The sequence below is a fragment of the Haloechinothrix salitolerans genome (genome assembly GCF_042662605.1).
Classification (GTDB): domain Bacteria; phylum Actinomycetota; class Actinomycetes; order Mycobacteriales; family Pseudonocardiaceae; genus Haloechinothrix_A; species Haloechinothrix_A salitolerans.
Genome location: NZ_JBHSXX010000001.1, coordinates 2,170,510 through 2,225,181, shown reverse-complemented (window position 1 = coordinate 2,225,181; position 54,672 = coordinate 2,170,510). Strand labels below are relative to the sequence as shown.

General features: G+C 67.5%; 60 protein-coding genes and 1 pseudogene (2 of these 61 cut by a window edge). 42 read left to right on the top strand and 19 right to left on the bottom strand.

Going from position 1 to position 54,672, the window contains the following annotated elements:
- Positions 1–437: the 5' end (the start) of a helix-turn-helix domain-containing protein gene (locus tag ACFQGD_RS10515; protein WP_345399984.1), read on the bottom strand. It extends 754 nt beyond the left edge of the window; the window shows 437 of its 1,191 coding nt (coding positions 1–437); it begins with the start codon at positions 435–437; its stop codon lies off the left edge, out of view.
- Between the two features lie 98 nt (positions 438–535).
- Here ACFQGD_RS10515 and ACFQGD_RS10510 point away from each other — a divergent pair, with 98 nt between their 5' ends.
- The 9 genes from ACFQGD_RS10510 (at position 536) to ACFQGD_RS10470 (ending at position 4,258) form a co-directional block, all read left to right on the top strand.
- Complete coding sequence (locus tag ACFQGD_RS10510; RefSeq protein WP_345399987.1) at positions 536–730, top strand: helix-turn-helix transcriptional regulator; 195 nt, start codon at positions 536–538, stop codon at positions 728–730.
- 92 nt (positions 731–822) lie between these two features.
- A complete protein-coding gene (locus ACFQGD_RS10505; protein ID WP_345399990.1) occupies positions 823–1,329 on the top strand; it encodes a hypothetical protein in 507 nt (168 codons plus the stop codon).
- Positions 1,329–1,646 carry a DUF6907 domain-containing protein gene (locus ACFQGD_RS10500; protein WP_345399993.1) on the top strand — a complete coding sequence of 106 codons (318 nt, stop codon included), beginning with the start codon at positions 1,329–1,331 and terminating at the stop codon, positions 1,644–1,646. Before ACFQGD_RS10505 ends, ACFQGD_RS10500 begins: the two co-directional genes overlap by 1 nt.
- Positions 1,643–1,816 carry a hypothetical protein gene (locus ACFQGD_RS10495; RefSeq protein ID WP_345399995.1) on the top strand — a complete coding sequence of 58 codons (174 nt, stop codon included), beginning with the start codon at positions 1,643–1,645 and terminating at the stop codon, positions 1,814–1,816. The genes ACFQGD_RS10500 and ACFQGD_RS10495 overlap by 4 nt, the downstream gene beginning before the upstream one ends.
- Positions 1,813–2,232, top strand: a complete 420-nt coding sequence (locus ACFQGD_RS10490; RefSeq protein ID WP_345399997.1) for a hypothetical protein — start codon at positions 1,813–1,815, stop codon at positions 2,230–2,232. Before ACFQGD_RS10495 ends, ACFQGD_RS10490 begins: the two co-directional genes overlap by 4 nt.
- Positions 2,204–3,058: a hypothetical protein gene (locus tag ACFQGD_RS10485; RefSeq protein WP_390221036.1), complete on the top strand. Its 855-nt coding sequence runs from the start codon at positions 2,204–2,206 to the stop codon at positions 3,056–3,058. The genes ACFQGD_RS10490 and ACFQGD_RS10485 overlap by 29 nt, the downstream gene beginning before the upstream one ends.
- Before the next feature lie 11 nt (positions 3,059–3,069).
- Complete coding sequence (locus tag ACFQGD_RS10480) at positions 3,070–3,642, top strand: ATP-binding protein (RefSeq protein WP_345400001.1); 573 nt, start codon at positions 3,070–3,072, stop codon at positions 3,640–3,642.
- The gene (locus ACFQGD_RS10475) at positions 3,639–3,989 is read left to right on the top strand and encodes a hypothetical protein (RefSeq protein WP_345400003.1); all 351 of its coding nucleotides are present in this window, start codon (positions 3,639–3,641) and stop codon (positions 3,987–3,989) included. Before ACFQGD_RS10480 ends, ACFQGD_RS10475 begins: the two co-directional genes overlap by 4 nt.
- Positions 3,989–4,258, top strand: a complete 270-nt coding sequence (locus ACFQGD_RS10470) for an HNH endonuclease (protein ID WP_345400006.1) — start codon at positions 3,989–3,991, stop codon at positions 4,256–4,258. The genes ACFQGD_RS10475 and ACFQGD_RS10470 overlap by 1 nt, the downstream gene beginning before the upstream one ends.
- Positions 4,259–4,334: 76 nt before the next feature.
- On the opposite strand, the gene ACFQGD_RS10465 is transcribed toward ACFQGD_RS10470, so the two are convergent.
- Both ACFQGD_RS10465 and ACFQGD_RS10460 read right to left on the bottom strand, forming a co-directional pair.
- The gene (locus ACFQGD_RS10465) at positions 4,335–5,870 is read right to left on the bottom strand and encodes a terminase (protein ID WP_345400008.1); all 1,536 of its coding nucleotides are present in this window, start codon (positions 5,868–5,870) and stop codon (positions 4,335–4,337) included.
- Entirely contained in the window at positions 5,776–6,078 is a 303-nt protein-coding gene (locus tag ACFQGD_RS10460) for a terminase small subunit (RefSeq protein ID WP_345400011.1), read from the bottom strand. Before ACFQGD_RS10460 ends, ACFQGD_RS10465 begins: the two co-directional genes overlap by 95 nt.
- A gap of 59 nt (positions 6,079–6,137) precedes the next feature.
- On the opposite strand from ACFQGD_RS10460, the gene ACFQGD_RS10455 reads away from it, so the two are divergent.
- The 12 genes from ACFQGD_RS10455 (at position 6,138) to ACFQGD_RS10400 (ending at position 16,220) form a co-directional block, all read left to right on the top strand.
- Positions 6,138–7,361 (top strand): phage portal protein, encoded by a 1,224-nt coding sequence (locus ACFQGD_RS10455; protein WP_345400014.1) that lies wholly within the window; start codon positions 6,138–6,140, stop codon positions 7,359–7,361.
- The gene (locus ACFQGD_RS10450; RefSeq protein WP_345400017.1) at positions 7,358–9,295 is read left to right on the top strand and encodes a phage major capsid protein; all 1,938 of its coding nucleotides are present in this window, start codon (positions 7,358–7,360) and stop codon (positions 9,293–9,295) included. The genes ACFQGD_RS10455 and ACFQGD_RS10450 overlap by 4 nt, the downstream gene beginning before the upstream one ends.
- 5 nt (positions 9,296–9,300) lie before the next feature.
- Positions 9,301–9,480, top strand: coding sequence for a hypothetical protein (locus ACFQGD_RS10445; protein WP_345400020.1), 180 nt, complete (start codon positions 9,301–9,303; stop codon positions 9,478–9,480).
- Between the two features lie 18 nt (positions 9,481–9,498).
- Positions 9,499–10,116, top strand: coding sequence for a head-tail connector protein (locus tag ACFQGD_RS10440; protein ID WP_345400023.1), 618 nt, complete (start codon positions 9,499–9,501; stop codon positions 10,114–10,116).
- Between the two features lie 94 nt (positions 10,117–10,210).
- The gene (locus ACFQGD_RS10435; RefSeq protein ID WP_345400026.1) at positions 10,211–10,615 is read left to right on the top strand and encodes a hypothetical protein; all 405 of its coding nucleotides are present in this window, start codon (positions 10,211–10,213) and stop codon (positions 10,613–10,615) included.
- 1 nt (position 10,616) lies between these two features.
- Positions 10,617–11,021 (top strand): hypothetical protein, encoded by a 405-nt coding sequence (locus ACFQGD_RS10430; protein WP_345400029.1) that lies wholly within the window; start codon positions 10,617–10,619, stop codon positions 11,019–11,021.
- Between the two features lie 9 nt (positions 11,022–11,030).
- Entirely contained in the window at positions 11,031–11,375 is a 345-nt protein-coding gene (locus ACFQGD_RS10425; protein ID WP_345400032.1) for a hypothetical protein, read from the top strand.
- A 31-nt stretch (positions 11,376–11,406) separates the two neighbouring features.
- Positions 11,407–11,535, top strand: coding sequence for a hypothetical protein (locus tag ACFQGD_RS10420; protein WP_345400035.1), 129 nt, complete (start codon positions 11,407–11,409; stop codon positions 11,533–11,535).
- A complete protein-coding gene (locus ACFQGD_RS10415; RefSeq protein WP_345400038.1) occupies positions 11,525–11,944 on the top strand; it encodes an HK97 gp10 family phage protein in 420 nt (139 codons plus the stop codon). Before ACFQGD_RS10420 ends, ACFQGD_RS10415 begins: the two co-directional genes overlap by 11 nt.
- Positions 11,945–13,006, top strand: a complete 1,062-nt coding sequence (locus ACFQGD_RS10410) for a phage tail tape measure protein (protein WP_345400041.1) — start codon at positions 11,945–11,947, stop codon at positions 13,004–13,006.
- 3 nt (positions 13,007–13,009) lie between these two features.
- Entirely contained in the window at positions 13,010–15,766 is a 2,757-nt protein-coding gene (locus ACFQGD_RS10405; RefSeq protein ID WP_345400044.1) for a hypothetical protein, read from the top strand.
- A 10-nt stretch (positions 15,767–15,776) separates the two neighbouring features.
- Positions 15,777–16,220: a hypothetical protein gene (locus ACFQGD_RS10400; protein WP_345400047.1), complete on the top strand. Its 444-nt coding sequence runs from the start codon at positions 15,777–15,779 to the stop codon at positions 16,218–16,220.
- An 80-nt stretch (positions 16,221–16,300) separates the two neighbouring features.
- On the opposite strand, the pseudogene ACFQGD_RS10395 reads toward ACFQGD_RS10400, so the two are convergent.
- Positions 16,301–17,159: pseudogene (locus ACFQGD_RS10395) on the bottom strand (IS5 family transposase).
- Here ACFQGD_RS10395 and ACFQGD_RS10390 point away from each other — a divergent pair.
- The 3 genes from ACFQGD_RS10390 to ACFQGD_RS10380 are packed head-to-tail and all read left to right on the top strand — an operon-like array spanning position 17,137 to position 18,375.
- Positions 17,137–17,379: a hypothetical protein gene (locus ACFQGD_RS10390; RefSeq protein ID WP_390221035.1), complete on the top strand. Its 243-nt coding sequence runs from the start codon at positions 17,137–17,139 to the stop codon at positions 17,377–17,379. The pseudogene ACFQGD_RS10395 and the gene ACFQGD_RS10390 overlap by 23 nt on opposite strands.
- 1 nt (position 17,380) lies before the next feature.
- On the top strand, positions 17,381–18,217 hold the full coding sequence (locus ACFQGD_RS10385; RefSeq protein WP_345405631.1) for a peptidoglycan recognition family protein: 837 nt from the start codon (positions 17,381–17,383) through the stop codon (positions 18,215–18,217).
- Entirely contained in the window at positions 18,214–18,375 is a 162-nt protein-coding gene (locus tag ACFQGD_RS10380) for a hypothetical protein (RefSeq protein ID WP_345405628.1), read from the top strand. The genes ACFQGD_RS10385 and ACFQGD_RS10380 overlap by 4 nt, the downstream gene beginning before the upstream one ends.
- Here ACFQGD_RS10380 and ACFQGD_RS10375 read toward each other — a convergent pair whose 3' ends face one another.
- The gene (locus ACFQGD_RS10375) at positions 18,376–18,618 is read right to left on the bottom strand and encodes a hypothetical protein (RefSeq protein WP_345405626.1); all 243 of its coding nucleotides are present in this window, start codon (positions 18,616–18,618) and stop codon (positions 18,376–18,378) included.
- Positions 18,619–19,075: 457 nt separating this feature from the next.
- Here ACFQGD_RS10375 and ACFQGD_RS10370 point away from each other — a divergent pair, with 457 nt between their 5' ends.
- Positions 19,076–19,399 carry a GntR family transcriptional regulator gene (locus ACFQGD_RS10370; protein ID WP_345405623.1) on the top strand — a complete coding sequence of 108 codons (324 nt, stop codon included), beginning with the start codon at positions 19,076–19,078 and terminating at the stop codon, positions 19,397–19,399.
- A 15-nt stretch (positions 19,400–19,414) separates the two neighbouring features.
- Positions 19,415–19,837, top strand: a complete 423-nt coding sequence (locus ACFQGD_RS10365; protein ID WP_345405620.1) for a GntR family transcriptional regulator — start codon at positions 19,415–19,417, stop codon at positions 19,835–19,837.
- Between the two features lie 8 nt (positions 19,838–19,845).
- Here ACFQGD_RS10365 and ACFQGD_RS10360 read toward each other — a convergent pair whose 3' ends face one another.
- The 3 genes from ACFQGD_RS10360 to ACFQGD_RS10350 are packed head-to-tail and all read right to left on the bottom strand — an operon-like array spanning position 19,846 to position 20,612.
- Positions 19,846–20,142 (bottom strand): hypothetical protein, encoded by a 297-nt coding sequence (locus ACFQGD_RS10360; RefSeq protein WP_345405618.1) that lies wholly within the window; start codon positions 20,140–20,142, stop codon positions 19,846–19,848.
- 54 nt (positions 20,143–20,196) lie between these two features.
- Complete coding sequence (locus tag ACFQGD_RS10355) at positions 20,197–20,352, bottom strand: hypothetical protein (RefSeq protein ID WP_345405615.1); 156 nt, start codon at positions 20,350–20,352, stop codon at positions 20,197–20,199.
- Positions 20,349–20,612 carry a hypothetical protein gene (locus ACFQGD_RS10350; protein ID WP_345405612.1) on the bottom strand — a complete coding sequence of 88 codons (264 nt, stop codon included), beginning with the start codon at positions 20,610–20,612 and terminating at the stop codon, positions 20,349–20,351. Before ACFQGD_RS10350 ends, ACFQGD_RS10355 begins: the two co-directional genes overlap by 4 nt.
- Before the next feature lie 156 nt (positions 20,613–20,768).
- On the opposite strand from ACFQGD_RS10350, the gene ACFQGD_RS10345 reads away from it, so the two are divergent.
- The gene (locus ACFQGD_RS10345; RefSeq protein WP_345405688.1) at positions 20,769–20,903 is read left to right on the top strand and encodes a hypothetical protein; all 135 of its coding nucleotides are present in this window, start codon (positions 20,769–20,771) and stop codon (positions 20,901–20,903) included.
- Positions 20,904–21,144: 241 nt separating this feature from the next.
- A complete protein-coding gene (locus ACFQGD_RS10340; protein WP_345405609.1) occupies positions 21,145–21,759 on the top strand; it encodes a hypothetical protein in 615 nt (204 codons plus the stop codon).
- 126 nt (positions 21,760–21,885) lie between these two features.
- On the opposite strand, the gene ACFQGD_RS10335 is transcribed toward ACFQGD_RS10340, so the two are convergent.
- Positions 21,886–22,887: a DUF5995 family protein gene (locus ACFQGD_RS10335; RefSeq protein WP_345405606.1), complete on the bottom strand. Its 1,002-nt coding sequence runs from the start codon at positions 22,885–22,887 to the stop codon at positions 21,886–21,888.
- Between the two features lie 212 nt (positions 22,888–23,099).
- Here ACFQGD_RS10335 and ACFQGD_RS10330 point away from each other — a divergent pair, with 212 nt between their 5' ends.
- Positions 23,100–23,786 carry an alpha/beta fold hydrolase gene (locus ACFQGD_RS10330; protein WP_345405603.1) on the top strand — a complete coding sequence of 229 codons (687 nt, stop codon included), beginning with the start codon at positions 23,100–23,102 and terminating at the stop codon, positions 23,784–23,786.
- A gap of 84 nt (positions 23,787–23,870) precedes the next feature.
- Here ACFQGD_RS10330 and ACFQGD_RS10325 read toward each other — a convergent pair whose 3' ends face one another.
- On the bottom strand, positions 23,871–24,332 hold the full coding sequence (locus ACFQGD_RS10325) for a VOC family protein (protein ID WP_345405685.1): 462 nt from the start codon (positions 24,330–24,332) through the stop codon (positions 23,871–23,873).
- 192 nt (positions 24,333–24,524) lie between these two features.
- Here ACFQGD_RS10325 and ACFQGD_RS10320 point away from each other — a divergent pair, with 192 nt between their 5' ends.
- Positions 24,525–25,628 carry a sulfite oxidase gene (locus ACFQGD_RS10320; RefSeq protein WP_345405600.1) on the top strand — a complete coding sequence of 368 codons (1,104 nt, stop codon included), beginning with the start codon at positions 24,525–24,527 and terminating at the stop codon, positions 25,626–25,628.
- Here ACFQGD_RS10320 and ACFQGD_RS10315 read toward each other — a convergent pair whose 3' ends face one another.
- The 4 genes from ACFQGD_RS10315 to ACFQGD_RS10300 form a co-directional block, all read right to left on the bottom strand.
- Positions 25,629–26,249 (bottom strand): hypothetical protein, encoded by a 621-nt coding sequence (locus tag ACFQGD_RS10315; protein ID WP_345405597.1) that lies wholly within the window; start codon positions 26,247–26,249, stop codon positions 25,629–25,631. It lies immediately after the preceding gene.
- A 113-nt stretch (positions 26,250–26,362) separates the two neighbouring features.
- Positions 26,363–27,514, bottom strand: coding sequence for an acyl-CoA dehydrogenase family protein (locus ACFQGD_RS10310; RefSeq protein ID WP_345405594.1), 1,152 nt, complete (start codon positions 27,512–27,514; stop codon positions 26,363–26,365).
- Positions 27,511–29,556 carry an acetyl/propionyl/methylcrotonyl-CoA carboxylase subunit alpha gene (locus tag ACFQGD_RS10305; RefSeq protein WP_345405591.1) on the bottom strand — a complete coding sequence of 682 codons (2,046 nt, stop codon included), beginning with the start codon at positions 29,554–29,556 and terminating at the stop codon, positions 27,511–27,513. The genes ACFQGD_RS10310 and ACFQGD_RS10305 overlap by 4 nt, the downstream gene beginning before the upstream one ends.
- A gap of 6 nt (positions 29,557–29,562) precedes the next feature.
- On the bottom strand, positions 29,563–31,176 hold the full coding sequence (locus ACFQGD_RS10300; RefSeq protein WP_345405588.1) for a carboxyl transferase domain-containing protein: 1,614 nt from the start codon (positions 31,174–31,176) through the stop codon (positions 29,563–29,565).
- A gap of 107 nt (positions 31,177–31,283) precedes the next feature.
- On the opposite strand from ACFQGD_RS10300, the gene ACFQGD_RS10295 reads away from it, so the two are divergent.
- The 8 genes from ACFQGD_RS10295 to ACFQGD_RS10260 all read left to right on the top strand — a co-directional run bounded on the left by ACFQGD_RS10295 (position 31,284) and on the right by ACFQGD_RS10260 (position 43,184).
- Positions 31,284–31,886: an SACE_7040 family transcriptional regulator gene (locus ACFQGD_RS10295; protein WP_345405585.1), complete on the top strand. Its 603-nt coding sequence runs from the start codon at positions 31,284–31,286 to the stop codon at positions 31,884–31,886.
- Between the two features lie 8 nt (positions 31,887–31,894).
- A complete protein-coding gene (locus ACFQGD_RS10290; protein ID WP_390183690.1) occupies positions 31,895–32,380 on the top strand; it encodes a hypothetical protein in 486 nt (161 codons plus the stop codon).
- A complete protein-coding gene (locus tag ACFQGD_RS10285; protein WP_345405582.1) occupies positions 32,377–33,981 on the top strand; it encodes a PucR family transcriptional regulator in 1,605 nt (534 codons plus the stop codon). Before ACFQGD_RS10290 ends, ACFQGD_RS10285 begins: the two co-directional genes overlap by 4 nt.
- 155 nt (positions 33,982–34,136) lie before the next feature.
- A complete protein-coding gene (ald, locus tag ACFQGD_RS10280; protein WP_345405579.1) occupies positions 34,137–35,252 on the top strand; it encodes an alanine dehydrogenase in 1,116 nt (371 codons plus the stop codon).
- A gap of 159 nt (positions 35,253–35,411) precedes the next feature.
- Entirely contained in the window at positions 35,412–36,959 is a 1,548-nt protein-coding gene (locus ACFQGD_RS10275; protein ID WP_345405576.1) for an FAD-binding oxidoreductase, read from the top strand.
- A 184-nt stretch (positions 36,960–37,143) separates the two neighbouring features.
- On the top strand, positions 37,144–38,283 hold the full coding sequence (locus tag ACFQGD_RS10270) for an ABC transporter ATP-binding protein (protein WP_345405679.1): 1,140 nt from the start codon (positions 37,144–37,146) through the stop codon (positions 38,281–38,283).
- On the top strand, positions 38,283–39,185 hold the full coding sequence (locus ACFQGD_RS10265; protein ID WP_345405573.1) for a hypothetical protein: 903 nt from the start codon (positions 38,283–38,285) through the stop codon (positions 39,183–39,185). The genes ACFQGD_RS10270 and ACFQGD_RS10265 overlap by 1 nt, the downstream gene beginning before the upstream one ends.
- Positions 39,186–39,380: 195 nt before the next feature.
- On the top strand, positions 39,381–43,184 hold the full coding sequence (locus tag ACFQGD_RS10260; protein WP_345405676.1) for an ABC transporter ATP-binding protein: 3,804 nt from the start codon (positions 39,381–39,383) through the stop codon (positions 43,182–43,184).
- Here ACFQGD_RS10260 and ACFQGD_RS10255 read toward each other — a convergent pair.
- Positions 43,152–43,922, bottom strand: a complete 771-nt coding sequence (locus ACFQGD_RS10255; RefSeq protein WP_390183691.1) for an SIR2 family NAD-dependent protein deacylase — start codon at positions 43,920–43,922, stop codon at positions 43,152–43,154. The genes ACFQGD_RS10260 and ACFQGD_RS10255 overlap by 33 nt on opposite strands.
- Positions 43,923–44,139: 217 nt before the next feature.
- On the opposite strand from ACFQGD_RS10255, the gene ACFQGD_RS10250 reads away from it, so the two are divergent.
- Positions 44,140–47,928, top strand: coding sequence for a multifunctional oxoglutarate decarboxylase/oxoglutarate dehydrogenase thiamine pyrophosphate-binding subunit/dihydrolipoyllysine-residue succinyltransferase subunit (locus ACFQGD_RS10250; protein WP_345405567.1), 3,789 nt, complete (start codon positions 44,140–44,142; stop codon positions 47,926–47,928).
- Positions 47,929–48,138: 210 nt separating this feature from the next.
- On the opposite strand, the gene ACFQGD_RS10245 is transcribed toward ACFQGD_RS10250, so the two are convergent.
- Both ACFQGD_RS10245 and ACFQGD_RS10240 read right to left on the bottom strand, forming a co-directional pair.
- Positions 48,139–49,656 carry a S8 family peptidase gene (locus tag ACFQGD_RS10245; RefSeq protein ID WP_345405673.1) on the bottom strand — a complete coding sequence of 506 codons (1,518 nt, stop codon included), beginning with the start codon at positions 49,654–49,656 and terminating at the stop codon, positions 48,139–48,141.
- 521 nt (positions 49,657–50,177) lie between these two features.
- A complete protein-coding gene (locus ACFQGD_RS10240; protein WP_390183692.1) occupies positions 50,178–51,386 on the bottom strand; it encodes an NAD(P)-dependent malic enzyme in 1,209 nt (402 codons plus the stop codon).
- Positions 51,387–51,846: 460 nt separating this feature from the next.
- On the opposite strand from ACFQGD_RS10240, the gene ACFQGD_RS10235 reads away from it, so the two are divergent.
- Positions 51,847–52,470 (top strand): dTDP-4-dehydrorhamnose 3,5-epimerase family protein, encoded by a 624-nt coding sequence (locus ACFQGD_RS10235; protein ID WP_345405564.1) that lies wholly within the window; start codon positions 51,847–51,849, stop codon positions 52,468–52,470.
- Here the strand turns inward: ACFQGD_RS10235 and ACFQGD_RS10230 are convergent.
- Positions 52,454–52,969, bottom strand: coding sequence for a hotdog fold domain-containing protein (locus ACFQGD_RS10230; RefSeq protein WP_345405667.1), 516 nt, complete (start codon positions 52,967–52,969; stop codon positions 52,454–52,456). The two genes, ACFQGD_RS10235 and ACFQGD_RS10230, sit on opposite strands and share 17 nt — an antisense overlap.
- 144 nt (positions 52,970–53,113) lie before the next feature.
- On the opposite strand from ACFQGD_RS10230, the gene ACFQGD_RS10225 reads away from it, so the two are divergent.
- Positions 53,114–53,572, top strand: a complete 459-nt coding sequence (locus ACFQGD_RS10225) for a GNAT family N-acetyltransferase (RefSeq protein ID WP_345405664.1) — start codon at positions 53,114–53,116, stop codon at positions 53,570–53,572.
- Positions 53,573–53,637: 65 nt separating this feature from the next.
- Here the strand turns inward: ACFQGD_RS10225 and ACFQGD_RS10220 are convergent, their stop codons facing one another.
- Positions 53,638–54,066 carry a hypothetical protein gene (locus ACFQGD_RS10220; protein WP_345405561.1) on the bottom strand — a complete coding sequence of 143 codons (429 nt, stop codon included), beginning with the start codon at positions 54,064–54,066 and terminating at the stop codon, positions 53,638–53,640.
- Positions 54,067–54,353: 287 nt separating this feature from the next.
- Between ACFQGD_RS10220 and ACFQGD_RS10215 the strand changes: the two genes are divergently transcribed.
- Positions 54,354–54,672 carry the beginning of a diacylglycerol/lipid kinase family protein gene (locus tag ACFQGD_RS10215; RefSeq protein WP_345405558.1) on the top strand. The gene runs 608 nt beyond the window's last position, so the window shows 319 of its 927 coding nt (coding positions 1–319); the start codon lies at positions 54,354–54,356; its stop codon lies off the right edge, out of view.

Sequence of the window (54,672 nt, the reverse complement as noted above, 5' to 3'; positions counted from 1 at the left end):
TCTGCCTGCTGAAACCGGTCGGCTGCGCGGTCGATCTGAGCCTGATACGAGCGCAATTCCGCGCGAGCGGCTTCCAGCTCACGTTCTGCATCGGCTAACTGGTCTTCAGGGTCAGCTGGGTCTCGGAGCATGTCGCCAAGGCGATGTTCAAGCGCTTTCGCGATCAGGGCGGCTTCGCCAAGCCGGATTCGTCGTCCACTTCCAGGCGAGTCGGCGTTCTTCTCCATGCGGAGGATGGCAAGGTCGTCGATTTTGAACCCGAAGCCGGAGACCTTCTCCGCGAGTCGCGCTTGTGAAACCCCCTGCTTCTCTCGCAGGTCACGCAGGCGGCGCGCGAACGTGGCCTCGGTCCGCGTCACGGGGTCGGGCCGGGGTTCGGGCGTTGAGTCGCGTTGATCCTGCACGCCGTGACCGTAGCCGATCGACACGCGCTTCACAAGAAGAAGCACCCTGCTTGACATGAAGTACATCAACGAGTAGGAGTTAACTCCAACGGTGCCGTTTCACTTTCAACAGGCACCTGACAGGAGTGAAGATGGCCGAGTACCTGACCACCGACGAGGTGGCCGAGCGGTACAGGACAGCAGCGTCAACCGTGAGGTACTGGCGCATGGTCGGCTACGGACCAAAGGGCGTCCGCGTAGGCCGACGGATCTTGTACCCGATCGCAGAGTGTGACGAGTTCGATCGGAAGCTCGCAGAGGAGCAGTCCAACGAGGTGGCCAGCTGATGGCTGCCACAACCCAACCCACAAAGAAGCCCCGCCTGCTTGATCTTGGCGGACCACAGACGGGGCACGACAACGAATCCGTAGGAGGAACGATGTCTGCCGACATCATCGCACACGAAGCCCCGACCAGCGACAACGGCGCGCAGGACGTACCCGAGCAGGTACGCACCGAGCCGCAGGAGTCGCTCGACGAGCTGGACCACGACGGCTACCTCGACGCCGACGGCAGGCCGTTCTGGCTCCAGGAGCCATGCCCGGCCTGGTGCCAGCGCGAGCTGCACGAGGGCCAGCACCACGTGGTCGACCGCGCCCACCGGTCTACGTGGGACGCCCGGCTGCGGCTGTCGCTCCACTCCGTCGACTGGAAGTACTACGACGCGAGCGAGACGGTCGATGGCGTCGCGCGAGAGTACGACTACCCGGTAGAACTGCTCGTTCACCTGGAGCAGAATCATCGCGAAGTCGGTCCGCGCGTCATCGTCGAACCGGAACTCCGCCACGACGAGGTCGGGGGGCTGAACCTCACGCTGGCCGAGGCCGTCGCGCTCCGCGACGCGCTGAGCACCGCGCTGGAGCTGGCTGAAGGCGGTGTCCGCTGATGTCGATCACAGACAGCGCGCGATGCCCAACCTGGTGCGCAGACGGAGGTCACCCGGACACCGACGGCACCACCTACCACAAGCGGCACCTCGGTACCGCTCCCGTGCGGGCGAACGACCTCGCGCCGTCCTCAGAACCTCGCCGGGATGCACCGCTGGTTGCGGGGATCTCGCAGGACGAAACCGAACCTGCGGTGATCACCGTGGCGGTCGACGGCTGGGCGGAGTGCATTGTGCTGGGCGTTGACGACGCGCGACGGCTGATCTCGTTGCTCGTCGAGGGCGTCGTCTTGGCGCAGGACGGTGAGGCCCGATGAGCGTCGCATCGAAGCTCACACCCTGCACGATGCTGACCCGCGACGGTGAGCCCTGCGGCAAGCCAGGCGACGACACGCTGCCGACCGGGATCTGCGTCGAGCACGCCATCCAGGTGTTCCGGGCGGTCTCCCGCATCGTCGCGGCCAAGACCGAGGAGGCCAAGCGGTGAGCGTGATGAATGAGCAACTTCCCCTCGCGTTCCCCAGTTCGTCCGTCGACTCCGACACGGCCGAGTTGCTGGCGCTGATCAACGGCGACCCGCTGCACGATCGCGACCGGGCGGCGGTGATCGGGGCGATCTTGTCGGTGGGTCGTGATAACGGCGGCGTGGTCGATCCGAACGATGTTCGCTCTCGGCTCGGTGGCTCGGTGTATCCGCGTGTCGTCGGCGCGGTGTATCAGTCCCTTGCGAAGCGCGGCGTCCTCGTCGGCGACGGCTGGGTGATCAGCAAGGACAGGCGTGGGCGCAACAGCGGTAAGCCTTGTCGGAGGTATCGCCTGCGGGCGTCGACGCGGGAAGTAGGTGGCGATGTCGTGGCAGGCAGCCGAGTGGGCGATGACGATGGCGCCGTTGCCGTCGAATGATCCGCCGGCGCGTGCGGTTCTGGGGTATCTAGCGGTGAAGGCGGATCGGCAAGGTCGGTCTGCCTTCCCGCTGGTGCTCTCGATCGCGCACGACGTCGGACTGAATCCCGAGGTGGTTCCGCGCGTTCTGAAGCGGCTGGTCGGTTACGGCTTGATCAGCAAGGACGGTGAAGGCCCGCAGGGGCAGGCGCGTTGGGTGTTGCACATGGACAAGCGCCATGCCGAAGGCTCGTTCGAGTCGTTCTGCGACCGGCATCGTCAGCGTGAGTCGGCGAAGAAGTCGCGCTACCGCAAGAGTCGCAGTGTCCACGACGATCAGTCGGGGACTGTCCACGACGGAAAGTCAGGGACAGATAGCGATGTCCACGACTCTGAGTCGGAATGTCCACGATCGACAGTCGTGCTGTCCACGACTCTGAGTCGGAATGTCCACGACTCAGAGTCCCCCCAGATCAGTCAGTTAGATCAGTCAGTAGATCAGTCAAGAGAACACGTTGGCGATTCCGAGCGCCCCGACGTCGAGCGGCTCTGCACGCACCTCGCTAACCGCATCGAAGCCAACGGTTCCAAGCGTCCCCGCATCACCGCGAAGTGGCGCGACGCCGCCAGGCTCTTGCTCGACCGTGATGGCCGCACCGAGGAGCAGGTGCGCGCGGCGATCGACTGGTGCCAAGCCGACGAGTTCTGGCGCGCCAACGTCATGTCCATGCCGAAGCTGCGCGCGAAATACGACCAGCTCCGACTTCAAGCACAACGCGGCGGACGTCAACACGTTCCCTACCGCAACCCCACAGACCAGTCCGTCTACGACGAGACGCTCCTCTGAGGAGACACACGATGACGCGCATCGACAATCTCGTTCCGCTGCGCTACCGCGACGCGCAGCTCGACGAGACCGAAGACCCCAAGCTCGACGCCTGGATCGACGAGATCCGGGCGGCCGAACCCACGACCAACATCGACCGGCCCAAGATGCACGGGCCGTCGCTGCTGATCCTCGGGCCTACCGGGGTTGGCAAGACACACAAGGCCTACGCGCTGCTACGTCACCTCGTCGACGGCGGCCTCAGGCTGCGGTCCTGGCCGAAGATGATCAGTGCGGCCGACTTGTACGCCCGGCTCCGGCCACGCTCGGGCGTCGACTCCGAGCAGGTGTTCGAGGAGTTCCTTGCCGCCGAGATGGTGTTCATCGACGACCTCGGTGCCGCCAAGACCTCGGAGTGGGTCGAGGAGGTCAACTACCGCCTCATCGACCACCGGTACAACAACCAGCTCGCGACGATCTTCACCAGCAACGTGCCACCCAGGGAGCTGGGTGAAGTGCTCGGCGAGCGCGTCGCATCCCGGCTCACCGAGATGTGCACGACCGTCGTCCTCAAGGGCGCAGACCGCAGGAGGAACGCCGCATGAACACCACGATCACGCTTACCGACATCGCCATCGGCCTCGCCATCACCACGGCGCTCGCCGTCGCCGTCGGAGTCGTGGCAACCATCGTCATGACCCGCCGTGACTGCAGGTCCGACGCACGGATCGCCGCAGCTCGCAAGCGGTTCCACGATGCCGCCGAAGCACCGGACACCGTCGCCGTGCCGGACGACGCCGCGCTTGCCGAATACCTCGCCGAGCGGGAACGCCAGTACGAAGCCCAGCAGCGTCGCTGGCTCCACGATCAAGCCGAGCAGGCAAAGCGGAAGCGACACGAGCAGTGGGCGCGCGAGTGGGCGGAGAAGGCGTCAACGCGGGAGGGTGCGTGATGTCCCGCTCCTGGTCCAAGGGCAGCACCGCCGCCTGGCGCAAGACACGGGCGGCGGTGCTCGCCGAGAACAAGCGAAAGAACCAGGGTCGCTGCACGCTACAACTCGAGGGATGCACCGGCGAAGCAGACAGCGTCCACCACGTCCTTGGCCGCGCCGTCACCGGCGACGACCAGCGTTATCTCGCCGCGGTGTGCAAGCACTGCAACGGCAGCGTCGGCGATCCGATGCGCAACGAGCAACCGATCCGTCGCGTCTCGTCGTGGTGACCGCGAAAAGTTCACAGCCTGCCACCGGCCCTACACCCGCCGTTCCTGTCTTTTTTTTGCGCGGCGTCCGCCCAGGTCAGAGCACCGTGAGCGGCGGCGGCGCCGGGGGCAGGGTGCGGGCGAGCTGCACCGCACCGGCCATCGCGTAGGCGCCGTCGATCGCGCCCGAGCTGGCGCGGCCGAACACCCAGCGGTCACCGCGACGCTGCCGCTGCGCCGCGTGCACGTGGGCGGTCAGTAGCTCGTCGCGCGGGTGGATGATCTCGCCGGTGAGCACCAGGTCGGCGGCCGCCATGCAGCACGCGGCCGTCTCGGCGCGGATCTCTTCGAGCTTGACCCCGCGCGGTGGCCACGCGGTGCGGCGCGGTCCCTTCTGCTCCTTGAGTTCGGCGGTGAGCGCGGCGGCCGGGCCGTCGGGTAGCCATCCGAACGCGCGCGGCTTCACCTTGCGCACCAGCTCGGGTAGGTCGGCGCGGACGGCTTTGGTGCAGCCGGGTCCGGCCCAGGACTCGACTACCTCGACGTGGGTGCCACCGTCTTCGAGGACGGCGGCCGCGACGAGGGTGGCGTGATCGCCGGTCAGGCTGATGTCGAGGCAGAGCGCGACCTTGTCGCGGTACTCGGCGAGGTCGACGGGCGCCGTGGTGCCGCATGCCTCCCACGCGTCGGGTTCGATCGCCGGGTCGAGTAGCGGCACGTACTGGCACATGGACTCGGTGCGGAACCCGGATAGCTCGGTGCCACCGGCGGCTTTGGCGCGGCGCCCGGACGCGACGAGCGCGTCGGCGTCGATGCGCCGTGTCAGGTTGGGGTTCGCTTGCGCGAGCGCGGCCACGTCGTCGGGCTCGGCGCCGGGCGGGGCCGACCACTCGAACAGTCCGACGCGGGGGTCTCCGGTGCCGTGGCGGATGTACTCGATCGCGGGGTCGCGCAGCGCGGGTATCAGGATGCTGTCCTCGTCGCCCGCGTTGGTCACGGCCACGATCTGCGCGTCGCTGACAGCGTTCATCGCGTTCGATGCGGAGTTCCAGGCGTCGCGGTTGCGGTGCTCGCGCAGCTCGTCGCACAACCACCGGTGCAGGGTGGTGGATCGTGCGGCGCGGCCGCTGTTGGCGGCGAAGAAGTACTCGGCGCCGTCGAGGGTGGTGAGGGCTTCCTCGCCGATGGTGAGCCGCTGCGCGCCGGGTCCGAGCTTGCGCGACAAGTACGGGTTGTTCCGTGAGTCTTCGCTGATCTTTGCCCACGCTCGTTTGGCGTAGGTGCGGTCGGTGGAGGTGCCGAGCACGAGCGGCACCCGCTCGACGAACAGCCAGTACTTGACCAGGGTGTGACCCCACAGACTCTTGCCGTTCTGCCGCGCGACGAGCACGAGCACGTGCCGGAACCGCGGCCGCCCGTCCGGGAGTAGCTCACCGGCGTGGATCGACAACCACTCTTGCCACGGGTCGAACGGTGTGCCGCACACGTCGGCGGCGAAGTCGATCAGGTCGAAGCCGTAGGACGTGTCGGGTGTCAGCTCACGGAGCGGTGGTGTCCACAGCCGCGGTTCCGTTGACCCGAGCGGCGCGTCGCTGTCGTAGTTCGTCGAGCGGGTCGCGGGTGGGCTGGTCATCGCTGGCGCCCTTCGCTTGCGCGGACCGGGCTCGCGCCTTCGGTGTCAGCCCGAGCGCGTCGAGTGCTTGCAGCAGCCGCGGCCCGAGCGTGTCTATCGGGCCGTCGTTGTCGATCGCTGCCGCGTAGGTGCGCGCTAGCTCGGCGACCGCAGCGTCGGCGGTGTCGAGGTCGAGCGTCTCGATCGCTTGCTCGACTTCCTGCCGCACTCAAACGCACCTCCAACCAGATACCGTCAGTATCCAGATACCGATGGTATCTTGCCGGTATGCCGTGGTGGCCGAAGAAGAAGCGCAGCGAGCCGGAAGCGCTGACCAGCATCAGCGACCCCGTGCTCGCCTCCTACTTCGGCGTGACCCCGTCGTTCGCGGGTGTGCAGGTCAGTGAGAACACCGTGCTCGGTATCCCCGCCATGTTCAGGGCCGTGTCGCTGGTGGCGGGAACGATCGCCGGGCTACCGCTGCGAACGCTGCGGGACACCGCCGACGGGCAGCGTCAGCGGGTGCGGTCGTGGTTGGACGATCCGGCCGGGCCGAACGGGCAGACGGTGTTCGGCTGGAAAGAGACGATCGTCGCGCACCTGATGTTGCACGGCGAGACCTATCTTGCGCACCTGTTCAACAACGCGGGCGCGGTGATCGGCGCGGTGCCGATCCACCCGCTGGCCGTCACCGAGCAGGAGCCGACGCGCGGCGTGGGGGATCTCGGGCGGCCGCTACCGCGGTGGACGGTGGCGCTGGCCGACGGCACGACACGCACGTTCACCCCGGCGACCATGACCAAGATCCTCGGCTTGTCGCTGGACGGTGTGCACGGTCTGTCGGTGATCGAGGCGGGCCGCAACTCGATGGGGACCACGATCGCCGGTGACCGTGCCGCGGCGAAGATGTTCGGCAACGGCGCGCTGATGTCGGGCCTCGTCACCCCGGAAGAGGACGTCGACGAGGACGAGGCGAAGGAGATCAAGGCCGGGCTCGACAAGAAGACGGCTGGGTGGCGGCATAACGGCGAAGTCGCGTTCGTGAACCGCAAGCTGAAGTTCACGCCGTGGACGATGTCCGCCGAGGATGCCCAGTTCCTGGGCTCACGTGCCTTCCAGGTCGAAGAGATCGCCCGGTGGACCGGGGTACCGCCTCACTTGCTGATGCAGACCGAGAAACAGACGAGCTGGGGCACTGGGGTGGCGGAGCAGAACCGGGGGCTCGCGCGGTTCACCCTCGCGGGCTGGACCGGCCGCATCGAGCAAAGCCTGTCGCGGCTGCTGCGGTCGCCGCTGTTCTGCGAGTTCGACTTCGCCGGGATGGAGCGCCCAACACCCGAGCAGGAGATCCGCCTCCTGCTGGAACAGGTACAGGCCGGTCTGATCACCGTCAACGAGGCGCGCAAGATCCGCAACCTGCCACCGATCGACGGCGGCGACGTGCTGCGCAACACGCCACAGAGCGACCCGGCCAACGCAGCGTCCGGAGTAGAGGGAGTGCTAGCACCATGAGCATCAAGGACCTGGCCGCGCTCGCGCAGTTGGGCCGCGAGTACTGCCGCGATCACCGCGACATGCGGGTACCGCAGAACGGCGTGCCGTGGTTCCGCATCACCAACGCCGACGGCGAGCGGGCAGAGCTGTTCATCTACGGCGCGATCGGTGACGACTGGGACCCCGACGACGTCACCGCCGGTGACTTCACACGGCGGTTGCGCGACATCACCGCACCGGTGATTGACCTGCACATCAACTCGCCGGGCGGGCTGGTGTTCGACGGGATCGCGATCTACAACGCGCTGCGCAACCACCCTGCGCGGGTCGAGGTCACCGTCGACGGGGTCGCCGCGTCGGCGGCGTCGTTCGTGGCAATGGCTGGCGACGACGTCGCGATCGAGAAGCCCGCGAAGATGATGATCCACGACGCGGGTGGTCTCACGATCGGCAACGCGCAGGACCACCAGGAGATGGCCGACCTACTGAACGAGCTGTCGCAGACCATCGCGCAGGTGTACGCGGATCGCGCGGGCGGCACAGCGGATGAGTGGCGCGACCGGATGCGCGCCGAGACGTGGTTTTCGTCCGCGCAGGCGGTCGCGACCGGGCTCGCTGACCGGGTGGTCGGCGAAGAACCGGCCGCGTCCTCTCACAAGAAGACTCCCGGCGCGCCGGCTGTGGTGCCCGCGCCGCGGGGAAAGCTCCACGCCGCGGCGTGGAACCTCGACAACAAGAAGGGGAACCATCGTATGAACATCGAGGAAATCCTCGCCGCGATGAAGACGATCATCGACGACGCCGAGGGTCGCACCCTGACCGACGAGGAGGTCAAGCGCTACGAGGCGCTCGAATCCGACCTCGCGAACAAGCGCACCGAGGCGATCCGGGAGCGTCAGCACGCCTACGAGTCCCCGGCGCCGACCAACATGCAGGCGGCCGCGGTGCACGTCGCCCCGGCCAAGCAGGATGACGGGCTGGAGAAAGCGTTCGACCACTACCTTCGCACCGGCAAGCCGAACGCCGACATCGCGGATCTGCGGGTCACCAACGCGCAGTCGGCGGGCACCGACACCGAGGGCGGGTTCACCGTCCCCGAGGGGTTCCGGCAGAAGCTCGTTGATCGACTGGTCGCGTTCGGTGGGCTCGCGCAGGAGGCCGAAGAGATCGTCACCGAGACCGGTAACCGTCTGCCGTGGCCGACGCTCGACGACACCGCCAACTCGGGTGTGATCGCCGACGAGAACACCGCACCGGCGTCGGGTGGCGCCGACCTCGTGTTCGGCGAGAAGGAGCTGAACGCGTTCAAGTACGTCGCTCCGGGCGCGTCGAACCTGCCGCTGCGGGTGTCGGTCGAGCTATTGCAGGACAGCGCGTTCGACATCGAGGGCCTCGTCGCACGCAAGCTCGGCGAGCGCATCGCGCGACAGCAGGCCACCGACTGGGTCACCGGTACCGCTGGCGGCGCCGAGCCGGAGGGCATCACCAACCCGACGGCGGATCACACGTTCGCCACCGGGTCGACGACCACGGTCACCAAGGATGACCTTCTCGACCTGCTGCACACCCTCGACCCGGACTACCGGCAGGGCGCCAAGTGGCTGTTCAACGACAACACCCTCAAGGTCGTGCGCAAGCTGGAGGACTCCAACGGGCGCCCGCTGTTGCAGGGCGTCACCGAGGGGCTGGAGTCGATGGGCGGCCTCACGCTGCTGAACCACCCCGTTCGAATCGACCAGGCCGTGCCCGACATGGCCGCTTCGGCGAAGTCGATCGTCTTTGGTGAGCTGCGCGAGTCCTACGTGATCCGCCGGGTGCGCGACATCCAGCTCGTCGTGAACCCGTGGACGCGGGCGAACGAGGGCCAGGTCGAGTACACCGCGTGGGCCAGGGCCGACGGCGCGATCCAGAACGACAACTCGTTCGTGATCGGCGCCAACTCGGCGACGTGACGGCGATGCAGTCGACAGTGCAGCTCGTCAGGCGCAAGGCGTGGCTCGAAGCTCAGCACAAGAAGGTGTGTGCCGAGCTTCGGGCGCGCGGCGTCGACGTCGACGAGCCGAAGGCGAACCCGACGTCGACACCGCCCACCAAGCCGCGAGCCAAGCGGACGAAGAAGAAGACAACGAACGACTGATCGCGAAGGGAGGCAGCGGTGGCCTGGGCTCCGGACTACGTCACGGATACGCAGCTCAAATCGTTCGTGCGCATCGACGACACGGACGACGACGCCGAGATCGCGTTCGCCATCACCGCTGCCTCCCGCGCGATCGACCGTTCCACCAACCGCCAGTTCGGGCAGGCGGATACCGCGGTCGAACGGTTCTACACCGCCGAATGGGACTGCGACCGTGGCCGGTGGGTCATCGAGATCGACGACCTGATGACCACGACGGGCCTGCTGATCGACTACGACGTCGACGACGACGAGACCTACTCGGCGTCGATCGACGACTACCGTCTCCAGCCGGTCAACGCGGCCGCCGAGTCGCGGCCGTGGACGCGGATCGTGGTCCACCCCAACTCGACGAACAAGCCGAGCACGGGGGAGAACCGAACGCGGGTGACCGCACAGTTCGGCTGGACGTCGGTACCAACCACGATCAAGCAAGCCTGCCTGCTGCAAGCTTCGCGGTTCCTCGCGCGGCGTGAGGCACCGTTCGGAGTGGCGGGCTCGCCGGATCTCGGTTCCGAGGTGCGGCTACTAGCGAAGCTCGACCCCGACGTCGCGGTCATGGTCGGGCCGTACCGGCGATGGTGGGCGGCCGCATGAGTGACGAACTGTTGTACCGCATCACGGTCGGGACCCTCGTCCTCGCGGCGGCGGCCGCGCTCGTCTGCATCGGTCTGTACCTCGGGGGTATCCGATGATCCTGAACGACGTGATGGACGAGGTCGGCGCGCAGCTCGACACGATCACCGGGCTGCGGGTGTGGGACTACCCACCAAACAAGATCACGCCACCGGCCGCGATCGTCGCTTACCCCGACTCGATCGGGTTCGACGAGACCTACGGGCGCGGCTCGGATCGGATCACGCTGCCGGTGTTGGTCGTCGTCGGCAAGGTCTCCGACCGCGCCAGCCGTAAAGATCTGGCGGTCTACTGCGACGGCGCGGGCACCTCGTCGATCAAGGCCGTGCTCGAAGCGGGCAGCTACACGGCGTTCGACACGATCCGGGTCACATCCATCGACTTCGACGTCGTGACGATCTCGGGCGTCGACTACGCGGCGGCGTTGTTCGACGTCGACATCTTCGGACAAGGGAGCTGACATGGCCTTCGTACACGGCAAAGACACCCACATCGAGCTGGACAGCAACGACCTGTCGGCCTACGTCAATCAGTCGGAGCTGACGCGCAACGCCGACAGTCACGACGTGACGACCTACGGCAAGGACGCGCACGACTTCGAGGGCGGGCTCAAGAACGGCACCGCCACGATGTCGGGCATCTACGACGACACCGCCTCGACCGGGCCGCGCGCGGTGATCGAGCCGCTCGTCGGCACGAAGGTAACGCTGATCCGCCAGCCCGAGGGCACCGGATCGGGCAAGCCGCAAGACAGCGTCACGGTGCTCGTGCAGAACTACGTGGAGACGAACCCGGTGGCGGACATGGTGACGTGGTCGTGCGAGATGCAGCTGTCCAGCGTCATCGACACCACCGCGCAGGTATAGGAGGCCATTGTGGACAAGGACAAGCTCATCGGGCCACGGCACAACACCGCCACGGGGCTACCGGAGGACGACGTCGAGATCGAGGGTGTCGGGACCGTGCGGGTGCGCGGGCTCTCGCGCGCCGAGACGTTCAAGGTGCAGCAGATCAAGGGCACCGAGGCCGCCGAACAGCGCATCCTCGCGTGGGGATTGATCGACCCGGAGCTGACGGAGAACGAGGTGCGCCAGTGGCAGGCCAACTCCCCGGCGGGGGAGATGGAGCCGGTGGCGGACAAGATCCGCGAGCTGTCAGGGCTGACCAAGGGCGCCGACAAGGAGGCATACAAAAGCGTTCGAGACGAACCCGACGAGTGAGTTCGAGTTCTACCTCGCCACCCAGCTGTCTATGACGGTCGGCGAGCTGCGGGAGCGGATGGGCAGCGATGAGTTCATGCGCTGGAACGTCTACTACGCCCGTAAGGCGCAGCGCGACGAGTTGGAGCGATTGAGGCAGGGAGGCACGCATGGTCGCTGATCCGATCAGTGTCACCGGGCTGCGGAAGTTCTCCCGTGACCTCAAGAAGATCGACAATGATCTACCGAAGGCGCTGCGGGTGGCGCTGAACGAGGCCGCCGACGTCGTGGTGGATCACGCGCGTCCGGACGTGCCGCGTCGGTCTGGGCGGGCGCAGCGCAGCATCAAGGCGAAGTCGACCCGCACCGCTGTCCGGGTGTCCGGTGGCGGCTCACGCGCGCCGTACTATCCGTGGCTCGACTTCGGCGGCCGGGTCGGCAAGGACCGTTCGATCCGGCGTCCGTTCCTGAAGGACGGCCGCTACATCTACCGCGCCTACTTCGACGCGAGCACACGCGACCGCTTCACCGAGGTGCTGGAGAAGTCGCTAGTCAAGGTCGCCGAATCCGCCGGGGTGGAGGTGGAGTAGATGGCTGGCAAGAAGAATCAGGTCACCCTCACCTTCGCCGGGGATAGCTCGGATCTGGAGAAGGCGTTCGGCCGTGTCGGCGAGTCGGCGCAAGAGATGTCCGGCGAGGTCGACTCCGCCTCGACGAAGGTGCGCGGCGCTGGTGAGAGGTTCGACCGGGCTGGGGAAGCTGCGGACGCCCTCGACACCAAAGCGATGGGGTTTCGCGACACCATGACCGGTGTCCAGGACACCATGACCGGTGTCGGCGAGATCGCCCGCGGGAACCTGTTCGAGGGGTTCTTCACGCTCGGCATGGGCGTCGGCGACCTGGCAAGCGGGTTCGTCAACTTCCTGATCCCGTCCATGCAGGGCTTCGTGAAGTCCGCGGCCGCTTCAGCGGCGGCAACGGTGCGAGACACTGCCGCGAAGGCGAAGAACCGGGTCGTGTCCATTGCCAGCGCCGCAGCTACAAAGGGGATGACGGCCGCGCAGTGGGCGTTGAATGCGGCGATGCGCGCTAACCCCATCGGGATCGTGATCACCATTCTCGCCGCGCTCGGCGCCGCGATCGTGATCGCCTGGAAGAAGTCCGAGACGTTCCGCAACATCGTGCGCGGAGCGATGAAGGGGATCCGCGTCGCGTTCGGCTGGGTGCTCGACCGCGGCCGCGACGTGCTCAACTGGTTCAAGGATCTGCCCGGCAACATCGGCCGGTTCCTGTCCGGCGTCGCCGACACCATCTCCGCCCCGTTCCGGTGGGCGTTCGACGGCATCCGCAACCTGTGGAACAGCACCGTCGGCGGCAAGGGGTTCACTGTGCCGTCGTGGGTGCCCGGCATCGGCGGCAACGAGTTTCGCATCCCCACGCTGCATCAGGGTGGCATCGTGCCCGGCTCACCGGGCTCGGAGACGCTGGCGCTGCTGCAAGCTGGAGAGCGCGTCTCTCCCGCCTCACAGCAGCCTAAGACGGTGGCGCTCACGTCGGACGGCTCAGCGCTGTCCGACCTGATCGTCGGCATCCTCCGGGAAGTCGTGCGCGCCGAGGGTGGCGACGTCCAGTTCGTGATCGGCCAGGGGTAGCCCATGGTCAACGACGTGCGCACCGAACTGTTCTACGACGACGCGTGGAACGCGATCACCACCGATGTGCGGCAGAACCCGCCGATCACGATTAACTGGGGGCGGAAGAACGAGGCCGCCAAGGTATCCCCGTCGAAGTGCACGCTGACGCTGGAGAATAAGGACGGCACCTACTCGACCCGTCACCCGCTCAGCCCGCTGTACGGCAAGCTTCAACGCAACACGCCGGTGCGGGTGCGGCTGGGCTCGAAAGACGTGGCGCTCGCTCCCCTGCCGGGGATAGATGGCTCTTACCTCTCTGCTCCTGATACCGCGTCGCTGGACATCACCGGCGATATTGACATCCGGATGGACATCGAACCGGATACCTGGCGGCCAGATGTGCGGATGCATCTCGCCGCTAAGTGGCGTTTCGTTGACGATGCTCAACGTTCGTGGGAGCTGCACGTCACGCCGTCCGGCGCGCTAGAACTGCTGTGGACTGAGGACGGTAACAACAGCACCGGAACGACGGTCACGTCGACGGCGGCTATTGCCGAGGACGCCGGGCGGGTCCCGTTTCGGATCACGCTCGATGTGGACAACGGCGCGAGTGGGAATGACGTCAAGTTCTACACCGCCGACACGTTCGCCGATCTCGGCGGCGGGGCATCCGAGACACAGCTCGGCGCTACGGTCACCAACAGCGGCACGACATCGATCCACTCCGGCACGGCCGATCTGACCTTTGGTGCTGTTCACGATGGCGGGCTTTTCGATGGTGCCGACGGCGCACTCGGGGCTACCGTCCACGCCTTCGAACTGCGCGACGGTATCGCGGGGACGCTGGTAGCCGATCTGGACGTCTCCACCGCTGACGCTGGCGACACGACATTCACCGACACGCAAGGGAACGTGTGGAGCTTGAACGGCGTTGCCGCGCTCACCGACACGTCGGTGAGGTTCGCTGGCGAGGTAGCTAAATGGCCGCCTAAGTGGGACCTTTCAGGCGCGGACGTGCGAGTGCCGATTGAGGCGGCTGGAATGCTGCGCAGGCTCGGGCAGGGCGAGAAGCCCCTGAACAGTAGCTTGTTTCGTGACTTGTCGAACAAAGACAACGTTCCACTGTATTGGCCGTTAGAGACCGGTAGCGATACGACGATTTTCCCTGCCGCCACAGGTGGCGGCAATCTGCGTATTTTTGGTGACGTCAGCCCTGGCGCTTTCAGCGACCTAGACGCTTCGGACGCCCTCCCGACGTTTAACGCCGGTAGTGTCCGCGGCAGTGTCGACACATACTCACCAGAGCTTGATCAGCGTCTCATGGCGGTTATCTCGGTGCCAGAAAACGGCGTATCGGCTGACGGTCATTTACTAGAAGCGGTCACTAACGGGTCCGCGCACCAGTGGATTATCAGCATCAGTACTAGTGGTTCCCTGAGGCTTAGAGTGTGGGACGGGGACGGCGCTAGTCTGCACGACTCCGGGTTCGTTTCGTTCGAACTGAACGGAAAGTCGGGCCTGCTGTGGCTTAGCTGGGAAACGAACGGGTCCGATATTGACTGGTCTGTCGGTTTCCTTGAAGTCGGCGAGGATGTCGCCGGGTTTATCGATGGCACGCTCACCGGTGAGGACTACGACCGGTTGACGTGGCTGCGGGCTGGTACGTACACCAACGATCTAGGCGGCTTAGCTATTGGTCATCTGAGCTTGCTCAACGGCAACATTCACGGCGCGTTCTGGGACACCGCCAGTTCTAGCCTGCGCGCCTGGTCTGGCGAGACCGCCGGAGACCGCATCGTGCGGCTCTGCGGTGAGGAGGGCATCCCGCTTCGTGTGATCGGCGACATGTCCGACACCGCAGCGATGGGGCCTCAGCGGATCGACACGCTGCTGAACCTGCTCGACGAGGCCGCGAAGGTCGACATGGGCATACTCGTCGACGATCGCGATGCGATCCGGTTGCTGTACCGGGCGCGGAGCGATCTCTACAACCAGGATGTCGCGCTGTCGCTCGACTACGCGGGTGGCGAGGTCGCCTCGACCCTTGAACCGGTACCGGATGATCAGCTCACCCGTAACGACGTCACCGTGAAGCGGCCAAAGGGTGGATCGTATCGAGCGGTGCTGGCCACCGGGCCGATGTCGGTAGCCGCCGTGGGCCTCTACGACACCGCCCCCGAGATCAACGTCGCCAGCGACAACCAGCTCGCCGACCAGGCGCACTGGCGGCTGCACCTCGGCACCGTCGACGAGCCGCGCTACCCGCAGATCGTGGCCGACCTGACCGCCACCCCGTCCAAGGTGGACGCTGCGACCTCAGTGTTCGTGGGTGACCGGGTGCAGGTCACGAACCCGCCGTCATGGGAGCCGCCCGACACGATCGACCAGCTCGCGCAGGGAGGCACCGAGAAGCTCACCCCGCACCGGCACACGATCGGGCTCAACTGCTCGCCCGCTTCACCGTGGTCCGTCGTGGTCGTCGGTACCACCAAAGTGGATACGGCCGGGTCTGAGCTGGACGCGGATATCAGCGACTCGGCGACGTCGATGGACGTGCGCACGACCGTGGGCGAGGACTGGACCACCGACGCCGCACAGTTCCCCCTCGACGTCGAGCTCGGCGGCGAGGAGATGACCATATCCGGCATCGGCGCGGCCACCGGCGGGGTGCAGACGTTCACCATCTCCGCGCGCGGCGTCAACGGCATCACCAAGTCGCACTCAGCGGGCGACGCGGTGCGCATCGCGAAGAAGCACCGAGCGGTCGTGCGGCTATAGGAGGGTAACCATGACGGTCAAAGCTGGGACTACGCTCACCGCGGCGCACCTGTCGCACACCACGCAAGGCGTCCAGCTAACCAACGACAGCGCGGCGGCCACCAGCACTTGGGAGCAGTGGGGCACCGAGACCATCACGATCAGCGACCCCGGTATCGCCGTGGAGGTGTCCGCGGGCCTTACTGGCCGGTTCCGCAACGTGGTGGATCTCAATAGCGGAGCGAGGTCGCGGGTAGGAATCAGCCTCGACGGTGGATCGTCATTCACCTACGGGAACGCGCCATGGGGCGAGGTTGGCACGGACGTCCCCGAGTTCGCGATCGCCGCCGCAAGCCACACCGTCGACGGCACACCTTCCGGCGACATCGTCATCCGCGCTGAGTTCCGGGTGCTGTCCACCGACACGGACGTCCGCGACGGCATGATCCAAGCAACCATGATCCCGGCAGGGTGAGGGGAGACCCATGTCCGAGCAACTGATCCTCGGTCTGATCGGCCTCGTCGGCGGCACCGGCCTAGAGCGTGTCTCCCGATTCATCGGGCGAGCATGACGGTGGCGGCGAGGAGTACGCCGCCGAAGTAGGTCCGCGCGTACTTGTCGTAGCGGGTCGCGATTCCGCGCCACTGCTTGAACCGGCCGAAACCGCGCTCGACGGTGTTGCGCTGCTTGTAGAGCTCGGGGTCGAAACCCGGTGGCCGACCACCGGCGGACCCCTTGTCCTTACGGCGTTTGGCCTGGTCGGAGCGCTCGGGGATGGTGTGCCGGAGGCGTCGCCGCCGCAGTTCGCGGCGAGTCGACGGGTGTGAGTAGGCCTTGTCCGCCAGCAGGCGATCCGGCCGGTGCCCGGTCGCGGCCAGGGCCTCGAGCAACGGCGCCAGGCGCGGATTGTCCCCGGCTTGCCCGGCGGACAGCAGCATGGCCACCGGGCGGACACCGGAGGTGACCAGGGCGTGGACCTTGGTGGTCAATCCGCCGCGCGAACGACCGATCGCGTGGTCGTCCGGCTCGGAAATCTTGTCATTCGACCTGGCCCCCTGTGTGGTCCGCGGAGGGCGCGCCGGCGGCATGCTGGTGCGCCCGCACGACGGTGGAGTCCACCGACAGCAACCAGTCCAGCTTGCCCGTATCGGCGTGGTCGGACAGCACATGCTCGAAGATCCGCTCGTACGTGCCGTCGCTTGACCAGCGGCGATGCCGCTTCCACAAGGTCTGCCAGGGGCCGAACTCAGCGGGCACATCACGCCACGGCGATCCGGTGCGAAAGCGCCACGCGATCGCTTCCAGCACCTGACGGTGATCACGCCAGCGCGCACCACGCCGCCCAACATCAGACGGCAACACCGGCTCGATCGACTCCCACAACTCGTCCGTGATCACACCAGTTCTGATCATTCACCGATCATCAGCGAACCACCGGCCGATATTCGGGAGACACGCCCTAGTCGGCGCTTGGGTCGAGCTGATCCGCACCCGCCGCGCCGTCGGCTCGAACGGCGGTTCATCGCTGCACGACGGCCTCGGCGAGGTCAAGCGGGACGTGCGCGCGATCCGCACGACCCAAACCGAGCAGGGCGAACGCATCGCCCGCCTCGAGGCGAAAGCAGGAGGCTGACATGGGCTACTACCTGCTGGACAACCCGAACCCGCACGGGCCGCACTACTACGAAACCCGCCGGAAACCGCTGCGGGTGGTCGTCATCCACATCACCGCTTCGGTCGAGGACCAGGACATGCGCGGCGGCGACGAGTCCGCCGAGCAGACCGCCCGCTACGCGGCGACCACGGAGCGGCAGGTGTCCTGGCATGCCGGTGCGGACTCGGACAGCTGGCTGCCGCTGCTGCCTGCGTCGTACACCGCGTGGCACGTGCACGGCTACAACTCGCTCAGCTGGGGCCTGGAGATCAGCAAGCGCGACGTGAGCTGGTCGGACGAGCCGCCCGCGTGGGTCGAGGCGACACTGACCAACGCGGCCGACGCATGCCGCCCGATCGTCGAGAAGTACGGCATCCCCCTACGCCGGCTCACCCGTGCGCAGGTCGATGCGGGTATGTCCGGCTTCGTGTATCACAGCGATCTCGACCCCGGCCGCCGGTTCGACCCCGGCGACGACTTCCCGATCCGCAGGTTCTTCGAGTTGATGGAGGAGGGCGACATGCCCAGCGCAAAGGAGATTGCGGTCGAGTGCCGCAAGGAGATCATGGGCCACCCGTACCCCGTGTGGATCAAACCCAACGACGACTCACACGACGAGCTGCCGCTGTGGCAGATCATCCAGCAGGCCCGCGCCTACGCGGTATTAAATCACAAGCGCGGGACCGCGCTGCAGCACGCGCTACAGCAGCACGACGCGGGCGAGCTCGACGCCGACGAGCTCATTGAGAAGTTCCGCGAGGTGCTCGCGGACGAGGTGCTCGACGTCGACGTCACGGTCAAGGGAGAGCAGGCATGAAACCCACCCGCAAGGTCACCGGCGCCGGTGTCGGTGGCGCGTTCGCGATCGTGCTCGTCTGGACGCTCGCACAGTTCGGCATCACCATGCCCGCCGAAGTCGGCGCCGCGGCCGCCTCCCTGCTGGCGTTCGGGCTCGGCTGGCTCGTCCGCGAGTAGCTAGCGCCTGTCGCGCAGCGCGGGGTGTTCGACGCCCCAGTTCTCAAGCGCGCTGACGATGAAGTCCGCGCCGATGTGGTTCGCCGCCGCGCGGTTACCGGTCGCGGGTAGGTCGTCGGGGGCTTGCTCGACGACCCGCCCGGACTCGGCGGCTGGGTGCTTCCAGTGGCCGCCGCAGCCGTTCGGGCACGGCCACTCCATGGTGCGCACCGTGCCGTCGGGGCAGGGCTGCTGCCAGGACATCGTTCCGGTGCCCTGGCAGAGCCTGCAGTCGTTACTTGCTGGGGACCTGTCCGAGTCCGCCGCAGGTTGGGCAGGCGGCTCGCTTTCCGTCTGGTCCGGCATCTTGTAGTCCCGATCCGTGGCAGGTTGGGCACTCTTCCATCTTCATCCTGGTGACTCCTCTCCATATTCGCCAGCGGGATAGCGCAATTGGCGGACTCAGTGGTGGCCCTGCGGGGCCGTCCATGGCCTTCCGGATCCGGCCAGGCTTCGGTGGCGGCAATGGCCGTCGAGGTGCTGGCCGCGCCAGCCAGTGCGCCAGGGGAAGCATCACGGCGAGCACCAGCAGCGGCACGACCACGACCCAGATCACGCGGAGCCTCCCCATATCCCACCGACTTGTATTACTTGTCATTACAAGATGACACGGTGGCACGGGGTGTATGGGTGGTCAAGACAAGTTCACTACGATGGACGAATGGTGGATCAGGCGAGCGGCACACCGGCCTACCGGCAAGTGGCGGCCGACCTGCGCGACCGCATCAACCGCGGCGACCTACCCGCCGGAGCGCGCCTGCCCAGCGAGTATGAGCTCGCCGAGCAGCACGGCGTCTCCCGTCCCACGGTCCGCGAGGCCTTCGCGCTGCTGCGCTCCGAGGGGTTGGTGCGCTCCGAACGAGGCCGCGGCTACTTCGTCCGCGACCAGCGCACCGTCCAGCGTCTCGCGCGCAACCGCCTGTCCCGTGCCGCGCGCCAGCGCGACAAGGGCGCGTTCAAGGCCGACGCTGCCGCGGGCGGCTGAACCCCGAGCACCGAGGTGCGGGTCTACTTCGAGCGTGCCGATGCCGTCACAGCCAGCGCGCTCGACATCGACGAAGGCACCGAGGTGTGCGTGCGCGACCGCGTCATGAGCGCCGACGGCATCCCCGTCCAGCTCGCCGCCTCCCGCCTGCCGCGAGAGATCACCCGCGACACCACCATCGAAGAGACCGACACCGGGCCTGGTGGGCTGTACTCACGACTGGAGGACGCTGGGCACACGCTCGACCACTTCGTCGAGCGTGTCTCGGCGCGCTTGGCCACCCACGACGAGCAGGCCAAGCTGCAGCTTCCCGAAGGCACTCCGGTCATCCTCGTCACCCGCATCGCCTACAACACCGACGGCCGCGCGCTGGAGGTGAACGCGATGACCATGTCTGCCGACCGCTACGAGCTGGTCTACGAGTTGCCCGCCGGCTGAACCGGCGATCACCCGCCTGCCTGATCGCACAGGTCCTTGTACGCCTCGGCCAGCACGGCATCGACGGTGCCCGGTGCCCAGTCCCGGCCGCAGCCGAGCAGGGCTCGGGTCTGCGCGTCCTCGCGGGACAGCTCGGGCGCACCTTCGGGCGCGTTCTCCAGGTACACCTCGTAGGGATCGGCCTGCGCCTCCGACGTGGCAGGCGCGGGCGTCTGGCTGGTCGCGGGAGGCTCAGGGGCGTCCCCGGAGCAGCCGGACGCAAAGACGAGGGTCGCGGCACACAGGACGGTCAGTAGCTTGATCATGGTGTTCTCCTTCTTCGGTAGTGCCCTCACCTGAGGGTCGATTTTTGAAACTCGTCAGTCGGCCTGCTGGACGTCGACCACCTCCTGCCCGGTGTAGTGGTGGTAGGTCACCGCGGTCACCGACATCACCACGCCAGCCAGCAGCGCCGCGCACAGCGAGTACAGGAGACGCCGGGCGAACCAGTGCGCCGTCGAGCCGTAGCGGATCACGACTGCCGCCTCTTGGCCAGCAGCGCGTCCACACGCTCGCCGACCGCGTCGTCGTACCGACGGGCCTCGGTGATGATCTGCGAGCGCACCTGGTGCAGCTCACGCAGCATCGCGTCGATCGACTCGACCGCGGTCGTGGCGGCACGGCGAGCGCCGCCACCGTCCGGGGTGTCGAGGTCACGCGCCGACCAGTGGGCGTGCGCGACCGACAGATCCTCGGCGTGATCGAGGATGCGTGCGATGGGATCGTGGGTGGACATGGGTTCTCCTCAGAGCTGGAGGTTGATCAGGGGCATCACTTCCTTCCGGTTGAGGTGGCGGGCTGCGGCCCGCGTGTTCCGTCTCTGTTCCGTGAGACAGTCGGATAAGGCCGTCGACGACCAACGACAGCCAACGTAAAACGTGCAGGTAGAGCGGTGAATCAGGCGAATAAGGCCAGGCAGCGGCTAGTAGGGTCGAAGATCCTGGACATCTTCGAGGGCACGCAACAGATCCAGCAGCTCATCATCGCCCGCCGGTTGCTTGGCAAGAGCAGTAGCGAGCTGAAGTGACGGACTGACAACCCACGACATTCTCGGCCCCGGAGGTCCACCAGGATCCCCGGGGCCGAGATGTGTCTTGACCAGCGGCCGCGATCTTGTCGCGACACCAGGAAACCCCGGGACTTTCCCACCACCCGCGTGGGCGAGTAACCCACTGGCATGAAGTTTCCAAACTCGCCCACGCCACCGTCCATGTCTGCTACGTTCACCGAAACCGCGACAGGAGGGCGCGGTAATTCTGGAGGGAAGCATGACATTGCTTAAATTGTTCCGTGGTTTCGTCGCCACGATCGTGAGCGTCTCGGTGGTGGCTGCCACGTTGCTGTTCGTCCCCACCGCCGCACACGCGGATCCGGTGGCCTGCCAACCCAACTCCACCTGGACGGTCGTCAAATCACCGGGCAGGCACAAGGTTATTACGCATGCCTCGATGCGGGAGAACTTCACCGGGAGCAAGATCACCCGAACAATCCATACCCACCACCGTCAGACTGTGGCTGCCCGGGTGAGGGGTGCGGCATCTCTGTCGGCCGCGACTCGGGGCAAAATCTTCAAGGTTTTCCGCGCCAAGGCGAGAAGCAAGTTCAATGTGGCAGTCAAAGCGCGTGGTTCTCGCACCACCAGTCGTTCGGTTTCGGTCACGCACACCATGCGGCCAGGTGACCGTTACGTGTTTTTCAAAGGTGTGTACAAGGTTCGCTCGCGGTGGGACCTTCGGCAGTGCAACAGCCGAGGAACCGGATCCACGGTCGTGAAATCGGGTAAGGCGCTCTCGTATGTCCTCGGAACTCGAGGTGGCGTGGGGTGCAAGAAGAATCCGCCTAAGCGCGCAATGGCGCACAAGGCGAAACGCGTGTACTGCTAGCTAGTGGCGGCACGGCGAGGTGCGGGTGGATACGTTTCCGCCATGCGCCTCGCCGTGTCGCGCTCGCCGGAAACCAGCGGTGGGAATTCCCACCACAAGGGCGATGTAATACTTTAGCCGTCTCGATCACGGCGCGCCACGATCGAGATGGCGCAGGCAGTACTGGCGTCGTGCCTCGTTGGCGTCCGGTGTGGTCCGGGTGGCCGCCAGGATCGCGTACGCGGCGGTCTCGGCCGACGCTTCGATCTCGGCCAGCTTTGCCTGATACAGCGGTCCGCCGACGCCACCGGCCGCGCGAGCGTGCCGCAACTGCTCGGCGTTACGCCATGCTTCCTCTCGCCATGAGGAGATGAGCAGGTACAGGCTCTTTGGGTCGACCACCATGCCCAGCAGTTCGTTGCCGTCGTTCAGTGACGGGTCGTAGCGCGCGGCGAGGCGGTCGGTCATCAACTCGGCATTCTCTTGCAGAACGTCGCTGATGCGGTCGTGATCGGAGCGTCCGGACGCTTCGGGCATCGGCCCGTCCCCCCGCAGCACGCCTTCGGTCTGCTCGATCGCACGGATCGCGTTGTCCCGGCGGATGTGCGCGTTGAGTTGTAACAGCAGGTCACCCGTCGCCGTCACGGACTCGTCCTCGGCCGCCCGCAGCGCGATCGCCCACGACGGCGAGACCTCGTCTCGGTTGCCGCTGTGCCATGCCGCGTACTGGTCGAGATACTCCTGCGCGTAGTTGCGCACTTCGTGGTTGATCCGGTCCGGCCGGTCGTAGGTGCCGCGCACCGCCAGCGGATCGATACGCTCCAGGTCGTCGAAATACTCCGGATCGGTCGCTGATTCGAGGTAGCCGCGCGTGATGGTCAGGTACGCGTCGGCGAACACCGCGTCATGGTCGCAACCCAGCGTCGCGGTGTGATGCCGCAGCACAGTTTCCAGGTGCTTGACGCAGGACAATCTGCCTTCGACGCACACGGGATCGACAGCGGGCAGGTACGGCACGGTGTAGTCCGGTGGAAGCGGTGGCGAGCCGGGCAGCGGCCACTGCACCGGCGGGTCGGCACTGGCCTGCGCCGTGGACAGGAACAACGACACCAACGCGACAGAAACGGCAATGCGGAACTTGCCGGGCATATGAGACTCCTCGACACCGAACACCCATCCGATGCCTAGTGAACGAGCCAGGCAAGGCCGCGGTACGGCTCGGGGCGCGCCGTAGCGTGACCACGATCGCGGGCGGACACTGACGAATCCCCGGTCAATCACCCGCTTATCGGCAGTCTCCGACCTCGGCGATTCCGTCGGCTATAGTGGCCGTTCTTGTCGTTGGACACGAGGGGGAAACGATGACTTTCGTACTCATACCGGGAGCGGGTGGCCAGGCGTGGTACTTCCACCGCCTCGTTCCGGAGCTCCAGGCGCGAGGCCACGATGCGGTCGCCGTCGACCTGCCCGCTGAGGACAACTCCGCCGGGCTTGTCGAATACGCCGACGTCGTCGTCGACGCGATCGATGACCGCACGAACATCACCCTGGTGGCACAGTCGCTCGGCGGGTTCACGGCACCGCTGGTGTGCGAACGCGCCCACGTCACCCTGCTCGTGATGCTCAACGCCATGACCCCGCTGCCAGGCGAGGCACCGGACACTTGGTGGGAAGCGACCGGTCATGCCGAGGCCAGGGCGGAACACGCCACCCGCGAGGGACGCGATCCTGGCTTCGACCCGATGGCGGACTTCTTCCACGACGTGCCGCAAGACGTGATCAACGCCGCGATGGCACGCGGCGAGCCCGACCAGTCGATGACGCCGATGCGCAACCCGTGGCCGCTGGACCACTGGCCCGAGGTTCCAACCCGCTTTCTGCAAGGCCGCGACGACCGCTTCTTCCCGCTGGAGTTCCAACGCCGCGTCGTCAAGGAACGGCTCGCCCTCGACGTCGACGAGATGCCAGGCGGCCACCTCGTCGCGCTGAGCAGGCCCGCGGAACTCGCCGCACGGCTGGTTGCCTACCGGATCGCGGTCGCTCGGTAGCGGAGGCCATGCGCCTGGCGATGTCGACAGATGGCCACGACACATGGCCACGGTCACCTGTCGACACGGGAACGCGGACGCCGATCAGCCGCTGAACATGTCACTCATCCGCTTGGCCATCTCGTCCTCGGAGACGTCCTCGATGTGACTGGCGATGTGCCAGACATGACCGAACGGATCGGTGACCATGCCGACCCGGTCGCCATAGAACTCGTCCTTGATCGGCCCTCCCTGGGTGGCGCCCTTGCTGACGGCCTTCGCCACGGTGGCGTCGACGTCGGAGACGTAGACCATCAACGTCACCGCGGTACCGCCGAGCGACGCCGGGCTCGTGTTGCCGAACTCTGGGTTCTCGTCGGCGAGCATGATGACCGAGTCACCGAGCTGCAGTTCGGCGTGCGCGATGGAGCCGTCCGGCATCGTGAAGCGATCACCACGCTGGGTCGCACCGAAGACGTCGATGTAGAAGTCCATCGCGTCGGCGGCACCCCGCACGGTCAGGTGCGGCATCATCCGGGGGTAGTTGTCGGGAATGGGATTGGGCATAGAACTCACGCCTTTCACGATCTGCGCTATGGATGGATCCCGAGAGCCCCCGCCGGCGTCTCCCCTGTCGAGCGGCTCTCGTGTGGCGAGCGTAATCCGGGGCACCGACAAAAACCGTCCATCCGCTCTGTTGCTCCGGACGTTCACGGACCGCGAGACTGGTTTTCCAGAGTCATGAACGAAGGAGCGCACATGACCTCGGTCTCCGCGCGGCCCGGCGAGCTCGCCCGCGTCGCGGCACCCGACGAAGGTATCTCGGTCGACGAGCTCAAGCTCGCGGCGCGCAACCATGGCATGCCGCTGGAGGCGCTGCGCTACGACGTCACACCACCCGGGCTGCACTACCTCCTCGTGCACTACGACATTCCATACGTGGACCCGACGTCCTGGCGGCTGCCGATCACCGGGGCCGTGGAGCACCCTCTCGAGCTTGACCTCGCGGCGTTGCGAACCCGTCCGCGCGTCACACACACGGTTACGCTCGAGTGCGCGGGCAACGGGCGTGCCCGATTCCTGCCACGCCCGGTCAGCCAGCCATGGCTCGATGAGGCGGTTGGCACGGCGGAGTGGACCGGCACTCCCCTCGCACCCATCCTCGCCGAGGCGGGCCTCGCGCCGGACGCCGTCGACGTCGTGTTCACCGGACACGACCATGGCACCGAACGCGGCGTCGAGCAGGACTACGCGCGGTCACTTTCGGTCCCGGACGTCATGGACGAGGACGTCCTCCTGGTGTACGAGATGAACGGCGCGCCACTGCCACCGCAGCATGGCGCGCCCGTGCGGTTGATCGCGCCGGGTTGGTATGGGATGGCGCACGTCAAGTGGCTCCGCGACATCGAGGTGGTGCGCGAGCCGTTCACCGGATTCCAGAACGCGACCGCGTATCGGCTCAAGCAGGATGCGGATGATCCGGGCGAACCGGTCACCCGCATCCGACCAAAGGCGCTGATGGTGCCACCCGGGTTCCCGGACTTCCAGACACGCAGACGCATCGTGGACACGGGCGACGTACCGCTCTTTGGGCGCGCGTGGAGCGGCACCGGCACGGTCGTGCGAGTGGAGATCAGCACCGACGGTGGCACGAGCTGGCGCGAGGCCGAGCTCGGACCACAGCCCGGACCGTACGCCTGGCGGTCATGGAGGCTCACCTGGCAAGCCAGCGCGCCGGGTGACTACGAGCTGTGCGTGCGCGCCACCGATGAGCGTGGCGAGGCGCAGCCTGTCGACCAGCCATGGAACCGGCAGGGCATGGCCAACAACATGGCGCAGCGCGTCGACGTCACCGTGCGGTGATCAGCTCCGCCGAGGTTCCACGCCTTCGTACCGGCCCGCGATGAGGTCCAACGTCCGTGCCATGGCGCTGCGGAGGACGTCTTTTCGCGCCTCGACGTCGGTTTCGTCGTACTCCGCGACCAGGAAGACGTGCAGGTCGACTTCGAGCGCGTTCCAGCCGCGCGCGGTCATGCGCGCGTTCGCGCCCCTCGTGTCGGGGTGCACGAACGTCATGATGAGCACGAGGGCCGCGGCGACGAGGATCGCGGCGAGCGCATACCCGTCGTCGATCCTGGCGCTCACGACAACCCCCGCCGCGCCCAGCGCGAGCACGGACGCCGCGATGCCCAGCAGCATGTGCGTCGTCGCCCAGAACCGCGACGACCGCTGCGAGCGTTTCGCCCGCCGCGATGCCTGGTCGCGCAGGTCGTCCAGTTCCGTTCTGATGGAGTCGACGAGCCCTCGGGCCTCAGTCGCACGCTCGTCGGTGTCTCGCTCGGCCGACGTGGCGTCCTGCTTCGCCGACGTCTTAGGCTCCGCCGTCTCTCGATCCGCTGGCCTCTCGTCAGCGTTGGCCGACTCGGCGTCTGGTGACGCCTTCTCGGGCGTGGTGTCGCCGGACGTCGTGTCGTCGTTGGTCATGGTTGCCTCCGGGTTCCGGGAATGCGGGGCACGGTAACGCAAAACTCGCATTCCCGGAACTCGGAACTCGGAACTCGCGATCCGGACCGCGGGACTCGCGGCGCCCCGGCGTGTCAGAGGCCGAGTTCGCGGGCGATCAGCATCCGCTGAACCTCGCTGGTCCCCTCGCCGACCTCGAGAATCTTGGCGTCACGGTAGAACCGGCCAACCGGGTACTCGTTCATGAAGCCGTAGCCACCGAAGATCTGCGTCGCCTCTCGCGCGTTGTCCATCGCGGCGTTGGACGACGTCAGCTTCGCGATCGCCGCTTCCTTCTTGAACGGCTCCCCACGCAGCATCTTCGACGCCGCCGCGTAGTACGCCAGCCGCGCGTTGTGGGTTCGCATCTCCATGTCGGCGAGCTTGAACTGGATCGCCTGGTACGACCCGATCGTGCTGCCGAACGCCTCTCGTTCGTTGACATAGCGCAGGCACTCGTCGACACAGCCTTGCGCCAACCCCACCGACAGCGCGGCGATCGCGACCCTTCCTTCGTCCAAAATGGACAGGAACTGCGCGTACCCGCGACCGCGCTGGCCGACCAGGTTCTCCTGGGGCACGCGGACGTCGTCGAAGGACAACCCGTGCGTGTCGGAAGCGTTCCAGCCGACCTTTGAGTACTTCTTCTCCACGGTGAATCCCGGCGTGCCGGATGGCACGATGATCGCCGATATCTCCTTGCCGCCACCGTCCTTCTTCCCGGTCACGGCGGTGACGGTGACTAGCGACGTGATGTCGGTGCCGGAGTTGGTGATGAACGACTTGCTACCGTTGATCACCCAGTGGTCGCCGTCCAGCTTCGCGGTGGTCTTGGTCGCCCCCGCATCGGAGCCGCCATCTGGTTCGGTCAGGCCGAACGCGCCGAGTTGCTCACCGCGGCACAGCGCGGGCAGCCATTGCTCCTTCTGCTCCTCGGTACCGAACCGGTAGATCGGCATCGCGCCGAGCGACACACCCGCTTCCAGCGTGATCGCCACTGACGAGTCGACCCGAGCCAACTCTTCCAAAGCGAGACACAAGGCGAAGTAGTCACCGCCCATGCCGTCGTAGGACTCGGGGAACGGCAGGCCAAACAGGCCCATCTCCCCCATCTGCGCGACCAGGCCGTAGGGAAACTCCTCGCGCTCATAGAAGTCGCCGATGATGGGTGCGACCTCTCGCTGCGCGAACTCCTCGACCGTCTTGCGCAGCGTCTCGTACGTGTCGTCCAACCTGAGGTCGATCATGACCCAAGCTCCTTTTCACTGCTCTCGCGCGGGGTCACCACGGCGAGGGTTTCCTCGAGCGCGACTTTCTGACCCGCCTTGACCGCGATCTCACTGACCACGCCGTCGACCGGCGCGGTAATCGTGTGTTCCATCTTCATCGCTTCGACGACGAGCAACGGCTGTCCCGCGCTGACCTCGGCGTCGAGTTCGACCTTGACCGCGAGCACGGTGCCCGGCATAGGGCTGGTGACCGGGCCCGCTTCACCCGTCGCCGCGGCATCGACGTCGAGCAGCGAATGCTCGCCGACAGCCCAGGTGCGGCCACCCTCGGCCAGCCACAGCGTGTCGGTGCGTTCGTCGTGCACGCGGCCGTAGCTGCGACGACGTCCGCCGTAGGTGAGTTCCAGGGTGCCGTGAAGGGCATCTTCCCGGCGCGTGGCGCCAGGAAGATGCCCTTCACGGCACCGCACGAACGCCCGGGCAGCCACCGGCTCGCCGTCGTCGACGGTGACCGTCGCGGCCTCCGGGGTCCCGTCCACCCGCACGGTGACGTCGCGGCCGCCACACGTCAGCCGGAACGCCGTGCCGATGGCGCCACCGAGCCGCCAGCCGGTCGGCACGTCCCAGGGATCGACCCAGCCGCCGTCGGGCTGCATGCCGAGCAGTTCGTCCAGCGCGGCGGCGGCGAACACCTCGTCGGGCACCGGATCAGCGGCCGCTAGCCGCTCCGCGAGCCGGTCGACCATCTGGGTGTCCATCCGGCCCGCGCGGACGTCGTCGTGTGCCAGCAGCGCGCGCAGGAAGGGCACGTTGGTGACGACGCCGAACACGGCCGTGTCCGCCAGTGCCTCGTCCAGTCGCGCCAGGGCCTGCTCGCGGTCGTCGCCGCGTGCGATGACCTTGGCCAGCATCGGGTCGTAGTCGGATCCGACAACGGTGCCGGTTTGCAGGCCAGAGTCGACCCGTACCCACTCGTCGTCCGGCTCCGCGACGCCGAGCACGGTGCCGCCGGTCGGCAGGAACCCTGCTGCCGGGTCCTCGGCGTAGACGCGAGCCTCGATGGCGTGTCCGTCGAGGCGGACGTCGTCCTGGGCGACGCCGAGCCGCTGCCCCGCCGCGACGCGCACCTGCTGTTCCACCAGGTCAAGCCCGGTGACCAGCTCGGTGACGGGATGTTCGACCTGCAGCCGCGTGTTCATCTCCATGAAGAAGAACTCGTCCGGCTGGTCGGCGGAGACGATGAACTCGACCGTGCCCGCGCCCGCGTAGTCGACCGCCTTGGCGGCATTGACCGCGGCGGCACCCATCCGCGCACGGGTGTCGGCGTCGAGCAATGGTGACGGCGCCTCCTCGATGATTTTCTGGTGCCGTCGTTGCAGGCTGCACTCGCGCTCACCCAGGTGGATGGCGTTGCCGTGGGTGTCGGCGAGCACCTGGATCTCGATGTGACGCGGACTGGTGATGAACCGTTCGGCGAGCAACCGATCGTCACCGAACGCCGAGCGCGCGACCCGCTGCGCCGAGGAGATCGCGTCCGCCAACTCCCCCGCTTCGTTGACGACGACCATGCCCTTGCCACCGCCACCGGCGGAGGGCTTCAGCAGGATCGGATAGCCAATATCGTCCGCGGCGGCGGCCAGTTCCTCGGCGGTTCCTGACGCGCCAGGAACCACAGGAACCCCGGCGGCGGACACGGTCCGCTTGGCGCTGATCTTGTCGCCCATGGCGTCGATCGCCTCTGCCGGCGGGCCGATGAACACCACACCGGCGTCGGCGCAGGCACGCGCGAACTTCGCGTTCTCCGACAGGAAGCCGTAGCCAGGGTGCACGGCCTGCGCCCCGGTTCGTTTGACGGCGTCGAGGATGGCCTCGATGGACAGGTAGCTCTCCGCGGCGGCGGCGGGCCCGATCCGCACCGCGATGTCGGCCTCGCGGACGTGCCGCGCGTCGGCGTCGGCGTCGCTGTAGACGGCGACCGCTGTGATCCCCATGCGGCGCAGCGTGCCGATCACCCTGACCGCGATCTCACCTCGATTGGCGACGAGGACTGTCTCGAACACTGCCCCTCACATCCTGAAGACGCCGTAGCTGATGTCGTCCAGTGGCGCGTTGGCCGCCGCCGAGAGCGCGAGCCCGACGACGGTGCGCGTGTCGGCCGGGTCGATGACGCCGTCGTCCCACAGTCGCGCCGTCGAGTAGTACGGGTGGCCCTGGTGCTCGTACTGCTCTCGGATCGGGTTCTTGAACGCCTCTTCGTCCTCGGCGGACCAGGTCTCGCCGCGCCGCTCGATGGCGTCGCGGCGGACCGTGGACAGCACCGACGCGGCCTGCTCGCCGCCCATGACGGAGATGCGCGCGTTCGGCCACATCCACAGGAACCGGGGCGAGTACGCCCGCCCGCACATGGAGTAGTTGCCCGCGCCGAACGATCCGCCGATGATCACGGTCAGCTTCGGCACCCGGGCGCAGGCGACGGCGGTGACCATCTTCGCGCCGTGCTTGGCGATGCCGCCCGCCTCGTAGTCCTTGCCGACCATGAACCCGGTGATGTTCTGCAGGAACAGCAGCGGGATGGACCGCTTGTCGCACAGCTCGATGAAGTGCGCGCCCTTCATCGCGGACTCGCTGAACAGCACGCCATTGTTGGCGATGATCCCGACCGGGTGGCCGTGGATGCGCGCGAACCCGGTCACCAACGTCGTGCCGTACTCGGCCTTGAACTCGGCGAAGCGGCTGCCGTCGGTGATCCGCGCGATGACCTCGCGGACGTCGTAAGGCGTGCGGGAGTCGGTCGGCACGACGCCGTACAGCTCGGTCGGGTCGACGACGGGTTCCTCCACCGGGGCGACGTCCCACGGCCGGGGCGTGCGCGGCCCGAGGGTGGACACGATCGAGCGCACGATGCGTAGCGCGTCGGTGTCGTCCTTCGCGAGGTGGTCGGTGACGCCGGACTGCCTGGCGTGGATGTCGCCACCGCCCAGCTCCTCGTCGGTGACCTCCTCGCCGGTCGCGGCTTTCACCAGCGGCGGGCCGCCGAGGAAGATGGTGCCCTGGTTGCGCACGATGACGGCTTCGTCGCTCATCGCGGGCACGTACGCGCCGCCCGCCGTGCAGGAGCCGAGCACGGCGGCGATCTGCGGGATGCCGCGCGCTGACATCGTGGCCTGGTTGTAGAAGATGCGCCCGAAGTGCTCCCTGTCGGGAAAGACCCCGTCTTGTTCCGGCAGGAACGCGCCCCCGGAGTCGACCAGGTAGATACACGGCAGATTGTTATGCAACGCGACCTCTTGCGCGCGCAGGTGCTTCTTCACCGTGATGGGGTAGTACGTACCACCTTTCACGGTGGCGTCGTTGGCGACGATCACGCACTCACGGCCGGACACCCTGCCGACGCCGGTGATGATCCCGGCGGCGGGCGCCTCGTCGTCGTACATCCCGTTCGCCGCCAGCGGCGAGAGCTCAAGAAACGGCGACCCCGGGTCCAGCAAGGTGTCGACACGATCCCGTGGCAGTAGCTTGCCGCGCTCCACATGCCGGACCCGCGACTTCTCCGGCCCGCCTCGCATCGCCTGCTTGACGCGACCGTTCAGGTCGGCGACGAGCTCGCTGTGTTCGGCGGTATAGCGCTGGAAAGCCTCCGACGCCGGATCGGCGTCGCTTCGCAGCGGCTTGGCGTCCATGCGGCGTTCCCTTACCCCGTTAGTCGTCGTTAACTCGTGCTCCGATGTTAGTATGCGTTAACGCATCCGTCCACCGGGTCCATAGTTTTCGAGGGGAGCAGTTCGCGGTGACTGAGGCAGGCGACACGGACACCGCGTCACGCGCGGTCACCGGCACGCCGTCGCGACGGGACCAGATCCTGGCCGCGGCGGCGGAACTGTTCGCCCATCACGGTTTCCACGGCGTCGGTATCGACGACATCGGCGCCGCCGTCGGTGTCTCTGGTCCCGCACTGTACCGCCATTTCCGCGGCAAGGACGCCATTCTGGGTGAAATGCTGACCTCGATCAGTGAGGACCTGCTTCACGGCGGCATCGCCCGCGCGAAGGAGGCAACCACCGCGACGGAGGCACTCACCGCGCTGGTGCGGTTCCACACTGACTTCGCGCTGGATCACCCCGCACTGATCACGGTGCAGGAGCGCAACCTCGGCAACCTCCGCGACGAGGATCGGCGCCAGGTCCGCACGCTGCAGCGCCGCTACGTCGAGGTGTGGGCCAACATCATCACCGACGCGATGCCCGACGTGCCGCTGCCCAAGGCGCGCTCCAGCGCGCACGCGGTGTTCGGACTCATCAACTCCACGCCGCACACCCGCTACCTCGACAGAGCCGAACTGGCCGACCTCCTCGCCGATATGGCACTGGGAGCACTTCACGCGGCCAGATGATCTCGTGTTTGATAGTGCTCGTGGACGCCGACTTTCCCGGACAAGCCCGACTCGCGGCACAAGCGACACGTGCTCTGAGCGCCGCGCGGCGTGGTGATGACGCCGCGGCGCTGGCCCATGCCAGCGATAATGTGCGTGACCTGATCATGTTGCTGTTCGGCGAGTGCGGCATCCTTGTCTCCGCGCTCGGTGACGGCGGCACCACCCCGGTCAAGGTGCAGGTCTTCGACGACGAGGGCAGCGAGGTCTCCATCGACCAAGCCGACCCTCCGGTGCGCACCGCCGTGCGCACGTTGCTCGCCGAGATGCACGGCAACACCGACGACGCACGTCAACACGTCGCCATCGCGCTCGACAACGCCGAACCGGAGGAGGTGGACAGCCTCGTGCTGCAGGCGCTGCGCTGGACCCTCCGGCTGGCAGGTGAGTGCGTCCACCGCGACATCGACGTCCCGGACTGGATCACCGATGCGCTGGCAGACGACGAACCATGACCTCGCTGGCCAGCGTCGTCAACCGGGTCGGCCCGACCTTGCTGCACGCCGTAGTGCTGCCGGAGGGCAACGGTCAGCGCAACGTCGCTGACGTTGTCATCGCCGAGGCCGGCTCCCACGGCACCTACGGTTCGGCGCTGCGCGCGGGCCTCATGCACGTCAACGCGGGCGATCTCGTCCTCGCGGTCGCCGCGACCACCGTCGATGACGCGGTCGAGCTGGTGACCGAGAGCGCATCGTGCTCGGCGGCGGCGGTGCTGCTCAAGCCTCCACTCGCACGCCGGGCGGCAGTCCGGAAGGCGGCGACCGAGGCCGAGATCGGGCTGATCGAGGTGCACGCCAAGACGTCGTGGGCGCAGCTGGTCTGGCTGCTGCGCACGGTGCTGGACGCCATCGCCGACGAGCGGGAGGCCGTCGACGCACCCGAGGCGGGCTCGGCGGACCTGTTCCGGCTGGCCGACGCGGCGGCGTCCGTGGTCGACGCCCCAGTGACCATCGAGGACACGAACTCGCGCGTGCTGGCCTACTCCGCGCGTCAGGACCTCACCGACCCCGCACGGGTGTCGACGATCATGGGGCGGCGCATTCCGGACGACGTCTTGGCGCGCTTCCGGTCGCGAGGAGTGTTCCGGGAGCTGTCCACCGGCAAGCAGACGATCTTCGTCCCCGCCCAGCAGGACGGCACGCTGCCTCGGCTGATCGTGCCGATCCGGATGGGCGGCGAACTGCTCGGCTCGATGTGGGCGGTGGTGGACGGGCCGGTGTCCGAGGAACGCGCCGCCGCCTTCGCCGACGCCGCGCCCGTCGTCGCGGTACACCTGCTGCGCAGGCGGGCCAGCGCGGACGCGCACCGGCGTGCCACTGCTGAGCTGGTGGCAGGGCTGCTGGACGGCACGGCGAGCCCCCGAAGGGCCATGGCGGAACTGGGGATGACCGCCGCCGCGCACCGGGTGATCGCGGTCGACACCGGTGGCAAGCATCCCGACGACCACCCGCGCGCCGAGGGGTTGCGACTGGCGCTGCTGGAGCGCGTCGGCAAGCGCATCGGCGCGCACGCGCACGGCTGCACCCTCGGTGGCGTGCTGTATCTGGTGGTGCCCGCCGAGCGGGCGGACTGGTCCGAGCTGCGCCAGGTGCTCGCGAAGGAGTCGGCGGCGGCCAAGCGCACCTTCCGGGCGGCGGCGGGCACTCGACGTCCGGTGGCGGAGCTGTCGCAATCGCGCGCTGAGGCGGATGAGGCGCTGGGCCTGCTACGTGCCGAGCTGGTCGAAGGGCCCGTGATCAGCTTCGACGAAGCATGGACAGCGCTGACGCTGCACCGAGTGGCCACGGCGACGGCGGGTGCCGGGGTACTCGACCTCGGGCCGCTGGATGTGCTGCGGGAACAAGACCGCACCGGCAAGACCGCGTACGTCGACACGCTCTACGCCTGGCTACGGCATCCTGGGGACCCGCGCGCGGCGGCGCGCGAGCTGCGCATCCACCCCAACACCCTGCGCTATCGGATGCGCAAGCTGCTGGAGCAATGCGATGTCGACCTCGACGATCCCGACGTCCGGCTCGCGCTGTTGACACAGCTGGTCAGCATGCGCTGGTCGTGAGCGCACGCGAGGCGAATTCCGGCGGGTACACGTTGCTGCCACTGTCGTGGCGCGACTATGGTCCCGGGACAACATTGTCGCGCCAGAACGATGACATTCGATGAGTCTGGGTACACCGTTGAGGTGTTGACAGGCAAAACCATCGGAGGCGCAAAGTGCGTATCGCAGTCCCCCGCGAGATCAAGAAGCATGAGTACCGGGTCGCGGCGACCCCGGCAGGCGTGCACGAGTTGACCGAGCGTGGTCATGACGTGTTCGTCGAGGCTGACGCGGGGGCGGGGTCGGCCATCAGCGACGAGGAGTACCTCGCCGCGGGCGCCAAGGTGCTCTCCAAGGCCGAGGACGTCTGGGCCGAAGGCGAGCTGGTGCTCAAGGTGAAGGAGCCGATCGAGCAAGAGTACTCGCTGCTCCAGCGCGACCAGGTGCTGTTCACCTACCTGCACCTCGCGCCGAACCGCCCGCTGACCGACGCGCTGATCAACGCGGGCACGACGTCGTTCGCGTACGAGACCGTGCAGCTGCCCTCGGGCGCGTTGCCGCTGCTCGCACCGATGTCGGAGGTCGCAGGCAGGCTCGCGCCGCAGGTGGGCTCCTACGCGCTGCTGAAGCCGAGCGGCGGGCGCGGCGTGCTACCCGGCGGCATCCCCGGCGTGCACCCGGCGCGGGTGACGGTGATCGGCGGCGGCGTCGCTGGCATCAACGCCGCGCGGATCGCGCTGGGCATGGGCGCCGACGTCGAAGTGCTGGACACCAACGTCGACAAGCTGCGCCAGATCGACAACGACTTCGGCGGCCGCATCCGCACGTTGACGTCCAACGCACTCACGCTGGAGGAGTCGATCCTGCAGGCCGACATGGTCATCGGCGCGGTGCTGGTCCCGGGCGCGCGGGCGCCGAAGCTCATCTCGAACGCGCAGGTGGCGCGGATGAAGCCGGGCAGCGTGCTTGTCGACATCTCCATCGACCAGGGCGGTTGCTTCGCCGACTCCCGGCCGACCACGCACGACGACCCGACCTACCTGGTGCACGACTCGGTGTTCTACTGCGTCGCCAACATGCCGGGCGCTGTGCCGCGCACCTCGACGTACGGCCTGACCAACGTGACCCTGCCCTACGCGCTCGAGCTGGCGGGCAAGGGCTGGCGCGCCGCCGCGCGCGCGGACGAGCCGCTGGCGCTGGGCCTGACCACGCACCAGGGCGCGCTGGTCAACGAGCCGGTCGCCATCGCGCACGGCATCGAGCACACCCCGCTGGAGTCCGTGCTGGGTTGAGCCTGACGCCAGTCCACCGAAGTTGATCAGCTTCCCCTACCCTACGACCACCAGATCCGGACATAACGGACACGCTGTGGTGCTACGCCAGGGGAAGCTGATCAACAACTGCCTGACGGTACTCCCCAGATGACACGACGTGCCGATAGCGTGACCGGCATGCGGTCATGGTGGGGCTGGGGCACAGTCGATCAGGCAATCAACGACGCCGAGTGCGTGCGGCTCGCGGGCCAGCTCCCCGGCCTGCCGGACACACCGCTGCCGGTACCGGACCCGGCGGACCTCAACCTGCCCGCACCTCGCACACACCCACCAGCCTCGCTCGCGCCGCTGTGTTCCATTACCGCCGCCGACCGCGCTTCGCACGCCTACGGCAAGGCGTACCGGGACGTCGTCCGCGCGCTGCACCGGCAGTTGCCCAACCCACCGGACGTCGTGGCGTACCCGCGGGACGAACGCGACACCGAAGCGCTGATCGACTGGGCGGCGGACACCGGAGTCGCCGTCGTCCCCTACGGCGGCGGCAGCTCCGTCGTCGGCGGCGTGGAGTACCGGGGGGAGCGGCCGTGGTTGTCACTCGATCTGTCCGCAATGGACCAGGTACTCGACGTCGACACGACGAGCAGAGCGATCCGGGTGCAGGCGGGCACACTCGGGCCCGCGTTGGAGGACCAACTCCGCCCGCACGGGCTGACGATGCGGCACTTCCCGCAGAGCTTCGAGTTCTCCTCGGTCGGCGGTTGGCTCGCCACCCGCGCGGGCGGGCACTACGCCACGCTGCACACCCACATCGACGACTTCGTGGAGTCACTGCGGGTCCTGACACCCAGCGGCGTCAGCGAGTCGCTGCGGGTCCCCGCCTCCGGTGCTGGCCCCTCGCCTGACCGGTTCTTCCTCGGTTCGGAAGGCATCCTCGGCGTGATCACCGAGGCGTGGCTGCGGGTGCGGGACCGGCCGGTGCACAAGGCGTCCCGTTCGGTGTCGTTTCCGTCGTTCGCCGACGGCCTCACCGCCATGCGCGCCATCGTCCAATCTGGCCTGTACCCGGCGAACTGCCGCCTGCTCGATGCGGGTGAGGCCGCGCTCAGCGGCGCGAGCACCGACGGTTCAAGCGTGCTCGTGCTCGGCTTCGAGTCGGCGCACTACCCGGTCGCCAGCCAGCTGGACGCCGCCGTCGACCTAGCCCGTCAGCACGGCGGCACCCCAGCCGAACCCAGCGGCGAGGACAGCGCGGTTGGGTCGTGGCGCTCGGCATTCCTGCGGATGCCGTACCTGCGCGACGGGCTCGCGCGGATGAGCGCCATCGTCGAGACGTTCGAGACGGCCTGCACCTGGGACCGCGCCGAGGAACTGTACAAGTCCGTACGCGACGACGTCGACGCAGCCGTGCGGCGAGTGACCGGCTCACCCGGCATGATCAACTGCCGGGTGACCCACGCGTATCCGGACGGTCCCGCGCCGTACTTCACCGTCATCGCCGCTGGTCGGCGCGGCTCCGAGGTGGCGATGTGGGACGAGATCAAGCAGGCGGCCAACGAGTCGTTGCTGGGCAACCGCGCGACGATCACGCATCACCACGCCGTCGGCAGGGACCATGCACCGTGGTACGAAAAGCAACGGCCGGACCCGTTCGCGGCGGCGTTGCGGCACGCCAAGGCCGCGCTCGACCCGGCGGGCGTCATGAACCCAGGGGTGTTAGGGATGTAACGACGAGGGGCGGCCCGCTCAACCAGCCTGGGGGTCACCGGGAGCGGGCCGCCACCACCAGCTTAAGGGAACTTCCACGCATTTCGCTGCATCCAAGGCGTAGATTCTCGATAAACCCGCGCGCGATGCTCCACATGGCTGATGTGGTGCTCGGCAAGAGGTGGGAGCGACGGGAGGCAAGGCAGTGCACGACGGCAGCGGCCGGATCGAGGTGCGGCAGCTCAGCAAGAACTTCGGGTCGGTACAGGCGGTGGCGAACCTCAGTTTCACCGTCGAACCCGGCTCGGTCACGGGGTTTCTCGGACCCAACGGCGCGGGCAAGACGACGACGCTGCGCATGATCCTCGGACTGGTCACACCCTCCGAGGGGACGGCGACGATCAACGGCCTGCCACACGACAAACTCGGCAACCCAGCACGCGTGGTGGGCTCGGTGTTGGAGAACGAGGGATTCCACCCCAAACGCACCGCACGCAACCACCTGAAGGTGTATGCGGCGGCGATCGGGGTGCCGGACCAGCGCGTCGACGACGTGCTCACGGCGGTCGGACTTACCGAGGCGGGTGATCGCCACGCGGGCGGGTTCTCACTCGGCATGCGGCAGCGGCTCGCGCTCGCCACCGCGCTGCTGGGTGACCCGCAGGTGCTGGTGCTTGACGAACCCGCCAATGGCCTCGACCCGGAGGGCATCGCCTGGCTACGCGGCTTTCTGCGCGACTTCGCCAAACAGGGCCGCACCGTGCTGGTGTCCAGCCACCTGCTCGCCGAGGTGGAGCAGACCATCGACCAGGTCGTGATCATCAGCCACGGCCAGACGATGTACTACGGCCAACTCGACGACCTGCGCAACGCGCAGCGGCCCCGGGTGCTGGTGCTGCCGTCCGACCAGAACGCGCTGACCAGGGCGCTGCGGGAAGAGCGGATCAGCGAGATCGAACCGGCCGACGGCGGCAGGCTCGCCGTGATGAACACGTCCGCGCGGCAGGTCGGTGACATCGCGCTGCGGGCGGGCGTGGCCATCTACGGCCTCGAGGAGCGCCACGCCGACCTGGAGAATCTGTTCTTCCAGCTCACGAGCGGGCAGTACACGGCGGCGCCGCCGCAGCACCAGCAATACGGCCAGGAGCCGGGCGCACCGTACGGAGGGCAACCAGGCGCCCCGTATCAAGCGCCACCACCAGGAACCCCCTACGGTGCGCAACCGTATAGCGGGTACGGCTCGCCACAGGACGGCTGGCCGCAGCAGGGCGCTGTGCCCACGCACCCACCGCAGCAGCCGTATCAGCAGGACGAAGGCAACACCGGATGGGGAGGCCAGCGCTGATGGGGAAGCTGATCAAGGCGGAGTTCCGCAAGATCCTGTCCACCAAGCTCTGGTGGGGACTGCTGATCATCGCGCTGCTCGTCGCGGGCGCTTGGGCGGGGATGCTGTCCTCGGTGTTCGACGGGCTCGCCGAGGAGCTCAGCCGCTCCGAAGTCATGCGGCTTGCCGGATTACAGCTGGACGAGATCTCGTTCTCGGTCGTGTTCCTCACCAGGGCGATCAACATCGCGACGATCTTCCCGATGCTGTTCGGCGGGCTCGCGATCGCCAGTGAGCTCGGCCGCAAGACGATCACCACGAGCTTCCTGACCGCGCCGAACCGGTCCATGCTGCTTGGCGCGAAGGGAATCACCTACGCGATCTGGGGCGCGATCTACGGAATCGCGATCATCTGCGCCGCGACGCTCGGCATCGTGATCGGCACCGGTGGCGATCATCTGGTCAGCTTCACGACGTGGTTGTCGACGGCCGCGGCGGGCGTGCTGTCCTGCGTGCTGTGGACACTGCTCGGGCTCGGCGTCGGCGCGCTGATCGGTTCCCCGGTCGGCACGGTGATCGTGCTGCTGGTCTACGGCCTCGCGATCGGCCCGATCAGCGACCTGGTGTTCACCGGTTTCGCCGAGGGTGACGCGAACGTCGCGGGAGCGTTGCCGAACGGTGCGGCCAACGGGCTCACCGGATCCACGGCGGCCGACACGCTCGCCGACGAGATCCAGGCGAACGCGACTGGCGTGTCGAGCGTGTCCAGCGACCTGCTGGAGGGTTTCCAGGACACCGCGCGACTCGCCGCTGGCGGGCTCGGGTCGTTCGGACTGCTGGCCAGCGCCGCGATCTTCTTCGCGTGGGCGATGCTGTTCTTCGCGCTCGGCCTGTGGCGCACGCAATCCCGCGACATCACGTGAGGTCGGCCGCCACGTCGCGACTGTGAGTCATTGTGGTCGTGATCGCGACCACAACGACTCACAGTCGGGCGCCGACCGGATTGGCACCTACCAACACTGCTTAACCTGGATGGTGTGTCCGTAACGATCACGCAGCCGTCAGGCACCACGTCGTCCCGTGACGACGAGCCGCGGCAGCACGCCGGGCCGGGCTGGATCCGGCGGTTGGCCGCCGCGTGTTGGCAGCATCGCGCGCTGGTCCTACTCGCGTTCGGTGCGGCGGTGCTCGGGGTGGGCCTGCAGGCGGCGGGACCGTTGCTGATCAAGCTCGCCGTTGACGACGCCGTCGCGGGCGAGACCGGCCGGATCGGCTGGCTCGCGATGGGCCTCGCCGGGCTGGCACTGCTGACCTTCTGCAGCGCGTTCGCCCGCCGCTACCTTGGCGGACGACTGGCCCTCGACGTCCAGCACGACCTACGGCAGCGCGTGTTCGGGGCGGTGTCGCGGCTGGACGGCGGCAAGCAGGACTCGATGCGTACCGGGCAGATCGTCTCCCGAGCGATCACCGATCTGCAGCTGGTCACCGGCATCCTGATGCAAGCACCGCTCACCCTTGGTTCGGTCGTGTTCGGGCTGCTCGCGCTCGGCGCGATGCTGTGGATGTCACCGACACTGACGCTGATCGCGCTCATCGTGGCGCCCGGTGTGGCGATCGTGCTCGGCGTCAGCAGACGCCGGCTGTTCCCCGCCACCTGGACGGCGCAGCAGCGCGCCGCCGACCTGGCGCAACACGTCGAGGAGACCGTCACCGGCGTCCGGGTCGTGAAGGGCTTCGGGCAGGAGTACCGCGAGGTCTCGAGGCTCGACCGCACGGCGACGACGTTGTTCGCGGAGCGGATGCGTGCCGCGCGGCTGTCGGCGGTGCCGACGGCGACGACGTCCGCGCTGCCATCGGCGGGCCAGGTCGCGGTACTGGCGCTGGGCGGCATGCTCGCGCTGCACGACCAGATCAGCCTCGGCACGTTCGTCGCGTTCGCGGCCTACATCTCCGCGCTCATCGGCCCGGCACGCATGGTGGCCAGCCTGATCGTGCAAGCGCAGACGACACGGGCGGGCGCGGAGCGTGTGTACGAGCTGATCGATGCCCAGCCCGAGGTCACCGACCGGCCCAACGCGCGGGGCTTGCCAGACGGCCCGCTGTCCGTACGCCTCGACGACGTCCGGTTCGGCTACACCCGCGACGACCCGGTGCTCGACGGGCTGAGCCTGTCGGTGCGACCGGGCGAGACGGTCGCGCTGGTCGGCACGGCGGGTTCCGGCAAGTCGACGATCTCACTGCTGCTCCCCCGCTTCTACGACGTCCACGGCGGATCGGTGCGGATCGGCGCGCCCGGCGCCGAGGAAGACGTCCGGGACCTGCGGCTGCGTGACCTGCGGTCGGCGATCGGGGTGGTGTTCGAGGAACCGTTCCTGTTCTCGGCGTCGATCCGCGACAACATCGCCTACGGCCGTCCGGACGCCACCGAGGCGGAGGTCGTGGCGGCGGCCGAGGCCGCGCAGGCGCACGAGTTCATCACCGCGCTGCCCAAGGGATACGACACCCTCGTCGGCGAGCGCGGCGTGACGCTGTCAGGTGGCCAGCGACAACGCCTGAGCCTGGCCCGCGCGCTGCTGACCGACCCGAGGGTGCTGCTCCTCGACGACGCGACGTCGGCGGTCGACGCCGCCACCGAGGCCGCCATCAACGAAACGCTGCGCGAGGTCACCCACGGCCAGCGGACGACGTTGCTCATCGCGCACCGGAAGTCGTCACTGGAGCTGGCAGACCGGATCGCCGTACTCGACGAGGGCCGCGTCATCGACGTCGGCACCGAGGCGGAGCTGCTGGAGCGGTCAGCGCTGTTCCGCAGCTTGGTGGCGGGGTGCCATGAAGGGCATCTTACTGGCACAAGACGTCAGGAAGATGCCCTTCATGGCACCCTCTGGCCGGACACAGCGGGCAACGAGGACGCCGACGACGCCGAGGCGCTGGCGGTCAGCGCGGCGCAGCGCACCAAGCCCAGCGCGGCGGCGTCGGGCAGGCCGGGTGCTGGCAGAGGAGCGGCGGCCGCGGTCGACACCCCGCCGACACCGGAGTTGATCGACGCCGTGCGCAGGCTGCCGCCGGCCACCGACCGGCCGGACCTCGGCACCGAGGACCCGGCCGCACCAGACCCGCACTTCCGCCTCACCAAGGTGTTGCGACCGGTGCGGTGGATCCTGGCCGCCGTCATCGGCCTGGTCGCCGCCGACGCGCTCGCGTCGGTCGCGCTGCCCTCGCTGTTCCGTTACGGCATCGACAACGGCGTCAGCGTGGGCTCGACGAGTGTCATCCTCGGCGTCGCGGCGCTCGGTGCGGTGATCGTGGCGGCGGACTGGCTCGTCATCGCGGCACGGACGAAGCTCACCGCCCGCGCTGGAGAGAGCGTGCTCTACCTGCTGCGGGTCCGCTGCTATGCGCACCTGCAACGCCTTGGACTCGACTACTACGAGCGCGAACTGTCCGGCAAGATCATGACGCGGATGACGACGGACGTCGATGCGCTGTCCCGGTTCCTCCAGACCGGGCTCGCCACCGCCGTCGTCAGCGTGCTCACCATCGTCGGCATCGCGGTCGCGCTGCTGCTCACCGACTTCTCGCTGGCACTGATCGCGCTGTCGATGCTTCCGGTGCTGCTGGTCGCGACAGCGGTGTTCCGTCGACTGTCATCCCGCGCCTACACCGAGGCGCGGGAGCGAGTCAGCGTCGTGAACGCCGACATGCAGGAGAACGTCACCGGGCTGCGCACCGCGCAGGCGTTCACGCGCGAGCGGCACTCGGCACGTGAGTTCGCCTCCCGTAGCGACGACTACCGCCGCACCCGCCTGCGCGCGCAGCGCTACATCGCGACGTACTTCCCGTTCGTCGCGCTGCTGTCGCAGCTGGTCGAGGCGGTGGTGCTCTACGTCGGCGCCGGCCAGGTCGCGGCTGGCACGCTCACCGCGGGCGTGCTGACGGCGTTCCTGCTGTACCTGTCGCTGTTCTTCTCCCCAGTGCAGGAGCTGTCCAGCGTCTTCGACGCCTACCAGCAGGCCAAGGTCGGGCTCCTGCGTATCGCCGATCTGCTCGCGACGCCGACGTCGGTGCCGCCGCCGAGCGCTCCGGTCAGGCCACCGGAGCGGCTGACCGGCGAGGTGGAGTTCAAAGACGTCAGCTTCACCTATCCCGGTGCGGACATCGCCGCGGTGGACGCGCTGTCGTTCGACGTCGCGCCTGGCGAGACGGTGGCGCTGGTCGGCGCGACCGGTGCGGGCAAGTCGACCGTGATGAAGCTGCTGGCGCGGTTCTACGACCCGACGTCCGGGGCGGTGCGTATCGACGGCGTTGACGTCCGGGCCTACGACCTGACCGCCTTGCGGGCGCGGATGGGCATCGTGCCGCAGGAGGCGCACCTGTTCTCCGGCACCGTCGCCGACAACATCCGTTACGCCCGTGCCGACGCGACCGACGCCGATGTGGAGGACGCCGCCCGCGCGGTTGGCGCGCTGGACGCCATCGCCACGCTGCCATCGGGCTTTCACCAACAGGTTGGCGAGCGCGGTCAGTCGCTGTCCGCCGGCCAGCGGCAGCTGATCGCGCTCGCCAGAGCCGAGCTGGTCGACCCGGACATCCTGCTGCTTGACGAGGCGACGGCGGCGCTGGACCCAGCCACCGAGACGGCGGTGCTGACCGCGACCGAGGAGCTGGCGCGGGCGAGAACGACGTTCGTCGTGGCGCACCGACTGGCGACGGCGGCGCGGGCCGACCGGATCATGGTGCTGGAAGGCGGGCGCCTCATCGAGCAAGGCTCGCACGCCGAACTGCTCGTGGCCGATGGCGCCTACGCCCGGTTCTGGCGGCTGGGCGACGGTGCGAACGGCGGCACCGATACCTCACTCACGGCCAGCACGGTGGCAGGCGACCGCGCGTCACACCACAGCGGGCAACACTTCACCGAGTGATCCGCGCAGCACGACGTCGGCTACGTCGTCGTACGGCGTCTCGGTGGCGTTGCAGATGACGACGCGAGCTCCGGCGCGAGCGGCCAGCCCGACGAGCCCGGCCGCGGGGTGCACGCTCAGCGAGCTTCCCGCGGCGAGCAGCAAGTCACATGCCTCGACCTCGGTGCGGGCGCGGGACAGCACGGCGGCGTCGAGCGCCTGGCCGAACGAGATCGTCGCGGACTTGAGGATGCCGCCGCAGACCAAGCACGGCGGGTCCGCCTCACCCGCGGCCACCCGGTCGAGTGCCTCCCGCATCTCCCGACGCTCGTCGCAGGTCAAGCACGCCGTCTCGAACAGCGTGCCGTGCAATTCGATCACCGCCGACGGATCATTGCCAGCGCGCTGGTGCAGCCCGTCGACGTTCTGCGTCACGATCGCCCGCAGCGCACCCGAGCGCTCCAGTGTCACCAGTGCCTCGTGCGCGGCGTTCGGCCGCGCCTGCCAGCCGGGGTGGCTCAGCCGTGCCTGCCAGCTGCGTCGCCGCAGTTCCGCGTCAGCCATGTAGTCGTGGATGTTCGACAGCCGCTGCGCGTCGGGGTCGCGTGTCCATACACCGTCGGGACCACGGAAGTCCGGAATCCCTGACTCGGTCGACACGCCGGCTCCGGTCAGCGCCACGACCCGCCGCGCGTCGCTGACCAGCGACCGCGCCGTGCGCACCGTGGCAGGGTCGTCGGTGTGAGCCATATCGTCCATGATGCCAATCACGGTGTGATGCGCGATGGGTCACGTTGCCACCCGACCGGCGCACGGCGCCATCACACGGGTGGAAGAATGGCCCTCGCGCTTCGCACAACATGACGTGCGGGGTGGGCGGGAACTTATCTCACCTCGTCGCGCGTCATGGCGTTAGCCTGGAAGCGCGACAGGTTGACACACCCATACGACAGACGGATAGAGGCGAGTCCCAGCCGTGTCTAGCAGCAGCCCTGCGTCACAATTCGGCCCCAACGAATGGCTTGTCGAGGAGATGTACGAGCAGTACCTCGACGACCCCAAGTCAGTCGATGCCGCCTGGCATGATTTCTTCGCCGACTTCACCCCGACTGGCGCAGGTGACGGCTCCGCCCCGGACGGGACAACGGCGACGACATCAACGGCGGAAACGGCGGCCAGCGACCGTACTACCGGCACCGGCGGGACCCCGGCGCCGAGGCCGACGCCGCAGCCGGCATCCCGGCAGCAGCCCCCCGCCGCTCCGAAGCAACCGCCCCGCCCGCAGCAGCCAACCGAGCAACCCCAGCAAGCCGCACCCGCCACGCCCGCCAAGCCAGCGCAGCAGCCAGCCCAGCCCGCGCAGCGGCCAACCCAGCAGGCGACGCCGGCGCGGAGCGCACCCGCCGCCTCCGACAAGCCGCAGCCGGAGCGTACGGCGCTGCGCGGCGCGGCGGCCGCGATCGCCAAGAACATGGACGCCTCGCTGGCCGTGCCGACAGCGACCAGCGTGCGCGCGGTGCCCGCCAAGCTGATGGCGGACAACCGCATCGTGATCAACAACCACCTGACGCGAACTCGCGGTGGCAAGATCTCGTTCACCCACCTCATCGGCTACGCGATGGTGCGGGCGCTGCGGGACTACCCGAACATGAACCGCCACTACGAGCTGGTCGACGGCAAGCCGCACGCGGTAACGCCGGAGCACGTCAACCTCGGCCTCGCCATCGACATGAAGGGCAAGGACGGCCAGCGCAACCTCGTCGTCGCCTCGATCAAGGCGGTCGAGGACATGTCGTTCCTGCAGTTCTGGCAGGCCTACGAGGAGGTCATCAAGAAGGCCCGCACCAATAAGCTCACCGCGGACGACTTCGCGGGCACCACGATCTCGCTGACCAATCCCGGCGGCATCGGCACCAACCACTCGGTGCCCCGGCTGCAGAAGGGCCAGGGCGCGATCATCGGCGTCGGCGCGATGGAATACCCCGCGCAGTACCAGGGCACCAGTGAGCAGGCGCTGATCAAGCTGGGCGTCAGCAAGATCATGACGCTGACGTCGACCTACGACCACCGCATCATCCAGGGCGCGGAGTCGGGTGAGTTCCTGCGCCGCATCCACCAGCTGTTGCTCGGTGAGGACCGCTTCTACGACGACATCTTCACGTCGCTTCGCCTGCCCTACGAGCCGGTGCGCTGGGTGGAGGACATCCCAGAAGGCGACATCGACAAGACGACTCGGGTCATCGAGCTGATCGAGGCATACCGGATGCGCGGTCACCTCATGGCCGACACCGACCCGCTGAACTACCGGCAGCGTCGCCACGAGGACCTCGACATCCTCTCCCACGGGCTGACGCTGTGGGATCTCGACCGCGAGTTCGCCGTCGGTGGTTTCGCGGGCAAGCAGCGGATGCGGCTGCGCGACGTCCTCGGTGTGCTGCGCGACTCCTACTGCCGCACCGTCGGTGTGGAGTACACCCACATCATCGACCCTGAGGAGCGGCGCTGGCTGCAGGACCGGATCGAGGTCAAGCACTCCAAGCCGCCGACGTCCGAGCAGAAGTACATCCTGTCCAAGCTCAACGCGGCCGAAGCGTTCGAGACGTTCCTGCAGACCAAGTACGTCGGGCAGAAGCGGTTCTCGCTCGAGGGCAGCGAGACGGTGATCCCGCTGCTGGACACCGTGCTCGACAAAGCGGCCGAGCACGAACTGGACGAGGTCGTCATCGGCATGCCGCACCGTGGCCGCCTCAACGTGCTGGCCAACATCGTCGGCAAGCCGATCTCGCAGATCTTCCAGGAGTTCGAGGGCAACCTCGATCCCGGCCAGGCGCACGGCTCCGGTGACGTGAAGTACCACCTCGGCGCCGAGGGCAAGTACTTCCGGATGTTCGGCGACGGCGAGACCAAGGTGTCGCTGACCGCCAATCCCTCCCACCTTGAGGCGGTCGACCCCGTCCTTGAAGGCATCGTGCGCGCCAAGCAGGACTTCCTGGACAAGGGCTCCGAAGGCTTCACCGTGCTGCCGGTGCTGCTGCACGGCGACGCGGCCTTCGCGGGCCAGGGCGTCGTGGCGGAGACGCTGAACCTGGCGCTGCTGCGCGGCTACCGCACCGGCGGCACCGTGCACGTCATCATCAACAACCAGGTCGGTTTCACCACCGCACCGCAGCACGCGCGGTCCAGCCAGTACGCCACCGACGTCGCCAAGATCATCGAGGCGCCGATCTTCCACGTCAACGGTGACGACCCCGAGGCGGCGTACTGGGTCGCCAAGCTCGCGGTGGACTACCGGCAGGCGTTCAACAAGGACGTCGTGATCGACATGATCTGCTACCGCCGCCGCGGCCACAACGAGGGCGACGACCCGTCGATGACGCAGCCCGCGATGTACGACATCATCGACGGCAAGCGCAGCGTGCGGAAGACCTACACCGAGTCGCTGATCGGTCGCGGCGACATCTCCGTCGAAGAGGCCGAGACCGCGTTGCGCGACTTCTCCAGTCAGCTGGAGCACGTCTTCAACGAGGTGCGCGAACTGGAGAAGCACCCGATCAAGGCGAGTCCGTCGGTTGAGGAGCACCAGCAGCTGCCAGCGCAGGTGCCAACCGCGATCACCACCGAGACGCTGCAGCGGATCGGCGACGCTTTCGTCAACCTCCCTGAAGGCTTCACACCGCACCCGAGGGTGAAGCCGGTGTTGCAGCGCAGGCACAAGATGTCTCGTGAGGGCGGCATCGACTGGGCGTTCGCCGAACTGCTGGCATTCGGCTCGCTCGCGCTGGAAGGCAAGCTGATCCGGCTGTCCGGCCAGGATTCGCAGCGCGGCACCTTCACCCAGCGGCACTCGGTGCTCATCGACCGCGAGAGCGGTAGGGAGCACGCGCCACTGCAGCACCTCGCCGAGGAGCAGGGCCGCGTGATGGTCTACAACTCGGCACTGTCCGAGTTCGCCGCCGTCGGATTCGAGTACGGCTACTCGGTGGCGCAGCCACGCGCGCTCGTGCTGTGGGAGGCGCAGTTCGGTGACTTCGTCAACGGCGCGCAGACCATCATCGACGAGTACATCTCGTCCGGTGAGGCCAAGTGGGGTCAGCGCTCGGCGCTGGTGCTGCTGCTACCGCACGGCCACGAGGGCCAGGGACCCGACCACACGTCGGGCCGCATCGAGCGGTTCCTGTCGCTGTGCGCGGAGGGCTCGATGACGGTCGCGGTGCCGTCGACGCCCGCGAACTACTTCCACCTGCTGCGCAGGCACGCACTAGACGGCGTCGACCGCCCCGTCATCGTGTTCACGCCGAAGTCGATGCTGCGCAACAAGGCCGCGACGTCGAACGTCGAGGACTTCACCGAGGGATCGAAGTTCCTCTCGGTGATCGACGACGTCGATGTCGAGCCGGGTGCGGTGCGCAAGGTACTACTCACCTCGGGCAAGCTCTACTGGGAGCTGGCCGCCGAGCGGGCCAAACGGGGCGCGAACGACGTGGCGATCGTGCGGATCGAGCAGTACTACCCGATCCCGAAGAAGAAGCTGCGGGAGGCGATGGCGCGTTACTCGTCCGCCAAAGAGGTCGTCTGGGTGCAGGAGGAGCCGGAGAACCAGGGCGCGTGGCCGTTCTTCGGCCTGAACCTGCCCCGCCGTGTCTCCGACGCCTTCGACAAGCCGTTGCAGGTGGTCTCGCGGCGGCCGATGGCGGCCCCATCGGCCGGTTCGCCTCGGGTGCACGAGGTGGAGCAAAAGGCCATCATCGCGAAGGCGTTCGAGTAAGACGTTTTCTCGTTTCCCTGGGTAACTAGCCAGGTGAGGAGCGTGCGCGGTATCGTTCGCTCATCGCCGGTCGACCCCCAGGGCCGGCACCAGCCCCGGCGCTCCCTCCCCCTCGGCGCCGGGGCTTCTTCGTGTCCACACGCGACCGAGGGGCGCGCGCCCATGCGCACGCCCCTCGGCTGTCACGTGGAAAGGAACCGCCACATCACCTCACAGTTCGAGCGTCCAGCTGTCGATGTATCCGGTGTCGTAGTAGTAGACGTCTTGCACCCGCAGGGTCCAGGTGCCGTCCGCGTCGTGGCTTGACAGGTCACGGGTGACGCTGCCCTGCACGTTGTCGGCCGAGTCCCAGTAGCTGGAGTTCTTCAGCCGGTACTCGGTGCCGTCTGGCGCGATCAGGTCGATCACCAGGTCGCCCCGGTAGGTGTGCTTGATGTCGACGGTGATCGTCGACGACGATGACGCCTTGCGGTCGCAGTCGCTGATCGTGATGTCGCTGGTCGCGGTGCCACCGTCCGGGATGTTGACGTTGGTGTCGTTGGTGGCCGTGCACCCGGTCGGGTCCGGGTCAGGCGGCGGGGTGTCGCCACCGGAACCGGTGTAGAGCAGCCGGTTCGGCGTGTCGCTCGATGGCACGCCGCTGATCTTGTCCGTTGAGGCGTTGTCGACGATCGCGGAGTGCACCTCACTTGGCGACGCCGTGGTGTTGTCCGCGAGGTACAGCGCGGCGGCTCCGGCCACGTGCGGTGAGGCCATCGACGTACCCGAGATCGTGTTGGTGTCCGAATCGGACCCAATCCACGCCGAGGTGATGTCGACGCCGGGCGCGTACAGGTCGGTGCAGCTACCGTAGTTCGAGAACGAGGCCGCGCCGTCCGAGCTGTTCGACGCGTTGACCGTCAGTGCCTCGCCCACTCGCGCTGGCGAGTAGTTACACGCGTCCTGCGGGTTGCCGAGGAAGTCGCCGTTGCCGGACGCGACGGCGTAGGTGACACCGGAGTTGATGGAGTTACGTACGGCGTCGTCCAGCGCCGAGGACGCCCCGCCACCGAGGCTCATGTTCGCCACGGACGGGCCACTCGCGTTGTTCGTCACCCAATCAACACCCGCGATGACACCGGAGTTGGACCCGGAGCCGTTGCAGTCCAGCACGCGCACGGCGACGAGGTTGACCTCCTTGGCGACACCGTACGAGCTGCCACCGACCGTGCCCGCCACGTGCGTGCCGTGACCGTTGCAGTCGTCAGCGGTGCCACCGTCGACCGCGTCGTAACCGCTGGTCGCCCGGCCACCGAAATCGTTGTGGCTGAGCCGGATGCCAGTGTCGATCACATACGCGTCCACATTGGACGCCGTGGTCGAGTAGCTGTAAAGGTCGTCGAGCGGCAGATCGCGCTGGTCAACGCGGTCGAGGCCCCAGGACGGCGGGTTCGTCTGGTCGTCGGCGAGTTGGACCTTCTGGTCCTGCTCGACATACGCCACCGACGGATTGCCCGCGATCCGTTGTGCGGCCCGCTTGTTCATTGTCGCCGCGTAGCCACGCAACGCCTTGGTGTACTGGTGCGTGATATCCGCGCCGTACCGCTGGGCGTGCGCCCTCGCTTTGCTCCCGACCGAGCTGGCCGACACGCCATCCTTGAAGACGACGATGTAGCTGCCCTTGATCGCGTCATCGCTTTGTGCCTGGGCGATCCTCGGCTTGTTGGACTCGTCGTCCGCCGCGGCCATGGTTTGACCGGATAACGCGGCTAGGGCGGTAGCCGTCGCCACGACTCCGATCTTGGCCCAGGTTCTGCGCCTCGTATGGGGCGACTTACTCACTATGAATCTCCTCCTAGGCAGGGTCAGCGCGCGTCCTGGTTGGACCCACGCTTCTAGGGGTGAAACACGTTCGGGTGAACGCTGATCACGAGGCTAAGAGCGCGCGATCACCCGGAACAGAGAGCGATAACCACCGCCGATCTACCTATGGACCCAGCGCGAGTGGTTGTTCTCAACGCGCGGGGCGTTCCAGCGGTCATGCCATAGGAGGTCGTTCACCTGCGGATACGTCGCCGCGAAGTTCGCATTACCGACATCAAGGCGGATACCACGAACACTGCGTCGCACGACGGTCACAGCCCGGATACACCGCTATCCGTGCGAGACCGGTCACAGAGTTAGGCCATTCAGCCGAACGACGTTGGTCTTGGTGGCCGCATCGGATGCGGCCACCAAGACCAATACCGAAGATCTCTTTTACGCGGGCCTTACGCGACGCCGTCGGCCGTCGCGGCCTTCGCCACCGCGGCGGCCACCTCGGGGCCCACCCTCGGATCGAGCGCACTCGGCACGATCTTGTCCACCGACAGCTCGTCCGCGGCGACCGCGGCGATGGCGTCAGCGGCGGCCAGCTTCATGTTGTCGGTGATCGCCCGCGCGCCAGCGTCCAACGCACCACGGAACACACCGGGGAAGGCCAGCACGTTGTTGATCTGGTTCGGGAAGTCGCTGCGCCCGGTGGCCACCACGCTGGCGAACTTCGACGCGACCTCCGGGTGCACCTCGGGGTCGGGGTTCGACAACGCGAACACGATCGGGTCATCTGCCATCAAGCTCAGCAGCGACCCGTCGATAGTCGCCCCGGAGAGCCCGAGGAAGATGTCCGCACCGTCGAGTGCCTCGGCGATGCCACCGGACAAGCCCGCGCGATTCGTCGACCACGCCATGTCCTGCTTGATCGGCGACAGGCCCGGCCTACCGACGTGAACGATGCCCTTCGAATCGAGCAACGTGACGTCGCCCACTCCCGCGTTCTGCAGAATCTTCGTGCAGGCGATACCGGACGCTCCCGCACCGGACACCACGACGCGCTGCTTGCTGATGTCCCTGCCGAGCACCGTGTTCGCCCCACGTAGGGCGGCGAGTACCACGATCGCGGTGCCGTGCTGGTCGTCATGCATCACGGGGCAGTCGAGCGCGTCCTTGAGTTTGTCCTCCAGCTCGAAACACCTCGGCGCGGCGATGTCCTCCAGGTTGACCGCGCCGTACGAGGGCCGCAGCCGCACCAGCGTCTCGACGATCTCGTCGACGTCGGTGGTGTCGAGCACCAGCGGGATCGAGTCGAGCCCGCCAAAGGTCTTGAACAGGACCGACTTGCCCTCCATCACGGGCAGCGACGCACTCGCCCCGATGTCACCGAGCCCAAGAACGGCCGTGCCATCGCTGACGACGACCACGAGCCGGTTCGCCCAGGTGTAGCGCGCGGCGAGCGAGGCATCCTCGGCGATCGCGGTGCTGACCTTGGCGACACCCGGCGTGTAGGCGATCGACAACTCACGCGGGTCCGAGATCGGCCGCGTCGCGCCTACGGACAGCTTGCCACCCTCGTGGCCTACGAAGATCTCTTCGTTGGTCACCGGAGTTGTCGCGGGGACGGTGGCTGAGCTGGCCAGGTCGTTCATCGTGGTTCCTGTCATCGTGTTCTCGGTAGTCGACGGACCGGGTTGTGTCGTACCTTGTCATGCTGCGGTCGTGCCATCGCGCCCGAACCCGGCGTGAACGATCGCACGACGGGATCGGTCCATCGTCTCATGGCATGTCCGGACCTGGTTCGGGCTAGCCGCGGTTTCGGCGACGTCACGTTTCGCCGTGCGTATAGCCCGTACCGGAGCGCGCTGGAACGGTGCGGTGGCACCGGCGTCGCAGGGCGCGATGTCCGGCTTCGCCGCTCGCTTCAGGGTGCACCGCGGCGGCAGCGGACAGCGTGGTTACTCCTAGTGTGACAGGTCCGGCAAGCAGTGGTCGCGCCGACGTCCTGGTTGTGTCAGTGATCTCTCATCGACCTCGCACCGATCGCTCGACGGCACGTCACCGCCGCCCGGCGCGGTCGACCCCACACCTGTTCGCGGCGAGTCGCTGTCATGCGAGAGTGCTGCTATGCAGGTAAGTGAGCTCGCGGTGCCCGATGCCTACCTCTTCACGCCGCGAACGTTCCCCGATGACCGTGGGTTGTTCGTCGCGCCGTTCCAGGGGGCGGCCTTCCGGGAGGCAACCGGTCACGGACTGCGCGTGGAACAGACCAACCACAGCGTGTCGCGGCGCGGCGTGATCCGGGGTATCCATTTCGCCGACACACCCCCTGGCCAGGCCAAATACATCTACTGTCCGCGTGGTGCGCTGCTCGACTTCGTCGTCGACGTCCGGGTCGGCTCACCGACGTTCGGTCGGTGGGACTCGGTGCGACTAGATGCCGACTCGTTCCGCGCCGTCTATATCGCGGAGGGGCTCGGCCACGCCTTCGTCGCGCTGAGCGAGGACACCGCGATTGGCTACCTGTGCTCGACGGGTTACAACCCCGGTGCCGAACACGGCATCAATCCGCTGGACGAAGCGCTCGCGTTGCCATGGCCTACCGAACTGGATCCGATCCTCTCCGACAGAGACGAGGCCGCGCCCACGCTGGCCGAGGCGGCGGAGGCGGGCATCCTGCCGGACTACAAGGACTGTCTTGCCCGCTACGAGGATCTGCGCGCCGAGTCCGACGTTACTTCTTCGGCGTGACCCAAACGGTGATGACCGCCTCGGTGACCGGCTTGTCGCGCTTGTCGTAGATCGTCACCGGCACCGGCAACTCGACGCCCTCGGAACCAAACTCGGGAATCCTCGGCAACTCGGCGACCGCGCGCAGCCCGGTCTCCGCCTTGGCGACATAGCTCACGGTCATGCCTTTGGGAAGCCACCGATGCGTCACCGGCACCGTCGCCTCGGCGAGCATGCCCATGGCGATCTCGGCGAGGTTGCAGGTCGCGATGGCATGGAAGGTCTTGATGTGGTTGTAGACGCCGAACCACTTCGGCGCGGTGACCTCGCACCGGCCAGGCTCCAGCGCCCGCACCGTAGGCAGCACAGTGCCGAAGTACGGCACCTTCAACGAGATGGCCGTTGAGAACAGCCGCTTACCGCCCGGTTTGCTCGCCAGTCGCCGCCACAGCGCCAGTGTCGGCGGAGTGCGGGTCTCGTGCGTTGCCTGGGTGATCGGGGTGGGGGCTTCGCCAGACATATCAGCCATGCCAACTCCTTACTACTCACGAGTAGCTTGCCACAGAACTCACTCGCGCGACGCTGGCGTCGACTGTTAGATGGATCGCAACACCGATCGCTGCCCCGAAGGAGGACGCAAGTGCCCGACCCGCGCATCCGCCGCATGCGGCCGGACGACGTCGAGGCCGTCGTTGACCTGGTGCATGAGCTGGCCGCCTACGAGAAGGCACCGGACGAGTGCCACCTCACCGCGGCGCAGCTCACCGCGGCCCTGTTCCGCGAACGACCCGCGCTGTACGGGCACGTCGCCGTCGTCGACGGTGCCGTCGTCGGCTGCGCGCTGTGGTTCCTGAACTTCTCCACGTGGCGCGGCGTGCACGGCATCTATCTCGAGGACCTTTACGTCCAGCCGGAGCAGCGCGGCAGCGGGCTCGGCAAGGCACTGCTGACGGCGCTGGCCGAGGAGTGCGCCGCCAACGGCTACCAACGCCTTGAATGGTGGGTGCTGAATTGGAACACCCCGGCGATCGAGTTCTACGAGTCGCTCGGTGCCGAGGCGATGGACGAGTGGACGGTGTACCGGCTCACCGACAAACCACTCGCCGCGCTAGCCGAGGGGTGACCTCACCGCGTTCACTCGCTCGGGCGTGCCGCATCATCCAAGCCGGGTCGATCGCCCAGGCATGATTACTCGCTGTCAACCTTGTCGGGATACTCGCCGAGCGCCCAGGCACGCGAGGGCGCGCGAAACAGCAACACGACGAGGACGACGGCCATCACGAGGATCGGCACACCCCACAACGGCTGACCAGACGGTCCGAGGGCGTACCAGCCGACACCGCCCACGATGAGCGCGAGCACGAACGCGGGGGTGCGCGCCCAGGTGTGACCGAGCAGCAGTCCGATACCGCAGGCGATCATGGCCGCCCCCAGCAGCACGTAGTAAAACGCCTGGCCATAAACGCTGTTGCCGCCGCTGGTCTCGGTGGTGCCGAGCAGCGCGTCCACGAAAAGCACCACGGCGAAGACCACCGCGGCGAGGCCAGGCAACGTCGTCAGCACCCCGGCGACACGGATCTCGCGGGGAGCGGGAAGGAAGAGGTCGTCGCGCCGCACCGGGTTCTCACTGTCCTCACTGGCCTCATGGCCTCGCTGTCATCGCGGTCCGAGGGGGCGGACGCGGTCGCCGCGAGCCCTGCGGAATACTGTCCGTAAGCGACATCGATGGTAGCGCCACCCACTCGGACGTTTCCCTCCCGGCGCCAACCTACGATGATCGTGGTGTCGTCAGTGATGAGCCGGCGGTCGCCGGGGTGCGCTTGTCGCCGACGCGAGAAGATCCCGCGCAACGGGATCCGGTGGAGTGGCAACACAACCGGAGAAGGGAGCCGTACTCTGCGGGTATGCGCGCAGTCCTTGTCGTAAACCCGCAGGCAACAGCGACGACGCCTGGAGGGCGAGACGTGCTCGCCCACGCTTTGGCCAGCGAGGTCAAGCTCGACGTGGTCGAGACGACCCATCGCGGGCACGCCGCGGAGATCGGCGCGGCCGCCCGGGAGGATGGCGTCGACCTCGTGGTGGCGCACGGCGGCGACGGCACAGTGAACGAGGTCGTCAACGGCGTGTTGCCCGCGCCCGGTGACGACCACGCGCCACGCGCGGACGTACCGATGCTCGCCGTCGTGCCTGGCGGTTCGGCGAACGTCTTCGCTCGCGCGCTCG

Excerpts from the sequence above, each read along its gene's own strand:
- ACFQGD_RS10510 (WP_345399987.1), top strand. The coding sequence starts at position 536 with ATGGCCGAGTACCTGACCACCGACGAGGTGGCCGAGCGGTACAGGACA.
- ACFQGD_RS10505 (WP_345399990.1), top strand. The coding sequence starts at position 823 with ATGTCTGCCGACATCATCGCACACGAAGCCCCGACCAGCGACAACGGC.
- ACFQGD_RS10500 (WP_345399993.1), top strand. The coding sequence starts at position 1,329 with ATGTCGATCACAGACAGCGCGCGATGCCCAACCTGGTGCGCAGACGGA.
- ACFQGD_RS10495 (WP_345399995.1), top strand. The coding sequence starts at position 1,643 with ATGAGCGTCGCATCGAAGCTCACACCCTGCACGATGCTGACCCGCGAC.
- ACFQGD_RS10485 (WP_390221036.1), top strand. The coding sequence starts at position 2,204 with ATGACGATGGCGCCGTTGCCGTCGAATGATCCGCCGGCGCGTGCGGTT.
- ACFQGD_RS10480 (WP_345400001.1), top strand. The coding sequence starts at position 3,070 with ATGACGCGCATCGACAATCTCGTTCCGCTGCGCTACCGCGACGCGCAG.
- ACFQGD_RS10475 (WP_345400003.1), top strand. The coding sequence starts at position 3,639 with ATGAACACCACGATCACGCTTACCGACATCGCCATCGGCCTCGCCATC.
- ACFQGD_RS10470 (WP_345400006.1), top strand. The coding sequence starts at position 3,989 with ATGTCCCGCTCCTGGTCCAAGGGCAGCACCGCCGCCTGGCGCAAGACA.
- ACFQGD_RS10465 (WP_345400008.1), bottom strand. The coding sequence starts at position 5,870 with ATGACCAGCCCACCCGCGACCCGCTCGACGAACTACGACAGCGACGCG.
- ACFQGD_RS10455 (WP_345400014.1), top strand. The coding sequence starts at position 6,138 with ATGCCGTGGTGGCCGAAGAAGAAGCGCAGCGAGCCGGAAGCGCTGACC.
- ACFQGD_RS10450 (WP_345400017.1), top strand. The coding sequence starts at position 7,358 with ATGAGCATCAAGGACCTGGCCGCGCTCGCGCAGTTGGGCCGCGAGTAC.
- ACFQGD_RS10445 (WP_345400020.1), top strand. The coding sequence starts at position 9,301 with ATGCAGTCGACAGTGCAGCTCGTCAGGCGCAAGGCGTGGCTCGAAGCT.
- ACFQGD_RS10435 (WP_345400026.1), top strand. The coding sequence starts at position 10,211 with ATGATCCTGAACGACGTGATGGACGAGGTCGGCGCGCAGCTCGACACG.
- ACFQGD_RS10430 (WP_345400029.1), top strand. The coding sequence starts at position 10,617 with ATGGCCTTCGTACACGGCAAAGACACCCACATCGAGCTGGACAGCAAC.
- ACFQGD_RS10420 (WP_345400035.1), top strand. The coding sequence starts at position 11,407 with ATGACGGTCGGCGAGCTGCGGGAGCGGATGGGCAGCGATGAGTTCATG.
- ACFQGD_RS10415 (WP_345400038.1), top strand. The coding sequence starts at position 11,525 with ATGGTCGCTGATCCGATCAGTGTCACCGGGCTGCGGAAGTTCTCCCGT.
- ACFQGD_RS10410 (WP_345400041.1), top strand. The coding sequence starts at position 11,945 with ATGGCTGGCAAGAAGAATCAGGTCACCCTCACCTTCGCCGGGGATAGC.
- ACFQGD_RS10405 (WP_345400044.1), top strand. The coding sequence starts at position 13,010 with ATGGTCAACGACGTGCGCACCGAACTGTTCTACGACGACGCGTGGAAC.
- ACFQGD_RS10400 (WP_345400047.1), top strand. The coding sequence starts at position 15,777 with ATGACGGTCAAAGCTGGGACTACGCTCACCGCGGCGCACCTGTCGCAC.
- ACFQGD_RS10385 (WP_345405631.1), top strand. The coding sequence starts at position 17,381 with ATGGGCTACTACCTGCTGGACAACCCGAACCCGCACGGGCCGCACTAC.
- ACFQGD_RS10380 (WP_345405628.1), top strand. The coding sequence starts at position 18,214 with ATGAAACCCACCCGCAAGGTCACCGGCGCCGGTGTCGGTGGCGCGTTC.
- ACFQGD_RS10375 (WP_345405626.1), bottom strand. The coding sequence starts at position 18,618 with ATGTCCTGGCAGCAGCCCTGCCCCGACGGCACGGTGCGCACCATGGAG.
- ACFQGD_RS10370 (WP_345405623.1), top strand. The coding sequence starts at position 19,076 with ATGGTGGATCAGGCGAGCGGCACACCGGCCTACCGGCAAGTGGCGGCC.
- ACFQGD_RS10360 (WP_345405618.1), bottom strand. The coding sequence starts at position 20,142 with ATGATCAAGCTACTGACCGTCCTGTGTGCCGCGACCCTCGTCTTTGCG.
- ACFQGD_RS10350 (WP_345405612.1), bottom strand. The coding sequence starts at position 20,612 with ATGTCCACCCACGATCCCATCGCACGCATCCTCGATCACGCCGAGGAT.
- ACFQGD_RS10340 (WP_345405609.1), top strand. The coding sequence starts at position 21,145 with ATGACATTGCTTAAATTGTTCCGTGGTTTCGTCGCCACGATCGTGAGC.
- ACFQGD_RS10335 (WP_345405606.1), bottom strand. The coding sequence starts at position 22,887 with ATGCCCGGCAAGTTCCGCATTGCCGTTTCTGTCGCGTTGGTGTCGTTG.
- ACFQGD_RS10330 (WP_345405603.1), top strand. The coding sequence starts at position 23,100 with ATGACTTTCGTACTCATACCGGGAGCGGGTGGCCAGGCGTGGTACTTC.
- ACFQGD_RS10325 (WP_345405685.1), bottom strand. The coding sequence starts at position 24,332 with ATGCCCAATCCCATTCCCGACAACTACCCCCGGATGATGCCGCACCTG.
- ACFQGD_RS10320 (WP_345405600.1), top strand. The coding sequence starts at position 24,525 with ATGACCTCGGTCTCCGCGCGGCCCGGCGAGCTCGCCCGCGTCGCGGCA.
- ACFQGD_RS10315 (WP_345405597.1), bottom strand. The coding sequence starts at position 26,249 with ATGACCAACGACGACACGACGTCCGGCGACACCACGCCCGAGAAGGCG.
- ACFQGD_RS10310 (WP_345405594.1), bottom strand. The coding sequence starts at position 27,514 with ATGATCGACCTCAGGTTGGACGACACGTACGAGACGCTGCGCAAGACG.
- ACFQGD_RS10300 (WP_345405588.1), bottom strand. The coding sequence starts at position 31,176 with ATGGACGCCAAGCCGCTGCGAAGCGACGCCGATCCGGCGTCGGAGGCT.
- ACFQGD_RS10285 (WP_345405582.1), top strand. The coding sequence starts at position 32,377 with ATGACCTCGCTGGCCAGCGTCGTCAACCGGGTCGGCCCGACCTTGCTG.
- ACFQGD_RS10275 (WP_345405576.1), top strand. The coding sequence starts at position 35,412 with ATGCGGTCATGGTGGGGCTGGGGCACAGTCGATCAGGCAATCAACGAC.
- ACFQGD_RS10265 (WP_345405573.1), top strand. The coding sequence starts at position 38,283 with ATGGGGAAGCTGATCAAGGCGGAGTTCCGCAAGATCCTGTCCACCAAG.
- ACFQGD_RS10255 (WP_390183691.1), bottom strand. The coding sequence starts at position 43,922 with ATGGACGATATGGCTCACACCGACGACCCTGCCACGGTGCGCACGGCG.
- ACFQGD_RS10245 (WP_345405673.1), bottom strand. The coding sequence starts at position 49,656 with ATGGCCGCGGCGGACGACGAGTCCAACAAGCCGAGGATCGCCCAGGCA.
- ACFQGD_RS10240 (WP_390183692.1), bottom strand. The coding sequence starts at position 51,386 with ATGACAGGAACCACGATGAACGACCTGGCCAGCTCAGCCACCGTCCCC.
- ACFQGD_RS10235 (WP_345405564.1), top strand. The coding sequence starts at position 51,847 with ATGCAGGTAAGTGAGCTCGCGGTGCCCGATGCCTACCTCTTCACGCCG.
- ACFQGD_RS10230 (WP_345405667.1), bottom strand. The coding sequence starts at position 52,969 with ATGTCTGGCGAAGCCCCCACCCCGATCACCCAGGCAACGCACGAGACC.
- ACFQGD_RS10225 (WP_345405664.1), top strand. The coding sequence starts at position 53,114 with ATGCGGCCGGACGACGTCGAGGCCGTCGTTGACCTGGTGCATGAGCTG.